This window comes from Curtobacterium sp. 1544 (genome assembly GCF_040544915.1).
Lineage (GTDB): Bacteria > Actinomycetota > Actinomycetes > Actinomycetales > Microbacteriaceae > Curtobacterium > Curtobacterium pusillum_C.
In genome coordinates this window covers 112,906-168,914 of the sequence record NZ_JBEPKX010000004.1, presented here as the reverse complement: position 1 = coordinate 168,914, position 56,009 = coordinate 112,906, and the positions used below count along the sequence as shown (strand labels likewise).

Below are 56,009 nucleotides of genomic sequence, written 5' to 3'. Positions count from 1 at the left end.
GGGGATCCGACGGGCTCGCTGGTGAGGCGGGCCCGGAGTCACGTGTGCGCGTCGTGCTCCGCGCGGGCGCGGCTATCCGGGGTGATCACCTCCGGTGCGACAGAGAACGGTCCGGGCCGCGACGGACGGGCGCATCGATCGTGCGCGCATCGTTCGTCCTCGTGCCATGTCCTGATCCCCTCGGGTGGGCTCGGCGTCGTCACCGAACTGAGGATGGGCGGTTGGTGAGACCGCGTTCCTGTGCAATCTACAAGGGGCACGCCCCACCCTGGCGATACCCCCGTTCGGGGTGCGGGGCCCGGGAGTACGACCAATCAGTTCGATCGTTGACAGTTAGAACTCGAACGGTTAGTGTTCTGATCATGACGCAGCAGGCACCCCGGTTCGACTCGCCCCTCCAGCAGATGCGCTGGATCGGGTGGGCACAGCGCAAGGCGGCCGAGGAGTGGGTCCGCGAACGCGACCTCACCCAGGAGCAGTCCTTCGTGCTGGGGTACCTGCAGCACACGCCCGGGGCGATCCAGCGGGACATCGCCGACATCACCCGGACCAGTGCGGCCAGCGTCTCGAGCCTCCTGCAGGGACTCGAGCGTCGCGGGCTGATCGAACGACGCGCGGACGCCGAGAACGCCCGGACGAAGCGCGTGCACGCCACCGACGAGGGGATCGCCCTCATCGCCGGGTTCGAGGACGCGATGGTCGCCCTCGACGACGTCCTGCTCGCGCCCCTCGACGCGGACGAGCGGGCCACCCTGCAGGCACTCCTGCAGAAGGTGACCGCCGAGCTGCCCGAACCCACCCGGTAGCGCCACCCCACCAACCCACGCGACGGCACCCGCCGCTCGCGCGCCCCGTCATGCCCTGACCCACCGCCGGGGCAGCGGAGCCCTGCCCAGAAGGAGGCAGTCATGAGCACCACAGCCACCACCACGACCCCCGAGAACACCGCCGCGGGGAAGAACCGCTGGTACCTGTCCGCCGCCCCGATCACCCGCGCGCTCGTGCACCTCTGCGTGCCGATGGCCGCCGCGATGGTCGTCAGCGCCGTCTACAACGTCATCAACGCCGGGTTCATCGGCTCGCAGCACGACACCTCGCTGCTCGCCGCGATCACCTTCGGCACCCCGCTCCTCGGCATCATCATGGCCGTCGGCGGCGTGTTCGGCGTCGGCGGCAGCGCGCTCATGTCGCGCATGCTCGGCGCCTCGGAGCACGATCCGGCCAAGGCGAAGGACATCAAGCGCGTCGCCTCGTTCGCGCTGTGGGGCGCCGTCGTCACCGGTGCGGTCCTCGCCGTCGTCGGCCTGGTCTTCCTGCAGCCGCTCGTCGCCGTGCTCGGTGCCGACGCCGCCGCGGTGCCCGCCACGAGCGCGTACGTGTCCGTCATGCTCGCGTTCGTGCCGGTGCTCGCCGCGTCGTTCGCCCTCGAGCAGATCGTCCGGTCCGAGGGAGCCGCACGGCAGGCGATGATCGGCCTCGTCCTGTCGACCGTCGGCAACCTCGTGTTCGACGTGCTCTTCATCCTCGTGCTGCACTGGGGCGTCGCCGGCGCCGCGCTCGCCATCGGCCTGGGCAACGTCGTCGCGATCGGCTACTGGGTCGTCTGGCTCCAGCGGAACAGCGAGAACGTCAGCTTCGCGCCGAAGTGGTTCACGCTCCGTCCGGACATCCTCAAGGGCGTGTTCGGCATCGGCTCGAGCGAACTGCTGCAGGCCTCGTTCCTCATCGTCACGACCCTCGTGCTCAACAACCTCGCCGCCGCCTACGGTGACGACCCGCTCGCCGCGATGGGTGTCGCCGTGCGCATCGCCCAGGTCCCGGAGTTCCTCGTCATGGGCGTGACCATCGGCGTGCTGCCGCTGCTCGCCTACGCCTTCGGCAAGGGGGACGCGGTCCGGCTCCGTGCCGCACTCCGCGGTGCCGCGTTCACCGTCGGGACGATCGTCCTGGTGTTCTCCGGCACGGTGTTCGTCCTCCGCGAGCAGGTCTTCACGATCTTCTCCGGGGACCACTCGGTGCTGGCGATCGGCCTGACCATCCTGACGGCGCAGCTCGTCGCGACGATCGTGAACGGGTTCACCGGACTGCTCACCTCGCTGTTCCAGGCGACCGGGATGGTGCTGCCCGCGATGGTGCTCTCGATGGCACAGGGCGTGCTGTTCATCCCGATCGTCATCGTCGGGAACCTGTGGTTCGGGCTCGCCGGGATCATCTGGGCGCTGACGGTCACCGAGGTGCTCGTGTTCGTCGCCGCCCTGGTGCTCTGGGCAGCGTCCCGCGGGCGCATCGCCCGCGGCCTCGCGGAGGGTTCGCCGGAGCGCGCGGACGCAACGCTGGAGGAAGCGGCCGTCTGACGCTCTGGACGCGCGCCACGACGGACTGGAGGCGCGGTGTCAGCTGGCACCGTCCCTCCAGTCTCGGCCGTCGTCCCGTCAGCCAGGTACCCCGATCAGCGCTGCGCGCCGAGGAAGTCCGCGTACGTCGGTTCGCGGAGCAGCGAGCCGCCGAAGGCGGCCGTGCCGTCCGGCCCACCGAGCCGCGAGGCGACGAGCCACGCGATGTCCTCGGGCGAGCGGAGTCCGTGTCGGTGCCAGTCCTCCTGGCGGCGGGGCGTCACGCGAGCACCAGCTCGACGACGGAGGCGAACCACGGGCCGAGCGGCGTGCGCGGTGATCCGGCGAAGAGTTCGACAGGGTGCGGGAACGTGTGGACAGTGGCGGTCACGTCGACCAGCCCTTCGTCGGAGTGATGCGCACTCCGGATCCGACCGGGCCGTCCCGCTGCGCCAGACCCCGCGACCGCGAGGAGCATCAAGACCACGGAACCCTGAGTCGGCCCGGTCTGCTCAGCGTACTGTCGTCCGTCGCTCCGCACGAGGACCGTCCGGTACCCGCACTCGCCCGCCCCGGTACGGTGGGCGGGCACACCCGTACCCCGAGGAGCCCCATGCCCCTGTTCGGCAGTCCAGCCAACCCCACGACCACCACCGCGGCGCCGTCCGACGTGACGAAGAAGTGGTCCGACTCGTTCGGCGGCCTCGCGACCCGGTGCCTCCAGCTCATCGTCGTGCTCGTCGTCGTGATCGGCATCGTGTACGCCGCGGCCACGCTCAGCGTCGTCACGATCCCGGTGCTGCTCGCGCTCATCATCGCGTCGGCCATGCACCCCGTCGTCTCGTGGCTCCGCCGACACAAGGTCCCGTCGATACTCGCGACCCTCGCTGTCCTGATCGGCGTGCTCGTCGTGCTCGGGCTCGTGGGCTGGCTCATCGTCGTCGCCGTGATCTCGCAGTGGCCGGACCTGCAGAAGTCCGCGTTGCGCGGCTTCGACCAGCTGCAGGACTTCGCGTCGACGCTGCCGATCTCGATCGACCAGTCGCAGATCGACGAGGCGGTCAAGGGCATCCAGGACTTCGTCACCAGCTCGCAGTTCGGCTCCGGAGCCCTCGCCGGCGCCTCGGCCACCGCGAACTTCCTCACCGGCCTCGTGCTGATGATCGTCGTGCTGTTCTTCTTCCTCAAGGACGGCCCCCGCATCTGGGAGTTCCTGCTCCGCCCCTTCACCGGCGCTCGGTACGACCGCGCCCGTCGCGTGGGCGACCGGGTCGTCCAGACGCTCGGCGGCTACGTCCGCGGCACGGCGACGGTCGCCGCGGTGGACGCCGTCGGCATCGGTGTCGGCATCGCGATCGTCGGGGTGCCCCTCGCACTCCCCCTGGCCGTCGTCGTGTTCATCACCGCGTTCATCCCGATCGTCGGTGCGACCGCGGCCGGCATCCTCGCGGCACTGGTCGCCCTCGTCGCGCTCGGTCCCGTCCAGGCGCTGATCGTGGTCGGCATCGTCGTGCTCGTCAACCAGCTCGAGGGCAACCTGCTCCAGCCGGTCCTGATGGGCAAGACGCTCAAGCTGCACGGTCTGGTCATCCTCATCGGCCTGACCGCCGGCACGGTGCTCGCGGGCATCACCGGGGCGATCATCTCGGTGCCGCTGCTGGCCGCCGCCTGGGGAGCGATCCAGGTGTGGGACGGGCCGGACCAGCCGGCGCGGCCGTGGCGGCAGAAGCGCGTGGAGACCGCCGAGGCGCGCTGAGGCTCTCGACGCCACCACGAACGGACGGGAGGCGGGGGGGGCCCGGGGCCCCCCCCCCCCCCCCCGGGGGGGGGGGGGGGGGGCCCCCGCCCCCCCCCCCCCCTCCCGTCCGTCTGTGGGTACGTTCCTTGCCGCTGAAGCGACAGATCCTGCCGCGACCTGCCGTCCGAACCGCGAAAGCGACAGTTCTCCGCGGATGTTCCGCGGAGAACTGTCGCTTTCGCGAGTCTGGGCGCCCTCGAGGTCAGTCGGTGCCGGAGTCGAACGCGGCACCCTCGGACGCGGCGTCCGTCGCACGGCCGAGTGCGTCGTCGGCGTCCGAGGTGACGACGGCGCCACCGAGGATCTCCTCGGCCTCGCCCGACTCGAGCCGGCCGACGAGGTCACCCGTCGCCCCACCGATGAGACCGGCGGCGGCGTACTGCTCGAGGCGCGACCGCGAGTCCGCGATGTCGAGGTTCCGCATGGTGAGCTGACCGATGCGGTCGTCCGGGCCGAACGCCGAGTCGCCGACGCGCTCCATCGAGAGCTTGTCCGGGTGGTACGACAGCGCCGGACCCGTCGTGTCGAGGATCGTGTAGTCGTCACCGCGACGCAGCCGCAGCGTGACCTCGCCCGTGACGGCCGAGGCGACCCAACGCTGCAGCGACTCGCGGAGCATGAGCGACTGCGGGTCGAGCCAACGGCCCTCGTACATGAGGCGACCGAGGCGGCGACCCTCGTTGTGGTACGACGCGACAGTGTCCTCGTTGTGGATCGCGTTGAGCAGTCGCTCGTAGGCGATGTGCAGCAGCGCCATGCCCGGCGCCTCGTAGATGCCGCGGCTCTTCGCCTCGATGATGCGGTTCTCGATCTGGTCGGACGCGCCGAGGCCGTGGCGTCCGCCGATGGCGTTCGCCTCGTAGACGAGGGCGACCGCGTCGGCGTACTCGACGCCGTTGATCGCGACCGGGCGGCCGGCCTCGAAGCGGACGCTGACGACCTCGGTCGCGACCTCGACGTCGTCACGCCAGGCGGCGACACCCATGATCGGCTCGACGATGTCAAGGCCGCTCGAGAGCTCCTCGAGGCTCTTCGCCTCGTGCGTGGCACCCCAGATGTTCGCGTCGGTCGAGTACGCCTTCTCGGTGGAGTCGCGGTACGGGAAGCCACGGGCGACGAGCCACTCGCTCATCTCCTTGCGGCCGCCGAGCTCCTCGACGAACTCGGAGTCGAGCCACGGCTTGTAGACGCGCAGACGCGGGTTCGCCATCAGGCCGTAGCGGTAGAACCGCTCGATGTCGTTGCCCTTGTAGGTGGACCCGTCGCCCCAGATGTCGACGCCGTCCTCCTTCATCGCGCGGACGAGCATCGTGCCCGTCACCGCACGGCCGAGGGGCGTCGTGTTGAAGTACGTCTTCCCGCCGGAGCGGATGTGGAAGGCGCCGGTCTGCAGGGCGACGAGGCCCTCTTCGACGAGGGCGCTCTTCGCGTCGACGAGTCGGGCGATCTCCGCGCCGTACTCGTGGGCGCGGCTCGGGACGGCGTCGATGTCCGGCTCGTCGTACTGGCCGATGTCGGCCGTGTACGTGCAGGGCACCGCTCCCTTCTCGCGCATCCAGGCAACGGCGCAGGAGGTGTCGAGACCTCCGGAGAACGCGATGCCGACTCGTTCGCCGACGGGGAGACTGCTCAGGACCTTGGACACGGCCTCAATCGTACGGGGAGTCCGGCCGGTACATCGACCTGCGGTGTGCCCCTGGAGGGACTCGAACCCCCAACCGTTTCCTTAGGACGGAACTGCTCTTCCATTGAGCTACAGAGGCTGGCCCTCCCACTCTAGCGGCGGAACGGCTCCAGGAAGGCCCGGAGCTCCCCGACGAACAGGTCCGGCTGCTCGAACGGCGCGAAGTGCCCACCGCGGTCGAGTTCGTGGTGGTACACGAGGTTCGTGGTCCGCTCGAGCCACTCCCGCGGCGCCCGCACGAGGTCGCCCGGGAAGATCGAGAAGCCGGACGGCACCTCGACCCGTCGGGCCATCTGCTCCGCCGGGACCGCCGCGTTCGCGTGGTACATCCGCATCGCCGAGCCGATCGTCGCCGTCGCCCAGTACTCGGTGAGGAGCGCCAGCACCTCGCCCCGCGTGTACACCGACCAGAGGTCCCCGTCGCAGTCGCTCCACGACCGCAGCTTCTCGACGATCCACGCCGCGAGGCCCGCCGGAGAGTCGTTCAGTCCGACCGCGGCGGTCTGCGGCTTGGTCCGGTGCATCATCGCGTAGGCGCCCTCGGCGGTGCGCCACTGTTCGGTCTCGGCGACGAACGCACGCTCGGCGTCCGACAGCGTCGACGGGTCGAGCCCGGGCCAGGCGAGTCCGCCGTCGATCCGGTGCACGGCGACGACCCGGTCGGGGTGGTCGAGCGCGAGGTACCGGGCGACGTGGGTGCCGATGTCCCCGCCGGACACCGCGAACCGCTCGTACCCGAGGTCGGTCATCAACGTCGCCCACATCCCGGCGACCGCGCGGGCATCGATCGGCTGCGGCGGCGCGTCCGAGAATCCGTAGCCGGGCATGTCCGGCACGACGACGTCGAACCCGGCGGCGACGAGCATCGGCAGCACCTTGCGGTACCGCCACCCGGAGTCCGGCCAGCCGTGCGCCAGGAGGACCGGCAGCGCGTCTGCCGTGCCGGCACGGGCGTGCAGCACGTGTATCCCGATGCCGTCCACCACGAGCCGACGTGACGGCAGTGCGGCGAGCGCCGCCCGGTGCGCGTCGAAGTCGAATCCGTCGGCCCAGTACTCGACGAGGGGTCGGAGCTCGTCGACGTCGACCCCGAGTGACCAGCCCGTGCCGGCCGGGGCGTCCGGCCACCGTGTGGCACGCAGCCGGGCGCGCAGGTCCGCGATGGTCGCGTCGTCGATCTCCGGGGTCTGGGCCATGGCCGCACGCTACGCGCACCGACCGACAGGCCGACCGCGGGGACACCGGAACCCCTATGGTTTCCTCATGTCAGGGAACGCATCGGGGAGCGCGTCAGGGAACCGCGGGAACCGCACGGGGTGGGCCGGTTTCTGGGACCGGGGTGGGTGGTGGAAGGCGATCGCGTTCGCGGTCGTGTACCTCGCGATCTACCTCGGCGTCGGCTGGGTCATCGACAAGGCAGCCGGCGACGCCATCGACTTCGACGACGTCTTCGGGGACCCGCTGAGCGTGTTCCTCGCGGTCGCGCTGCCGCTGGTCATCGGCTCGATCGTCCTGTTCGCCTTCGCGGCGTCCGTCCGCTGGCTCCCCCGTCCGCTGTTCGGACGCCAGCCGGTCACGGGCCGGTGGTGGATGTGGATCGCACCCGTGCTCGTGGTGATCACGTTCGTCCTCCGCCTGTTCGGCATCGACTGGGCCTCGTACACCGGAGGGGTCATCGCGACGACGTTCCTCGCAGGCCTCTTCGTCGGCATCGCGGAGGAGGTCCTCACCCGCGGGATCGTCGTCACCCTGCTCCGCCGGCACGGTTACCGCGAGTGGGCCGTCGCCGTGCTGTCCTCGCTCGTCTTCGCCCTGCTGCACACCACGAACCTGCTCTCGGGCCAGCCGTTCCTCACCGTCATGGCCACCGTCGGGTTCGCCTTCGGGTTCGGGATGATGATGTACCTGACGCTGCGCGTGACCGGGAACCTCGTCTGGCCGATCATCCTGCACGCCCTGACCGATCCCTCGACCATCCTCGCCACGGGCGGGATCGACGTCGCCGGGAGCAACCAGAGTCCACTGCTGGCCTTCGCGGGACTGTCCACGTTCGTGTTCCTGATCTTCGCGCTCATCGCGATGATCGTCATCCGCGGGAACGCGAACGGCCGCGCAGCGGCCGGCGAACCCGAGCTGCACACAACGCTCCCCACCGCCTGACGCGCGCGGCGCTCGACACGCGACCAGGAGACGGACTGGAGGCACGGTGCCAGCTGGCACCGTGCCTCCAGTCCGATGCGGCGACAGCCGCGCACCCGGTGCGCGAACGCACACAGGCCGCTACGCGGCCACGAGGTACTCGTCCCACTCGGACTGCGGACGCTCGATGCCCCGCACCACCCACGACGCACCGTGCGGCGCCTTCGGGCGGAACCGGAGCCGCCAGCCCATCTCCTGCGGGGTGCGGTCACCCTTGGTGTTGTTGCACGCCAGGCAGCAGGCGACGAGGTTCTCCCACGAGTCCTCGCCCCCGCGCGAACGCGGCTGCACGTGGTCGATGGTCGTCGCGTGCCGGTCGCAGTAGGCGCACCGACTGGCGTCCCGGCGGAGCACACCGCGACGGGAGACCGGCACGAGCCGCGAGTGCGGGATGCGGACGTACCGGGTGAGGATGATGACGGACGGACGGTCGTAGGTGGACGTCGAGCCCGTGACCGGGTGCTCGAGGTCTGCGGCGACGATGGCGGCCTTCTGGTTCATGACGAGCACGAGGGCCCGTCGGAACGAGATCACCGCGAGGGGCTCGTAACCGGCGTTGAGGACGAGAGTGCGCATGGTTTCCCTTCCGACGTGCCTGGACGGCTTCCAGGCGCTGCGGGTGCATCGGACCGGGACTCCGCGCAGGTGACCGTCGCTCGCGCACACGTCCCCTGAACCACGAAGAGCACCACCCGGCTGGGCAGTGCTCTCGTCATGCAGGGGCGTGCTCGTGCACGCAGGCGGTGGTCGACCGTATGTCGACGTGCGCGCGCCGACCCATGGTGCGGGTCGTGCGGAACGCTGACATGGGGTCTCCCTGCTCGGGGCCGTTCGGACCGGTGCAGCGTCAGGGTACGTCAGAAACCGGCCCGGCACGAGGGTGCGCGGGCCGGTTCCGGCGATGTTCACGGGATCGACGTCCCGTGGTCGGATCAGATGCCGAAGCGGACGATGTGGTAGTCGCTGGTCCAGATCGGGCGGATCGAGACGGAGCCACCGGGCTTCGGGGCGTCCATGATCATGCCGTTGCCCATGTAGAAGCCGTCGTGCGCCTCGTTGTTGAAGATGACGACGTCACCGGGCTGCGCCTCGGACTCGGGGATCGTGGTGCCGGCCTGGTCCTGCAGCGGCACCGAGTGCGCGAGGTTGATGCCGTACTGGGCGTACACGAACATGACGTAGCCCGAGCAGTCGAAGCCGGACGGGTCGGCGCCTCCGAAGACGTACGGGGTGCCGATGTACTGCTTGGCGGTGGCGACCACGGCGGGCAGCGAGAACGGGGTGTTCGCGGCGGAGGCGGTCGCGACGTAGTCCGACGCGCTCGGGCCCGTGTACGAGGCGTACTGCGAGGCGGTCTGCGCGCGGGCGGCCTGCGTGGCGGCGGCCTGCTTGGCGGCTGCGGCAGCGGCCTTCTGCGCGGCCTCGGCGTCGAGCGTGGACTGCGCGGTGGCGCCGTAGCCGTCGCGGCTCGTGCCGGCGAGGGCGACCGCGTCGGACACGGAGAAGTTCTGGGCCTCGGTCGTGCGGATCTGGCGCTGCGCGGCGGCGGCGTCCGAGCCGGTGGACTGCTGCGTCGCGGCGAACGCCGGGGCGACGGCCACGGTGCCGAACATGCCCGCGGCGACGGTCAGCACGACCGGCGCGAGGAAACGGCGCTTGCGGGCGGAGGAGCTCGCCTTCGCCGTGGCGGCGGTGCGGGCGGCCTGCGCTGCGCGGCGACCGCCGGGGAGCGGGGCGTCGCGGACCGGGGTCACGCGGCGGGTGGGTTCCGCGGTGCGAGCGGCCCGGCGGGAGAGCGGGGCGTCGGTGGCGTTCACGGTGTTCGTCGGGTTCGCGGGCGTCTGGTCGTCCGCGGCGGAACCGGTCTGCGTCAAGGGATGTCTCCGGCGTCTCGTCATCACTGCCAGCGGGGGTGATCGCCGGCCGTGCAACCCCATCCGTTCGTCATCGTTTCCGATCGAGACAGGAGACGGGTTCGAGACGTCCTGTCACGGGTCCTGGGCCTCGTGGGTGGCCTGCGGACTCGACGAGTGTACGTGGACGCCGTTACCTTGTCGAGATGAAAACGCCGGTTTGTAACAGAACGGTTAAGAATCCCTGATCAGAGGGCAGAAAACCACTCCGCCCCAGTTTCGGGGACAGCGCGTCAGGCTCGCTCGATGTAGACGTGCTGCGCGACCTCGCTGGGCAGCTCGATCCCAGCGTCCTCGCCGTCGACGCGGACGGCGACGTAGGCCCCTGCGCGCTGCACGCTCGCCAGCCGTCCGGGCATCACACCCGCCGACCGCAGCTGGTGGAGGAGCTCCGGTTCGAACTGCACGGGTTCACCGAGGCGGCGGATCACACCGGTCGCGACGGCGTCGGTGCCCTCGGTCGCGGCGACGATGTTCTGCACGCCGTCGAGGAACCCGGGTGCCGCGGGGCCACCGATCTCGGCGAGGCCGGGGATCGGGTTGCCGTACGGCGACTCGGTCGGGTTGCCGAGCATCTCGAGCAGACGGACCTCCACCTGCTCGCTCATGACGTGCTCCCAGCGGCACGCCTCGTCGTGGACGAACGCCCAGTCGAGCCCGATCACGTCGGACAGCAGGCGCTCCGCGAGGCGGTGCTTGCGCATGACGTGGGTGGCACGGGAGCGCCCCTCGTCGGTGAGTTCGAGGTGCCGGTCGCCGGAGACGACGACGAGTCCGTCGCGCTCCATGCGGGCGATGGTCTGCGAGACCGTCGGGCCCGAGTGGCCGAGACGCTCCGAGATGCGGGCGCGCAGCGGCACGATCGCCTCTTCCTCCAAGTCGAGGATGGTGCGAAGGTACATCTCCGTGGTGTCGACGAGATCGGTCACGGTCCGCCTCTCATGTCTGGGCCCAGCGCGCCCCACCCTACTTGTTCGAGGCGACATGCAATGACCAACACTTGCAAGGTGCAAGAAAGTCCGTGGCGGACACGGCCTGGAGGCACGGTGCAGGTCCACCCCGTCCGGCCGGTACACGGTCACGAGCGTTGGGATACCGCTCGTTAGGATCGGTGCATGGCAGACATCGTCATCCCCGCCGAACTCCTCCCGACCGACGGCCGCTTCGGCTGCGGCCCGTCCAAGATCCGTGGCGCGCAGCTCGAGTCCCTCGTGACCCGCGGGGCGACGATCCTCGGCACCTCCCACCGTCAGAAGCCCGTGAAGGACCTGGTCGGCAGCGTCCGTCAGGGCATCGCGGACCTGTTCGACGTCCCCGAGGGCTACGAGGTCGTCCTCGGCAACGGTGGCTCGACCGCCTTCTGGGACGCCGCCGCGTTCGGCCTGATCGAGCGCCGGGCCGAGAACCTGTCCTTCGGCGAGTTCGGGTCCAAGTTCGCCAAGGCCGCCGGTGCGCCGTGGCTCGAGTCGCCGCACGTCGTCGAGGCCCCCGGTGGATCGCTCGCCGCGCTCGAGGCCGTCGAGGGCGTGGACGTCTACGCCTACCCCCACAACGAGACCTCGACGGGCGTCATGGCGCCGGTCGTCCGCGCCGCGGGTGACCCCGGCGCCCTCACCGTCGTCGACGCCACGAGCGCCGCCGGTGGTGCCGCGTTCGACGTCAGCGCCACCGACGTCTACTACTTCGCGCCGCAGAAGAACTTCGCGTCGGACGGCGGACTCTGGCTCGCACTGTTCTCCCCCGCCGCGATCGAGCGCGTCGAGCGGATCGCCGCGAGCGGCCGGTACATCCCGGAGTTCCTGTCGCTCAAGAACGCCGTCGACAACTCGCGCCTGAACCAGACGCTGAACACCCCGGCGCTCGCGACCCTGATCCTGCTCGAGGACCAGGTCCGCTGGATCAACGAGTCCGGCGGGATCGGGTGGGCGGACACCCGCACGAAGACCTCGTCGTCGACCCTGTACGACTGGGCCGAGTCGGTCGACTACGCGACGCCGTTCGTGACCGATCCCGCTGCCCGCTCGCAGGTCGTCGCGACGATCGACCTCGACGACTCCATCGACGCGAAGGCCGTCGCCGCCACCCTCCGCCAGAACGGCATCGTCGACACCGAGCCGTACCGGAAGCTCGGGCGCAACCAGCTGCGCATCGCGACGTTCACGGCGATCGACCCGGACGACGTCGCGAAGCTCGTGCAGGCGATCGACTTCACGGTGGACGCCCTGCGCTGACCGAGCAGCCACCACGCCGAACGGCCGCAGCCCCACGGGATCCGTGGGGCTGCGGCCGTTCTCGTCGGTGCGGTTCGGGTCAGACGCCGTGGCGTTCCGGGTCGACCTCGCCGGCGTCGAGCCGGTCCGTCTCGAGGTCGTCGTCAGGGTCGATCGGGCGGACCCGGCTCGACCGGCGACGGGCACCACGGGACGGCGGCGGGGTCACGACGGCCTCGTCATCGTCGTCGTCCGACTCGTCCTCGTCCTCGTCCGCCTCGTCGAGCTCGTCGACGTCCACGCCCTCGATGTCGTCGTCGTCCGACTCGTCCAGGTCGTCCTCGTCGGTGTCGAAGTCGTCCTCGTCGTCGGACTCGTCGTCATCGGACTCGTCGTCGTCCGCGTCGTCGTAGTCCGCGTCCTCGGCGTCCTCGTCGTCGTCCTCGTCCGCCTCGTCCTCGTGCTGCCCCGCGCGGTACTCGGCGAGCCGCTCGGACCACGGCACCCAGTCCGGCGCGACGAGCGAACCGTCGCCCGGCATGAGCTCGACCTCGAGCACGGTGGGCTCGTCACCCTCGACCTGCGCGATGGAGACGGTCCACCGCCACCCGGGGTACCCGGGCATGCGGTTCGCGAAGAGGACCGACACGACGCCGTCCCCCTCGTCGACGGTGCCCGCTGGTCCGCCGACGGTGGATTCGGGCGTCACCTCGAGCAGGGCCTTCCGCGCGAGGGCGGTGAGGTCCTCGGAAGGGGCCGGGGCTGTAGGGGAGGTCTCGGTCATCACGCGTCCAACTGGTCAGCGACGTGCCGCAGGATCGCGGCGATACGGGTGCCGTTCTTCGGGTACCGGCCGTGCCGGAAGTCCCCGCTGATCCGGTCGAGCTCCTTCACGAGGTCCTCGACGATCACGGCCATGTCGTCCGCCGATCGCCGTGACATCTTCGCCAGGGACGGCTGCGGGTCGAGGAACCGCACGGACAACGCCTGCGACCCCTTCTTCCCCTGGACGACGCCGTACTCGAGCCGCGATCCGGCCTTCACCGACGTGACGCCGTCGGGCAGCGAGGACGCGTGCAGGAAGACGGGTTCGCCGTCGTCGCCGGTGATGAACCCGAACCCCTTCTGGTCGTCGTAGAACTTGACCTTGCCGGTGGGCATTGGTGGGACTCCTCGAGGTCGTGGAACGGCCGTGGTGCGTCGGATATCCTGGGTCGATGGCCAACCCGACCCGGTCCACCGGGAACACGCAGGACTCCGCGGAACCCCCGGTGACGTTCAATCGTACCGAACGCGCCCTCGCGTTCATGGTCGGTGGGATCTTCATCGCGGCGTTCCTCTGCATGGCGGCGATGATCGTCATGTGGCTGACCGCCCCGAGCGCGCAGGGATCGATGCCGTGGCCCGTGATCATGGCGATCCCGCTCATCGGGTTCCCGATCGGCATGGTGCTGGTCTTCACGCTCCTCGCCATCACCTGGACGCGCAGGGCGCGAGCGAACCGGACGGCGCGCTGAGGCCCGCGCGGGACGATCGCGGCGGACGATGACGACCACCGCAGACCTCGCCGCCCGGCTCCGGGCGATGCCAGACGACGCCCTCGAACGACTCGTCGTGGCCCGGCGGCTCCCCGCGGCGGTGCTCGCCGAGGCCGGTCCGCTGCGCATCTCGGACTTCTTCGACCTCGCCGAGGCACTCCGCACCGACGACGCGGTCGACGCCGCCATCGAGCACCTGCCCCGTGCGACGCTCCTCGCGCTCCGTGACCGAACCGGGTCGGCTGACGACCTCGCCCCGGCGGTGACGCTCGGCCTCGCCGACGAGGAGGGCGGCGTCGACGACGCGGTCGCGGCCCGTCTGGCCGCGCACCCGGACATCGCCGGACTGACCGGAGGCACGGATCACCTCGACCACGCCGGTCCGCCACCCGAGACCCTCGACGAGGCACGCGCCCGCACGACCGGCGCGGAGCACGCCTTCGCGACGATGACCGTGCTCGCCGAGCTCCTGCGCGCCGTGTCCGATGGAGCCGTCCGCGAACTCGTGAAGGGCGGCATCGGGACCCCGCTCGCGAAGACGCTCGGCGAGCGCGCCGGCGCCGACGCCCAGGTCGTGCCGGACCGCCTGGCGCTGCTCGAACGGACCGGCTTCGCCGACCCGAGCGACGGCACGTGGACGACGACCGACGCCGGCGAGACCTGGCTCGTGGCGAGCTGGCCGGACCGCTGGTCGACGCTCGTGTCCGCGTGGCGGGACGCCCTCGACCCCGCACTCCACGACGTCCTCGACACCGCTGGGGACGACCTCCGCGACCTCGTCTCCGTCGGGCGCTGGGCGTACCCGGCGGGTGCCCGGTGGCTCGACGCCGTGCTGCTCGAGGTCGCCGGCACGGCGAACGCCCTCGGCCTCACCGTGGACGGCCTCGTCACGAGCACCGGCCGAGCGCTCCTCGACGGCGACGCGGCTCCGGCAGCCGAGGACCTCCCGCGCACGGTCGACGGCGTGTACCTCCAGCACGACCTCACCGTGATCGCGCCGGGCCCGCTCGCCCCCGTCGACGACGCCGCGCTCCGGAGCGTCGCCGTGCTCGAGGCCCCGGGACTCGCGGCGCGGTACCGGATCTCCGAGGACTCGCTCCGCCGGGCGTTCCGGGCCGGGCTCACCCGCGACGAGGTCGTGGCGCTCCTCGAGCGACTGTCCTCGACCGGCCTCCCGCAGCCGCTCGCGTACCTGGTCGACCAGGTGGCCTCCCGCGACGGCAGCATCGTCGTCGACCTCGGCGCGGACGGCGTCGGGACCCGCGTGCACGGCACCGCCGACCAGCTCGACCTCATCGGGGTCGACGCCGAGCTGCGCCAGCTGGCGTGGGAGCGCGACGACCTCACGACCCTGCTGACCCGCTACCCGCCGCACGTCGTCCACACGGCGCTGGAGGACCAGCGCTACCCGGCCGTCCTGACGGCCGCAGCCCGCCCCGCGACGGGATCCGTGCCTCCAGGCCGACGACGCGGTGGCGGACGCAACCCGGAGCAGGCGGCGCACGCACTCGTGGAACGGCTCCGCGTCACCACCGAACGGGGTGACGCCGAACCGGAGCAGGAGTGGCTCGGGCGGCAGATCGACCTCGCGGTCCGCGGACGCACCCCGATCCGGCTGACGGTGCGGATGCCGGACGGCACGGAGCGCCCGTTCTCGATCATCCCCACCTCGGTGGCCGCCGGACGCGTCCGGGGGCGTGACACCGCCGTCGACGTCGAACGCACCCTGCCGCTCTCCCTCGTGGTGGCTGTGGAGAGCGACGCGTGATCCACAGGTGAGCCGGACCGCGCCGGTTCGCAGGCAAGCGGCCTAGGCTGATCCGTCATGAACGGACCGCTGATCGTGCAGAGCGACCGCACCGTGCTCCTCGAGGTCGCACACCCCGACGCCGAGGACGCACGCCACGACCTCGCGGTCTTCGCCGAGCTCGAACGCGCCCCCGAGCACGTGCACACCTACCGCATCACGCGGCTCGGGCTGTGGAACGCCCGGGCAGCCGGGCACGACGCCGATTCGATGATCGGGACGCTCGAGCGTTTCGCCAAGTTCGCCGTGCCGCAGAGCGTGACCGTCGACATCCGGGACACCGTGGCACGGTACGGCCGGCTCGTCATCCGGCGTGAAGAGCGCCCGGACGCCCCGGTGATCGCGAACTCCCCGGCCGAGGAACTCGAGCTCCAACCGGTCCTGCTCCTCACCGCGACGGAGCCGTCGGTGCTGGCCGAGGTCATCCGGTCGAAGCGCATCAAACCGCTGCTGGGCAACATGCGTTCCCCGGAAGAGGTCGAGCTGCTCCCGTGGGCCCGCGGACAGATCAAGCAGGAGCTCGTGAAGCTCGGCTGGCCGGCCGAGGACCTCGCCGGTTACACCCCTGGACAGCCCCACCCGATCGACCTCGACACGTCAGAGTGGAGTCTCCGCCCGTACCAGGAACAGGCCGTCGACACCTTCTTCGCGCAGGGATCGGGCGTCGTCGTGCTGCCGTGTGGTGCGGGCAAGACGCTCGTCGGCGCCGGCGCGATGGCGACCGTGAAGGCGACGACACTCATCCTCGTCACGAACACCGTCTCCGCCCGGCAGTGGCGGTCCGAGCTGCTGCGCCGGACCACCCTGACCGAGGACGAGATCGGCGAGTACTCCGGCAGCGTCAAGGAGATCCGACCGGTCACGATCGCGACGTACCAGATCCTCACCGCCCGTCGGAAGGGCGAGTACACGCACCTGTCGCTGCTCGACGCCCTCGACTGGGGCCTCATCGTGTACGACGAGGTGCACCTCCTGCCCGCGCCGGTGTTCAAGCTGACCGCTGACCTGCAGGCCCGCCGTCGACTCGGTCTCACCGCGACCCTCGTGCGCGAGGACGGGCGCGAGGGCGACGTGTTCTCCCTCATCGGTCCGAAGCGCTACGACGCCCCGTGGAAGGAGATCGAGGCGCAGGGGTACATCTCGCCCGCCGAGTGCTTCGAGGTCCGCATCGACCTCCCGCACCAGGACCGCCTCGAGTACGCGGCGTCGAGCGACGACGAACGGTACCGGCTTGCGGCGACCTCACCCGCGAAGACCCCGGTGGTCCGGGAGCTCATCGAGAAGCACCGCGGGGAGCAGATCCTCGTGATCGGGCAGTACATCGACCAGCTCGACTCGCTCGCCGAGTCCCTGGACGCGGCGGAGATCACCGGCTCGACACCCGTCGACGAGCGGGAGCGGCTGTACCAGGCGTTCCGCGACGGCACCATCGACGTCCTCGTCGTCTCGAAGGTCGCGAACTTCTCCGTCGACCTGCCGGACGCGACCGTGGCGATCCAGGTCTCCGGGTCGTTCGGCTCACGGCAAGAAGAGGCCCAGCGACTCGGCCGACTCCTGCGCCCGAACAAGGACGGACTGCCCGCGTCGTTCTACACGCTCGTGACCCGCGACACCGTCGACCAGGACTTCGCGCAGAACCGTCAGCGCTTCCTGGCCGAGCAGGGGTACTCGTACACGATCCTCGACGCCGACCAGGTCCAGGCGCCCGTGGGCTGACGCACGCACCGCTCCCAGGAAACCATTAGGGAACGGTCAGAAGATAGGACCATGAGCGATGGCCCCAAGATCCTGATCGTCGACGACGAGCCGAACATCCGCGACCTCCTGACGACCTCGCTGCGCTTCGCCGGCTTCGCCGTGCGCGCAGTGGGCAACGGCGCTCAGGCGATCTCCGCCGTGCTGGAAGAAGAGCCGGACCTGATCATCCTCGACGTGATGCTCCCCGACATGAACGGGTTCGGCGTCACGAAGCGCCTCCGCTCGTCGGGCTACACCTCGCCGATCCTCTTCCTCACCGCGAAGGACGACACCGAGGACAAGATCACCGGCCTCACCGTCGGTGGTGACGACTACGTCACCAAGCCGTTCTCCCTCGACGAGATCGTCGCCCGCATCAAGGCCATCCTCCGTCGCACCATGAACGACGAAGAGGACGCGATCATCCGCGCCGGTGAGCTCACGATGGACCAGGACACGCACGAGGTCACCATCGGCGACGCGCAGATCGAGCTCTCCCCCACCGAGTTCAAGCTGCTCCGCTACCTCATGCTCAACCCGAACCGCGTGCTGTCCAAGGCGCAGATCCTCGACCACGTGTGGGAGTACGACTTCAACGGCGACGCCGGCATCGTCGAGTCGTACATCTCGTACCTGCGTCGGAAGCTCGACCAGTACTCGGCCGAGCCGATCATCCAGACGAAGCGCGGCTTCGGCTACATGCTCAAGGCGTCGAAGGCCTCGTAGGCCTCTCGGACTTCTGGGTCCGTCTTCACGGCGGCCGTCGGGTTTCGACCCGCGGCCGCCGTCTATCGTTGGGGAAGCATGCACACGCGAATGAGCCGCTGGTGGGACGGGATCTCCCTGCGCACCAAGATCACCGGGATCACGGTCCTGTTGGTGGCGCTCGGGCTGCTCGTCGCCGGTCTCGGCACCATGACCGTGCTCTCGACCTACCTCATGTCACAGCTCGACACCAGCGTGAAGAACACGACCGAGCAGCTCGAGGGTCAGAACATCAGCGACGGTGAGCAGTACTGCAAGCTGTCCGTCGTCCTGTCGCAGAGCGCCTACGTCGCCGCGTACAACTCGGACAGCGACCGGATCTGCCAGACGAAGGCGTCCAGCCGCCCCGACATCCGGCAGCTCGACTTCGCTGCCGCCGCCCAGAGCGGCGTCCGCTTCTCGCTCTACGACAGCCAGCACAACCACGAGTGGCGCGCCCAGGTCATCCCGGCCTCGTTGCAGGACCAGTCGAACGGCGCCACCGAGACGGGCTACGTGCTCGTCGCGGTCTCGAGCGCCGACACCGACCAGACGATCGCCCGCTTCACCGTGATCTTCCTCGGGTTCGGCATCTCGGTCATCCTGCTCGGTGCGATGCTCACCAGACTCCTCGTGACCGCGACCTTCGACCCGTTGCGCGACGTCGAGGACACCGCTGCGCGCTTCGCCGCCGGTGACTTCAACCAGCGACTCGAGTCCGACACCCCGAACACCGAGGTCGGACGCCTGAACCGCTCCCTGAACTCGATGCTCGAGCGGATCGACACCGCGTTCGAGGACCGCCAGCGCACCATCGACCAGATGCGCCGCTTCGTCGGGGATGCCTCCCACGAGCTCCGCACACCCCTCGTGTCCCTGCGGGGCTACGCCGAGTTGTACCGGATGGGTGCCCTCCGCAAGGAAGAGGACGTCGCGCAGGCGATGGAGCGCATCGAGAAGGAAGCGAAGCGAATGGGGCTCCTGGTGCAGGACCTCCTGCAGCTCGCCCGGATCGACGAGTCGAAGCCGCTCGAGCTCGGGCCGGTCGACCTCGTCGCCATCGCCCGCGACTCCGCGCTCGACACGATGGCGTCGAACCCCGACCGCGAGATCCAGGTGCTCGTCGAGGACTCGGTGACGGGCGAGAGCGTCCCGCACGCCGTCCGGCCGGCGTCGGCACCCGGCTCCGACTCGAGCGACTCCCCGCCGGTTTCGCCCACGTCGGCGAACACCACCGGGCCGATCGCGTTCTCGCGCCAGACGATCGCGCGCCTGCGTGCCCGCCGCACCCGCGCGATGGGCGTCGACGGCGAACTCGCCCCGAGCGACGAGACGACCCCGCTGCCCACGGTCGTACTGCCCAAGCGCCCGCCGATCGTCCTGGCGGAGGAGAACAAGATCCGCCAGATCGTGACGAACCTCATGGGCAACGCCATGCGGTTCACGGAGCACGACGACCCGATCGAGATCGGCATCGGCGTGGACGACGAGCGCGGCATGGCGCACATCGACGTGATCGACCACGGTGAGGGCATCCCGCCGCAGCTCCGCGACAAGATCTTCCAGCGCTTCTGGCGTGCCGACACCTCGCGCGCACGGGACACCGGCGGCTCGGGCCTCGGGCTCGCCATCGTCTCGGGCATCGTCGCGGCGCACCACGGGTCGGTCGAGGTCTTCGACACCGAGGGCGGCGGCGCCACCTTCCGCGTCTGGCTCCCCCTGCTCCCCCGCGACTACGCCGCCCCGGCCCCCGCCGCCCCCGCCGGCGCCTGACGCCGCTGGCTCCGGCCGAGCGGGAGCTATTCGTCACGCTCACCGCCCCGAACCGGGCGAATCCGCCCGCTCGGTGCCTATCACGCGGCGCGTTCTACCCGATCGTGCGGCGAAGGCCTGGCGGAGCCGCTCGAACAAGACAGCCGGACGCCCTGCGTCCGCAGCCGTCGCGTGGATGACGAGCCACCCGCCCGCAGTGAAGCCGTTGCCCCGACGTTGATCGCGACGGTACTGCTCGCGATCGCGGTGGTGGTCCCCGTCGTACTCGAGCGCGATCTTCTGGTCGGGCCAGGCAAAGTCCACCCGGCCGAGGAAGATCCCCTGCTCGTCGTGGACATCGAGGTTGAGCTCCGGTTCCGGGAACCCAGCGTCGACGACGGCGAGGCGGACGTACGTCTCCATCGCCGACTCCGCGCCGACTCGGATCCGCTCGAGCGCTGCCCGCGCACGACGTGCACCGCGCATACCCGAGTGCACTTCGGCAGCGAGGTCGTCGATGGTCGCCAGCCCGGATCTGCCGACGAAGTAGTCCCCGAGGGCGATGAGCTCCAGCTCGCCGAGCATCGCGGCGCACTCGAACCACGTCCGAGCTGGTGCGCTCACCCTGCCGATGGTGTGCTCATGGACAGCAGGTCGAACGCATCGGTGGCCGACGACGTGCGCGCGACGCATACTCCGGTCGGCCGCAGTCGAGACGTGCACGACGTCCTCCGGCAGGCTCCGCGGCAACGGGCCGCCCCAGATCCGTGCCGCAGTGGTGTGACTGAACCACTGGTCATGTTGGAGCAACACGGCGACCGCTTCCACCAGTGTCGGCTGGAGTGACGACGGCGTCCGGACACCGTGGATCGGGGTCGACAGATCGCTCCGCCGCAACCGGTGTCGCGGCACGCCTTGGCTGACCGCCTCTCGAACGCGGAATGGACCGGGGCCGAGCGGTGGAGTAGATCGCGTCATGACCGAGATCGTGCTGTGCAGCGAAGTGGACGCGACCATCTCTGACACCTTCTGTGGAGAGCGAGATGCCGCGCGCCTCCTGTGCAGAGGTACTGGAGCCACCGATCGGGCAGAACCCGCCATGCGATAGACCGCGAGCGGTCATGACACGCCGTCCGAGGCGCGCGAGCGTGACGTATTTTGCCCACTCGGCGGCCCGCCCCACCCCACGCACGCGGAAGGGCCCCGCACGCGCAGCGTGCGGGGCCCTTCCGTCAGGACTGCTTAGAAGTCCATGCCACCCGTCGGGTCGCCGGCCGGAGCAGCAGGGGTGCGCTCCGGCTTGTCGGCGACGACGGCCTCGGTCGTGAGGAACAGACCGGCGATCGACGCAGCGTTCTGCAGCGCCGAGCGCGTGACCTTGGCCGGGTCGATGATGCCCGCGGCGACCAGGTCGACGTACTCACCGGTCGCGGCGTTGAGGCCGTGACCCGACTCGAGCTCGCGGACCTTGGCGGCGACGACGCCCGGCTCGAGACCGGCGTTCAGCGCGATCTGCTTGAGCGGCGCGTCGATCGCGACGCGGACGATGTTCGCACCGGTCGCCTCGTCGCCCTCGAGCTCGAGGGAGTCGAGCACGATGGACGCCTGGATGAGCGCGACGCCACCACCGGCGACGATGCCCTCTTCGACAGCAGCCTTCGCGTTGCGGACGGCGTCCTCGATGCGGTGCTTGCGCTCCTTGAGCTCGACCTCGGTCGCGGCACCGGCCTTGATGACGGCCACGCCACCGGCGAGCTTCGCGAGGCGCTCCTGGAGCTTCTCGCGGTCGTAGTCGGAGTCGGTCGCCTCGATCTCGGAGCGGATCTGACGGACGCGGCCCGCGATCTGCTCCTCGTCGCCAGCACCCTCGACGATGGTCGTCTCGTCCTTGGTGATGATGACCTTGCGTGCCTTGCCGAGCAGGTCGAGCGTGGCGTTCTCGAGCTTGAGGCCGACCTCTTCCGAGATGACCTGGCCGCCGGTGAGGATCGCGATGTCCTGCAGCATGGCCTTGCGACGGTCGCCGAAGCCCGGGGCCTTGACGGCGACGGACTTGAAGATGCCGCGGATCTTGTTCACGACGAGCGTGGCCAGGGCCTCGCCGTCGACGTCCTCGGCGATGATCAGGAGCTGCTTGCCCGCCTGGATCACCTTGTCGACGACCGGCAGGAGGTCCTTGATGTTCGAGATCTTCGAGTTGACGATCAGGATGTAGGCGTCCTCGAAGACGGCTTCCTGACGCTCGGGGTCGGTGACGAAGTACTGCGACAGGTAGCCCTTGTCGAAGCGCATGCCCTCGGTGAGCTCGAGCTCGGTGCCGAAGGTGTTCGACTCCTCGACGGTGACGACGCCTTCCTTGCCGACCTTGTCGATGGCCTCGGCGATGAGCGCGCCGATCGTCGGGTCCGCGGCGGAGATCGACGCGGTGGCGGCGATCTGGTCCTTGGTCTCGATGTCCTTGGCGTTGACGAGGAGCTGGTCGGAGACGGCGGCGACGGCCTTCTCGATGCCGCGCTTGAGCGACACGGGGTCGGCACCGGCGGCGACGTTGCGGAGACCCTCGCGGACGAGTGCCTGGGCGAGGACGGTCGCGGTGGTCGTACCGTCACCGGCGACGTCGTCGGTCTTCTTGGCGACCTCCTTGACGAGCTCCGCACCGATCTTCTCGTACGGGTCGTCGAGCTCGATCTCCTTGGCGATGGAGACACCGTCGTTCGTGATCGTGGGGGCGCCCCACTTCTTCTCGAGGACGACGTTGCGGCCGCGCGGGCCGAGCGTCACCTTCACGGCGTCGGCCAGGATGTTGAGGCCGCGCTCGAGGCCGCGACGGGCCTCTTCGTCGAAAGCAATGATCTTTGCCATGTGAGTTTCTCGTCCCTCCCGGACGTCGTCATGGGGGTCGTGCTGGCACTCAGCGTGAGCGAGTGCCAACGCCGATTCTGGCACTCGCAGGGGTCGAGTGCAACACCGACGGGAGGCAAGGGTCGACTTCCCAGGACACGCACCGGGACCGCCGTGCCGACACGGACGAACGCGCCGCCCCGGAAGGGACGGCGCGTTCGCGAGGTGGTTGCCGGGTCAGGCGGGACGGACCGATTCGGCCTGCGGCCCCTTCGACCCGGTGCCGACGTCGAACGTCACTGCCTGGCCCTCCTCGAGGACCTTGTAGCCCGACATGTCGATTGCCGAGTAGTGCACGAACACGTCCTGGCCCCCTCCATCGACGGTGATGAAGCCGAAGCCCTTCTCGGCGTTGAACCACTTCACGGTTCCGTTGGCCATGATCTCTTGCTCCCTGCGGTGGTGCTGTTCCGGACGGCGCAGTCGCCGTCTTGGCACGACTCTTACCGAACAATGCCGACAGGGCAAGGGGTGTGACGTTCTTTCACGATGATTCCGACAAGAATCAACGTGCCCGAAACACGCTCGTCACAAATGCATCAACCGGCGTAGTCGGCGCCGAGCACGACAGAGATGTCGGCATTCGGGAACGCCGCCGACTGCTGCACCGCGGTGACGCCGAGGGACTTCGCGATCCCCTGCGCGACCGAGGCCTGCGCCGTCTGCTGGTAGTACACGATCGTCGCGGTCGTGCCCGTGGTGCCGGCGTCCCCGGTCGACGTGACCTTCCACCCGGCCGAGGTCAGCGTGGCGCTGGCCTTCGCCGCGAGCCCGGTCGTCGTGGTGCCGTTCAGGACGACGACGCTGGTCGTGCCCTGGTCGGCGGGAGTCCCGGCCGCGGGGGCCTCCGGTGCGGACGAGGTCGGCGACGACGAGGGCTCCGACGTGGCGGACGCCGACGACGACGCCGACGGTGAGGTCGAGCCGGTGAAGGAGTAACTGCCGTTCAGCAGCGCGAGCCCCAGGACGCTGATCCCGACGATGACACCCGTGGCGAGTGCCGCCCAGGCGAACGCGATCCAGCCGCGGCCCCGGCGCTGTGCACCCCGGTGCGCTCCGACCCGCGGGCCGTCGGCGACGTCGTCGAACCGGTCTCGGGGGTATCTCGTCGTCATCGTTCCTCTTCACGTCCTTCGGGGGCTGCGCCGAGGGCGACGAAGCTGCGCGCCGCCCGGGCACTGGTGCGCGCGTGCCGGAGCCGCTGCAGCCGGGAGACCAGCTGCGGGTCGTACGCGAGCGCCGCGGGCGAGTCGATCACACGGTTCAGCACCTGGTAGTACCGCGCCGGCGACATGTCGAACTCGACCCGGATCTCCGCTTCCTTCGTGCGGTCGTGCCGTGCCCGGTCGTGCTCGAAGGCGAGCACGTGCTTGGCGAGCTCGTCGAGCTCGACAGGGGTGGCGGTCACTGCGGTTCCGATCACGGTGAGGTAACGGGTCTCGCACATCGTAGGGGTGGAGATCATCCGGACCCTGGCACGCCGCTGGACTGTCGCGAAGACCGGTCACAGGTTCGGATCGCGGAGCCACCGCACCCGGACGCCGAACGGGTCGGAGACGGCCATCGCCGTCCCGTCGAGCGAGGCGGTCGCGAACGCATCCGGATCAGCGGGGTCGACGTCGTCCGGCAGGGTCGCCGCGACGCCGCTGAGGATGCCCGTCCGCTCGAGCGCGATCCAGTGCACACCGCGGTCGCGCACCCGGTCGACGAACCGCTGGCGGTCCGCCCCGGGCACGTAGACGAGCGTGCCGGTCGTCAGGACGACCGGGACGGCGTCGTCCGGCAGGGCCTCCAGTGCGCGGTCGAGGTCGCCGGGCAGCGTGCCCCGGAGACGGACTGGAGGCGCGGCGAGCGTCGCGCGCGCCGCCTCGCGCATCAGGGCGGTGCGGTCCGTCGCCTCGGGCGGGACGGCCTCGACCAGCCGGTCGAACGCGTGCGGCTCGGTGAGGTCGATCGGGTTCGGGTCGAGGGCGATCCGCGCCGCGATGTCGATCGGCGTGGTCGTCGGCGGGACCGTGACGCCCGAGACGTCCGCGGTGAGGTGCACCGACGGCCCGCTCGGCGCCGTACGGATCCGGACGACGTCGTCCCCGCTCCGGTGGTCGAGCGTCACCCGGTCCGGGATCGAGCAGAGCCCCGCAGCAGCACCCGCGTCGACCAGGCCGAGCGGCCGACCCACCCGCTCGGCGAGCGCCGCGAACAACGGGACGACCGGGGCGAGCCGCCGCGGGTCGTTGGCCTGGACCGTGGCGGAGGCGAGGGCCGTGACCAGGGCGAGTCGTGCCTCCAGGCCGAGCGCGCGCAGCGCACCGGGGTCCGACGGATCCGCACCCAGCCGCCGCGCGACCGCGAAGACCAACTCGGGCTGCCGCTTCGACTCCGGGACCTCGTCCAGGAGCGCCACCAGGGCGTCGTCGAGCGAGCCGGCCCACGCCGCGTAGGACGGCGAGGCGTCCGCGATGCGCTCCGCGTACGCGGCGTACCGGACTCGCGTGTCCATCAGCGACCGGGACGGTACATGCCGACGTGGCGGATGCCGGCCTCGTCGTACGGGGTCCCGAACCGTGTGAAGCCGTGCCGCTCGTAGAGGCCCGCGACGTACTCCTGGGCGTGCAGCACGAACGCCTCGTGCCCGTGCGTCTCGAGCACCGCGGCGACCAGCCGACCCGCGATCCCCTCACCCCGGTGCCGCGGATCGGTGGCGACCCGACCGATCACCCACGCGGGCGGCTCCGCACCCTCGGGGTGGACCTCGTCGGGAGCCGGGCGGATCAGCCGGAGGTACCCAACCGCATCGGCGTCCGTGCCGAACCACCAGTGCTCGGTGTCCGGTTCACGGTCACGGCCGTCGAAGTCCTCGGCGGTGACGCGTTGTTCGAGCGCGAACACGCGGTTCCGCAGCACCACGATGCCGTACAGTTCGTCCGTCGTCAGACGGTCCCAACGGGCGTGGTGCACGGAATGTTCGGACATCGTGGCGAGTTTACCGAAGTGGTCGGGAACACCCCGGAAGAGCCCGGCCGGAAGCAGGAGGAAACAATGACGTACAACGTCGACAAGTCCGACGCCCAGTGGCGCGAGGAACTCTCCCCGGACCAGTACGCCGTCCTCCGTCAGGCCGGTACCGAACGCCCCTGGACCGGTGAGCTCCTCGACGAGGAGCGCGCCGGCGTCTACACGTGTGCGGCCTGCGGCGCGGAACTGTTCAAGAGCGGCACGAAGTTCGACTCCGGCTGCGGCTGGCCGTCGTTCTACGAGTCGGTGAACCCGGACGCCGTGCAGCTGATCGAGGACAACTCCCTCGGCATGGCACGCACCGAGGTCCGCTGCGCGAACTGTGGCTCGCACCTCGGTCACGTGTTCCCGGACGGCTTCGGGACTCCCACGGGTGACCGCTACTGCATGAACTCGATCTCGCTGAACTTCTCCGAGAAGCCCGCGGGCGAGTGAACCCCCGGCGCGCCCGCCGCTAGGATGGGGCGCGTCAGCCGGCATGGCGCAATTGGTAGCGCACCGTACTTGTAATACGGGGGTTGCGGGTTCAAGTCCCGCTGCCGGCCCTGCGCGGTGCGGGAGCACTGCATGCGAAGGCCCCGGGTGGGAACACCCGGGGCCTTCGGCGCGTGGAACACGGATCAGGGGGCGTTCCGGGCGCTCGACGCGGTAACCAGCCGGCCGTGCAGTGATGGTGACACCGCACTGAACGCGGTGTCCACACCGGGGTCGAAGCTCGCGGAAAGCCGCAGAACCCGGACAGCCGACGCTCAGCGGCCGCCGGTGATCTTCCGCTCGCGCTGCGCGACGCCCGCCGTGCCGTACGGGTAGTCGTCGATCCGCGGCGCACTCACCTCGGTGAGGGTGTCGAGCTCGGCCTGGTCGAGCACGAGGTCCGCGGCGCCGAGGTTGTCCTCGAGCTGCGACACCGTGCGCGCGCCGAGGATGACGCTCGTCACCGCGGGCCGGGCGAGCAGCCACGCGAGGGCGACCTGCGACCGCGAGGCCCCGTGCGCGTCGGCGATCGCGGACACCGCGTCGAGGACGGCCCAGGTGCGCTCGTCGCCGTTGCGGGCCTCCCACGCCTCCATGCCTCGCTGCGGGTTCTCGCCGAGGCGGGTGTTCCCGGTCGGGGCCTCGTCGCGCTGGTACTTGCCGGAGAGCCAGCCGCCGGCCAGGGGCGACCAGGGCAGCAGGCCGATCCCGGCGTCGAGGCTCGCGGGGACGATCTCGTGCTCGATGTCGCGGACGAGCAGGTTGTACTGCGGCTGCAGGGTGACCGGCGGTGCCCAACCGTGCGCCTTGGCCTCGTAGACCGCCTTGGTGATCTGGTGGCCGAGGTAGTTCGAGAACCCGTACGAGCCGATCTTCCCGGCGGACACGGCGTCGTCGAGGAAGCGCAGGGTCTCCTCGATGGGCGTCAGGGCGTCCCACGCGTGCATCTGGTACAGGTCGATGTGCTCGACGCCGAGACGCTCGAGGGACGCGTCCAGTGCCACGCGGAGGTGCCGACGGGACAGCCCCACGTCGTTCGGGCCGTCGCCCTGGGGGAAGCGCCCCTTCGTCGCGAGGACGACCTGCTGCGCCTCGGTCGGGTGCGCGGCGAGCCAGCGGCCGATGATCCGCTCCGACTCGTTGCCGGAGTACACGTCGGCCGTGTCGATCAGCGTGCCACCGGCGGCGACGAACGTGTCGATGATGGTGTGGGAGGTGGGTTCGTCGGCTTCGCTGCCGAACGTCATGGTGCCGAGGGTCAGCGTCGACACCGATGTCCCGCTGTTGCCGAGGAGTCTGTAGTCCATGGCCGGGACGGTACGCGCGGGACGGTCCCGCCGAGGGGACCCACGAGTACCCCTCAGCGCTGGTCGGATACGTCAGCGCTGGTCGGACATCAGCCCTGCAGGAACGCGATCGCTGCCTCGCGGAACGCCCGCGACGTCGGCGCGTTGAAGTGGTTCCGCCCCGGGATCTCGAAGAACGAGGCGTCCGGCGCCGCCGCCGCGAGCCGCACGGCGCTGTCCTTGATGCCGTCCTCGCTGCCCGCGGCCATCAGCACGGGCTGCGCGGGCGCGTTCGACGGCGTCGGCTCGATGCTGTCCCGCATGCCCTCGACCATCGCGACCAGGGCAGCGAGGTCGTTCCCCTCGACGTTCCCGGCCATCGTCAGGTAGCCGTTCGTCACGCGGTCCTCGATCGGTGTGCCGTCGGCGAGGAACGCCTTCGCCTGGTCCACCCGCACGCGGCGCATCGGGTCGGCGTCCGGGATGCCGCCGAACACCGCCCGGGTGATCCGGTCCGGGATCCGCTCTGCGGCGTGCCACCCGACGCGGGCGCCGAGCGAGTACCCGAGGTAGGCGACGTCGTCGAGCAGGTAGGTGTCGATGACGGCGGTGACGTCGGCGACCAGCAGGTCCATCGAGTAGGCGCCGGGGTCGCGCGGCTTCGAGCTGGCGCCGTGCCCCCGCTGGTCGAGGGCGACGACCCGGTAGCCGGCGCGGACGAGGTCACGGGTCCAGCCCGAGGCATGCCAGTTCAGGAGCGCACCGGAGGCGAACCCGTGCACGGCGACGACGGCCGGGGCCTCCGGGTCGCCGAAGTCGTAGGTGGCGATCTTCAGGCCGTCCGGGGACATCACGGAACGGGGACGGGGCGCTTCGGGGACGAGTGACATGTCCCCTCCAGGCTACCGGGGCACTGTGGTCCCATGGACGGCTACGGCGGCGATCAGATCCGGGCGGCGGAACGGCCGCACCTCGACGCGGGCGAGCCCCTCATGCAGCGCGCGGCCGACGGACTGGCGCGGATCGTCGGCGACCTGCTCGACGACCCGGCCGTGCGGCCGGGTGACGGACCGGGGTCGGTCCTCCTGCTGGTGGGCAGCGGCGACAACGGCGGGGACGCCCTGTTCGCGGGTGCTCGCCTCGCATCGGCCGGGAGGCACGTGGCGGTCCTGCGGGTCGGCTCACGCATCCACGAGGCGGGCCTGGCAGCGGCGCTGGACGCCGGGGCGCGCCTCCTGGACGACCCCACCGGCCCTGCCGGGCCGGCGGCCGTCACGACCGCCGCCGCGCTCGAGGCGGACCTCGTCCTCGACGGGATCCTCGGGATCGGTGTGCACGGCCCCGCGGCCCTCCGCTCCCCCGCACGCGAGGTCGTCGACGCGATCCGCGAACTCGCTCGTGACCAGCGCGCGCCGTTCGTCGTCGCGGTGGACGTCCCGAGCGGCATCGACGTGGACACCGGCGGCATCGCCGACGACCACGTCCTGCATGCCGACGTCACGGTCACCTTCGGCGGGGCGAAGGCCGGCCTCCTGATGGGGCCGGCCGCCACCCTCGCCGGACGGATCGAGCTGGTGGACGTCGGGATCGGCGAGGACCTGGCGCGGGCGGAGCCGCTCGTCCGCACCTGACCCCGATCCGATCAGTGGTGCTGGTAGAGCACCGGCTCGGGCAGACCGTGCTCGGCGCGGATGCTCCGGGAGATGCCCTCGATCGCGACGAGCGCGTCCACGACGAGCTCCGGCGTGACCGGGAAGGGCATGTTGTGGATGGTCTCGCCCTCGACGGTCGCGGCCTCGGCCACGGCGCGCAGTTCCTTCGTGTCATCGACGGTCAGGCCGATCTCGGTCAGGGTGTTCGGCAGGCCGACCTTGGTGGTGAAGACGACGAAGTCCTCGATCTCCTCCGCCGGGGCACCCTCGAGCACGAGCTGCGCGATCGTCCCGACGTTGACCTTCTGCCCGTGGGCGAGGCCGTGCGCCTGCGGTGCCGCGGTCAGCCCGTTGTGGATGGCGTGCGCGGCGGCGAGACCACCCGACTCGAACCCGAGGCCGGAGAGCAGCGTGTTCGCCTCGACGACCTTCTCGAGCGCGGGGGTGACGACCTTCGCCTTGACCGCCTCGATGGCCTGCAGGGCGTTCTCGTGCAGCAGCTTCCAGGACAGCTCGGCGAGCGCGACACCGGTCTCGGTCTGCAGTCCGCCGGCCATGGTGTCCGCGTGCGCGCGCTTGGCGGCACGAGCCTCGACCCAGGTGGCGAGCGCGTCGCCGATCCCCGCGACGAGGAACTGCACGGGGGCGTTCGCGACGAGCTTCGTGTCGATGAGCACGAGGTCCGGGTTGTGCGGGAAGAAGCGGTACTCGATGAACTCGCCCTCCTCGGAGTAGACGACCGCGAGCGCCGAGGTCGGGGCGTCGGTGCTCGCCGCCGTCGGGACGCTCGCCCACCGGATACCGGCCAGGTGGCCCGAGGCCTTCGCCGCGTCGATGGCCGAACCACCGCCGAGGCCGACGATCACGTCCGCCTCGGTCTCGCCGATCTTCGTCACGAGGTCGTCGATGGCCTGCGGCGTCGCGAACCGTCCGAACCCGACCCGCTCGACCGGCAGCCCGGCCGCGTCGAAGCTCGTCCGGACGGCCGACTCGACGATCCCCCAGACGACGTCGTCGGCGACGATGAGCGGGCGCTTCCCGATCGGTGCGACGAACTCGCCGACGCGGGTGATCGCGTCCTTGCCCTGGACGTAACGGGCGGGGCTCATCACGGTGCTGATGGGGGTGGCCATGGTGTGGTTCCTTCCGGGTTGTACGACAGGTGTCGGGATCACCGACGTTCCCGACGGTACGCGGGACCCCTCCGAGCCGTACATTCGGGGCATGACGTTCAACGAGGACTCGCAGCTCAAGGGCGGGAAGGTCAAGCGACGCGGTCGCACCGCCGCGGTCGCGGGCGGCGGTGTCGTCGGTGTCGGCGCGATCGTCGTACTGCTCCTCAACGTCTTCACGGGCGGCGACCTCGATCTCGGCGCCCTCCTCGGCGACGGTGGCGGAACGACGCAGATCCAGCAGCAGGGCGAGACCGTCGACGCGGCGAGCGAGTGCCGGACCGGCCGGGACGCCAACCTCAAGGTGGAGTGCCGGATGGAGGGCGCCGCCGAGTCGCTCGACGGGTACTGGACGTCCGAGGCCGGCAAGCTCGGGATCTCCTACACCTCGCCCGGGTTCGTGCTCTTCAGCGGGTCGACCGACACCGGGTGCGGTCAGGCCTCGGCGGCGACGGGTCCGTTCTACTGCCCGCCGGACCGCGCGATCTACCTCGACACCGCGTTCTACGACGACCTGCAGTCGAAGTACGGGTCCTCCGGCGGTCCGCTCGCCCAGATGTACGTCGTGGCGCACGAGTGGGGCCACCACGTCCAGCAGCTGCAGGGTGCCTTCGCCAGCACGGACCGCTCGGGCACCGGCGCATCGTCCGGCAGCGTCCGCGTGGAGCTGCAGGCGGACTGCTACGCCGGCGCGTGGGTCGGCGACGCCGCGAACACGAAGGACGCGAACGGGGAGACGTTCTTCGAGCCGATCACCCGCTCGGAGATCAACGACGCACTGTCCGCCGCGAGTGCGGTCGGCGACGACAGCATCCAGCAGAAGTCGAGCGGCCGGGTCGACCCGGACTCGTTCACGCACGGGTCGAGCGAGCAGCGGCAGAACTGGTTCATGCGCGGCTACCAGCGGGGTGCGACCTCGTGCGACACGTTCAGCGTCCCGGGGTCGTCCCTCTAGCCACCCCGATCAGCTGGAGGGCGTCGCGCTCGGGGTCGGGGTCCCGGTCGGCGTGGCGCTCGGGGTCGGCGTCGGGGTGGACTCGGTCGCCCCCGCCGCCGTCACCACGAAGGTGCGGAAGTCGTCGTTCGTGATCGGTGACGTGAGCTCGTAGCGCTGCCCGTTCACGAGCACGAGCGGCACACCCGGGAACTCCCCCGACGACGAACCCGGCACGTCGCCACCCACGACCGAAGTCGTGCGCTCGTCGACCCACTTGCTGAACGTCTGGTCCTCGATGCACTTCGTGATCGCGGAACGCTGCTGCAGGCCGTCGACACCGGTGACGACACGGGTGAGCTGGGCATCGGTCAGCCCCGCCGTGCCCTGCTCGGGCTGCTTCGCGAACAGGGCGGCGTTCACCGCGAAGAACTGGTTCGGCGAGTGGTCGGCGACGCAGGCGGCGGCGTTCGCCGCCCGGAGCGAGTACTTCGTGCCCTGCGATCGGTTCGACAGCGTCGCGACGGGGTGGATGTCCACCGTGGCCGCACCGGAGTCGACGAGGCTCTCGATGTAGTCGCCGTTGGCCTTCTCGAACTGGCCGCACGTCGGGCAGAGGTAGTCGATGTACATGGTGATGCGGACCGCACCCGAGCCGTCGGTGGCGGTCGGTGCCGGCGACTCGGACGACGCGGTGACGGCCTTGAGGTCCTGCCCGATCGTGATCCCGCCCTGGGACATGTTCGACGGGCCCGGTCCGGCGGGCTTCACGGAGTCGACGAGGACGAGCGTCACGATCGTCGCGGCGGCCAGCAGCACGACGCCGAGGCCGATCTGCAGGCCGAGCCGGAAGCCACGCTGGCGTCGCTTCTGCTGGGTGCGGGCTCGCTGGGCACGCTGCCGCGCTGCTTCGCGTCGTTCGTTCCGCTCGGCGCGGGAGTCACCCTCGGGGCGGTTGGTCATGCGTCCTGGTCCTCACTTGGTCGTCGTCCGCACGGCCTTCCCCGCTCGGCGGACGGACCCGCCGATCGTAGCGGGGCCCGATGGGAACCACCCAACCAGGTGGGAACACTGGCGCACCCGGCGGAGATCGTGTTGTATGAACCTCGATGGTCGACGGCGACCATCCGGGGCCCGCACGGGCAACCGCTTCACTCGGATCGTCCGGCACGTACCTGCCGGTGAAGGAAGGACCGAACGCTCATGGCGTCCGTCACCTATGACAAGGCAACCCGTCTCTACCCCGGAGGCAACCGTCCCGCGGTCGACTCCCTCGACCTGGACGTCGCCGACGGCGAGTTCCTCGTCCTCGTCGGCCCGTCGGGCTGCGGGAAGTCCACCTCGCTGCGCATGCTGGCCGGCCTCGAAGAGGTCAACTCCGGCGCCATCCGCATCGGCGACCGCGACGTCACCGACGTCCCGCCGAAGGACCGCGACATCGCGATGGTGTTCCAGAACTACGCGCTGTACCCGCACATGACCGTCGCCGAGAACATGGGCTTCGCGCTCAAGATCGCCGGCGTCGGCAAGGAAGAGCGCGCCACCCGCGTGCAGGAGGCAGCGAAGCTCCTCGACCTCGAGCAGTACCTCGGCCGCAAGCCGAAGGCCCTCTCGGGTGGTCAGCGTCAGCGCGTCGCGATGGGCCGTGCGATCGTCCGTCAGCCACAGGTGTTCCTCATGGACGAGCCGCTGTCGAACCTCGACGCCAAGCTCCGCGTCCAGACCCGTACCCAGATCGCATCGCTGCAGCGTCGTCTCGGCGTCACCACGGTCTACGTCACGCACGACCAGACCGAGGCGCTGACCATGGGTGACCGCATCGCGGTGCTCAAGGACGGCATCCTGCAGCAGGTCGGCTCGCCGCGTGACCTGTACGAGAAGCCGAACAACGTCTTCGTCGCGGGCTTCATCGGCTCGCCGGCGATGAACCTGCTCCCGGCCGACGTGGTCGAGGGCGGCATCAAGTTCGGTTCGCTGAACCACCCGATCGACCGCGACACGCTCTCCAACGCGCGCTCCGGGAACATCACGGTCGGCATCCGCCCCGAGGACGTCGTCGTGGCGCAGTCTGGCGAGGGCCTGCCGGTCACGGTCGACGTGGTCGAGGAACTCGGCGCCGACGGCTACCTCTACGGTCACGCCGACGTCAAGGGCTCGCGCGTCGACATCGTCGCCCGCGTCGACGGTCGCTCGCACCCCTCGATCGGCGACACCATCGTGGTGACGCCGAAGCAGGGTCACGTGCACGCCTTCGACACCGAGTCGGGCGAACGCCTCGACGACAAGGCCGTGGTCAGCGCGTAACGCTGGAAGACCACCAACAGGAGGCGGGGGGGGGGGGGCCCCCCCCCCCCCCCCCCCCCCCCCCCGGGGGGGGGGGGGCCCGGCGCCCCCCGCGCCTCCCGTCCGTCCCACCGTTCGCACGCACCCAGAGGAACCCATCGTGACCGACTCGATGTCCATCACCGCAGCCTCGGTCGATCCCGGCCTCCTCGACCTCCCGTGGGACCTGCCGCTCGCCGACTGGCCGGACGACACGATCGTCGCGCTGCCGAAGGGCATCTCGCGGCACCTCGTCCGGTTCGTGCACCTCAGCGGCTACGTCGCCGCCGTGAAGGAGACCGGCGAGGAGATCGCGCGGTCCGAGTACGAGATGCTCCGCACGCTGCAGCGCATGGACGTCCCGTGCGTCGACCCCGTCGCCGTCATCACCGGCCGGGTCAGTGCGGACGGCGAGCCGCTGCACCCCGTCCTCGTCACGCGGCACCTGCGGTTCTCGCTGCCGTACCGCGCGCTGTACTCGCAGACGCTCCGTCCGGAGACCGCGACGCGCCTCGTCGACGCCCTCGCACTGCTGCTGGTCCGTCTGCACGTGATCGGCTTCTACTGGGGTGACGTCTCGCTGTCGAACACCCTGTTCCGGCGCGACGCGGGCTCGTTCGCGGCGTACCTCGTCGACGCGGAGACCGGCAAGCTCTACCCGGGCGGTCTCTCGAACGGGCAGCGGGAGAACGACCTCGAGGTCGCCCGCGTGAACATCGCCGGGGAGCTCCTCGACCTCGAGGCCGGTGGGCGACTCGACGAGAACGCCGACGCCGTGGACGTCTCGAACCGGATCGTCGCGCAGTACCGGACGCTCTGGAAGGAACTGACGGGCACCGAGCAGTTCGACATCAAGGAGCGCTGGCGGATCAACGACCGCGTCGAACGACTCAACGCGCTCGGCTTCGACATCGAGGAGCTCTCGATCCACACGACCGAGGGTGGCTCGCAGGTGCGGATCCAGCCGAAGGTCGTCGACGCGGGCCACCACCAGCGCCGTCTGCTGCGGCTGACCGGCCTCGACGCCGGCGAGAACCAGGCGCGGCGACTGCTCAACGACCTCGACTCGTACCGAGCGCGCAACGGCCGCGACCAGCTCGACGAGGAGATGGTGGCGCACGAGTGGGTCTCACGCGTGTTCGAACCGGTCATCCGGTCGATCCCGCGGGACCTCCGGGGCCGGCTCGAACCCGCAGAGGTCTTCCACGAGCTGCTCGAGCACCGCTGGTTCATGTCCCAGGAGGAAGAGCGCTCGGTGTCGCTCCCCGAGGCCACGACGGCGTACATCAACGACGTGCTGCGACACCGTCGCGACGAGCGGCTGCTGATCAACCCGCCGACGTCGTCGATGACGCTGCCGATCCCCGTCGTCGACGACGCTGCGCCGGCGTCACCCGACGACGTCGAGGACTGGCGCGCCACCGTCTGAGGCGCGCGGCTCTCGATCGCGTCCGTTCCTTCCCAGAACGACCGCGATGGAACGTGGAAACGGGCGTACCTGGTCGGGACGAACGACCAGGTACGCCCGATTCGACCAGGCGGAGTGTGCGGGCTACTCGGCGCGACGGCGCCGGGCGACCTCCCAGAGGGTGACGCTCGCGGCGATGCCCGCGTTGAGGGACTCCGTCGCGCTCGAGATCGGGATCGACACGATGGCGTCGCAGGTCTCGGTGACGAGGCGCGACAGGCCCTTGCCCTCCGAACCGACGACGATCACGATCGGACGGTCGGCGAGCTCGAGGCCGTCGAGCTCCACGTCGCCGTCGCCGTCGAGGCCGAGCACGAAGAGCCCCATCGACTTGAGGGACTTCAGGGTCTGGGTCAGGTTCGGGGCCATCGCGACCGGGGTGCGGGCAGCGGCGCCGGCACTGGTCTTCCACGCGGACGCCGTCACGCCGACGGAACGACGCTGCGGCACGATGACACCGTGCCCGCCGAAGGCCGCCGTGGAGCGGATGATCGCACCGAGGTTGCGCGGGTCGGTGATCCCGTCGAGGGCGACGACCAGCGGCACCTCGTCCTTCGCGAAGGCACGCTCGACGAGGTCCTCGGCCACGGCGTACTCGTACGCCGGCACCTTGAGCGCGACACCCTGGTGCACGCTGTCGTGCCCCGTGATGCGGTCGAGCTCCGGACGCATGATCTCCATGATCGGCACGCCGCGGTGGTTGGCGAGCGCCAGGATCTCCTTGACGCGGTCGTCGACCTCGATGCGGGCGGCGACGTACAGCGTCGTGGAGGGGGTCTTCGTGCGCAGGGCCTCGAGCACCGAGTTGCGGCCGGTGACCAGCTCGGAGTCGTCCGTCTTCCGCTGCGGCGGACGGCCGGTGCGCTGCTGCGGCGAGCTCGACGCACCGTGACGGCCACGAGCGTTCTCGTAGCGCTCCTTGGCGGCCTTGCGCTTGCCGGCCGGGTGGTACGGGCGGTCCTCGGCCTTCGGGGTCGGCTTGCGACCCTCGAGCGCCTGGGCGCCCTGACCGCCGGAGCCGACCTGCTTGTTGCCCTTGCGGCCGGAGCGGACGGCGCCGGGCCGGCCCTTCTTGCTCCCCGAGACGTTCTTCATTGCTCTCTCCTGTCCGGCACTGCCGTTGTCAGGCGATGCTCCAGCGTGTACCAGCTGCGGTGTCTTCGATGGTGATGCCCGCGGATGCGAGATCGTCGCGCACACGGTCGGCCGTGGCGAAGTCGCGTGCCGCCCTGGCGTCGGAACGCTCCTGCACGAGGCGTTCGACGAGGGCTGCGAGTGGTGCGGCCGATGCGTCGTGGCCACCGCCGGACCAGTGGTCGGCCCGCGGGTCGATGCCGAGCACCTCGACCATCGCGGCCACCTGATGGTACGCGGTTCCGACCGCTTCCGCATCGTCGGTGTCCAGGGCGGCGTTCCCCGCGCGGACGGTCTCGTGCAGCACGGCGAGCGCCTGGGGCACCGAGAGGTCGTCGTCCATGGCCGCCGCGAACGCGTCGGGCACCCCCGGGGCGTCGGTCAGCGAGACCCCTTCGAGCCGGGTCTGGGCACGTGCGAGGAAGCCGGCGATCCGGTCGAGCGCCGCCTCGGCCTCGGCGAGGGAGCCGTCGTGGTGGTCGATCGTGGAGCGGTAGTGGGCGGCGCCGAGCGCGTACCGGACGACGATCGGGCGGGCGGAGCCGAGCATGTCCGCGGCGAAGACCGAGTTGCCGAGCGACTTCGACATCTTCTGCCCGTCGACCGAGACCAGGCCGTTGTGCAGCCAGTACGAGGCGAACGGGTCCCCGGCGGCGGTCGACTGCGCGAGCTCGTTCTCGTGGTGCGGGAAGCGGAGGTCGAGTCCGCCGCCGTGGATGTCGAACGCCGGGCCGAGGTAGCGCCGGGACATCGCCGAGCACTCGATGTGCCAGCCCGGACGGCCGGGGCCCCAGGGCGAGTCCCAGTTCGCGGTCGACGGCTCACCGGGCTTGGCGCCCTTCCAGAGCGCGAAGTCGCGGGGGTCGCGCTTGCCGCGGGGGTCGGCGTCGGCAGCCTCGACCATGTCCTCACGCCGCTGGTGGGTCAACGCGCCGTACGAGTCCCAGCTGCCGGTGTCGAAGTAGACGTCGCCGGAGCCGTCGGCCGCAGCGTAGGCGTGGCCCCGCTCGATGAGCCGCTCGATGATGTCGTGCATCTGCGGCACGCTGGCGGTCGCACGCGGCTCGTAGGTCGGGGGCAGGATGCCGAGCGCGGTGTACGCCGCGGTGAACTCGAGCTCGACGCGGTACGCGCGCGCGAACCACTCCTCGTCGGTGCCGGCGGCCAGGTCGAGCACCTTGTCGTCGATGTCGGTGACGTTCCGCACGAGCGTGACCCGGTACCCGCGGTGGCTCAGCCAGCGGCGCCAGACGTCGTAGACGAGCGCGGAGCGGAGGTGACCGATGTGCGGCGACGACTGCACCGTCGGCCCGCAGACGTACATGCTCACGTGTCCGTCGACCAGCGGGACGAGGTCGACGACGGCTGCGGCGCGGGAGTCGTAGAGGCGAACGGTCACGCCCCCAAGCCTAGGACGTCAGGACGCCCGGACGACGGCTGTTGCGATCGCGGCGAGCCCTTCACCGCGGCCGGTGAAGCCGAGGCCGTCGGTCGTCGTGCCGGAGACGGCGACGGGAGCACCCACGACGGCCGCGAGGGCGTCCTGCATCTCGGTCCGGCGGGCACCGATCCGCGGGCGGTTGCCGATCACCTGCACGGTGACGGACACCGGGACCATGCCCGCTTCAGCGAGGAGACCGACCGCGCCCCGGACGAAGACATCGCCAGCCGCACCGGCGTACGCGGGGTCCGACGTACCGAACGTCCCGCCGATGTCGCCGAGGCCACCCGCCGAGAGCAGGGCGTCGCACACCGCGTGCGCGACGGCGTCCCCGTCGCTGTGGCCGGAGAGACCGGCCTCGCCCGGGAAGTCGAGCAGCCCGACCCGGCACGGAGCGGCCTCGTCGAAGGCGTGCACGTCGACGCCGAGGCCGACCCGCGTGTCCGGCGGAGCGGAGGAACCGGACCGCGCGCGGACGATCGACTCCGCCCGTCCCAGGTCCCACGGGGTGGTGATCTTGAAGGCGTCGGCGTCGCCCGGGACGGAGTGCACCGTGCCGCCCGCCGCCTGGAACACCCCCGCGTCGTCGGTCTCGGACTGCGACGACACCGCGTACGCCTGCCGGAGCGCGGCGAGCGGGAACCCCTGGGGCGTCTGCACCCCGACGAGTGCCGCACGGTCGACGGTCTCGACGACGACGTCCCCGTCGACGCGCTTGACCGTGTCCGTGACGGGCAACGCCGGGACGAACCCAGCAGGCGACCCGTCGGCGAGCGACGCGGCGACCGCATCGAAGACCCGGTCGAACTGCACCGTCGGCGTCAGGCACCGAGCGGCGTCGTGCACCAGGACCGAGGTGACGGAGTCCGGCAGGGCTGCCAGGCCGGCCTCGACCGAGCCGTGGCGATCCGTGCCTCCCGGCACCACCGCCGTGTACGCGACCGCAGCCCCGGCGACCGAGGCGACCACCTGTCGACAGTCGTCGAGCAACGCAGCGGGCGCGACCACGACGACGAGCGTCGGCGACGCCAGGGCGAACAGCGGCTCGAGCGCCCGCGCGAGCATGAGCGTGCCGGCCACGGGGACGAACGCCTTCGCCGTGCCGATGCCCAGTCGCGTGCCGGACCCGGCCGCAACGACGACGACCGCCCTGTCCACCCCTTCGGGGAACAGAACGGTCGAGGTCGTGTTCAGTGGTTCGGTGCGCTCAGGAGGCGAGGACCTCGTCGAGGACGGTCGATGCCTTGTCCTCGTCGGTCTTCTCAGCCAGCGCCAGCTCGGAGATGAGGATCTGCCGCGCCTTGGCGAGCATCCGCTTCTCCCCCGCGGAGAGCCCGCGGTCCTGGTCGCGACGCCAGAGGTCGCGGACGACCTCGGACACCTTGATGACGTCACCCGACGCGAGCTTCTCGAGGTTCGCCTTGTACCGGCGGGACCAGTTCGTGGGCTCCTCGGTGAACGGAGCACGCAGGACCTCGAACACCTTGTCGAGTCCCTCCTTGCCGATCACGTCGCGGACACCGACCAGGTCGACGTTGTCCGCCGGCACCTCGATCGTCAGGTCACCCTGGGTGACCCGCAGCTTCAGGTAGACCTTTTCCTCGCCCTTGATGACGCGCGTCTTCACTTCAGAGATGGTTGCCGCCCCGTGATGGGGGTAGACCACGGTCTCGCCGACCTCGAATTGCATGTATCAGGCTCCGTTCCGAGACACCCAGTTTACCACAAGCAGTTTTCGGGTAAGGGGCACCTAACACCTGGCACGCCCGCCGATCGGTAGGATGGTCGTCGGACCGTCCGGTCCACATCGTGATCTTCCGGAGGAATCTCTTGCGAGCTCGGGTACTCGTGTCCGTCGCCGTTGCGGCAACCATCGCGCTCGGCGCCACCGGCTGCGAGTTCATGTCGCCCGCACAGACCACGGAGATCAAGCAGATCACCGACGGTGTGAACGTGTCGACGGGCAAGATCGACGTCCGCAACGCGCTGCTCATCTCCGACGACGGCGAGGGCGCCCGCTTCATCGGCACGCTCGTGAACAACGACGAGTCGGACGACATCACCGTGTCCGTCGAGATCGGCGGCGACACCGAGACCGTCGAGGTCCCGGCCAGCGGCCACGTCGACCTCGCCAACGACGCGAAGCACGACACGCTCGACTTCGACGGTGCGGACGCCAAGCCCGGCGCGCTCGTCAAGGTCTACTTCTCGTACTCGGGCGCCGAGGGCGTCTCCGCCAGCGTGCCGGTGCTCACCAGCTCGCAGGAGGAGTACGCGACGCTCGCGCCCACCGCGACGCCGACGTCGGAGGTCACCCTCCCGGCCGAGTCGCCGACGGACGTCCCGATCAACCCGTAGGTACCAGCCGCTTCCGACTGGAGGCCCGGTGCGAGTCCCATGGACTCGCACCGGGCCTCCAGTCGGTTGCGCTGCGCGCGGGGCGCGACGCGTGTGCACGGCGCGACCCGCAGGCCGCGGCCCGGCGCGTCAGCCCTCGATGCGGTAGCCGAGCCCCCGGACGGTCACGAGGATCTCCGGAGCGCTCGGGACGCGCTCGATCTTCGACCGGATGCGCTTGATGTGCACGTCGAGCGTCTTCGTGTCACCGAAGTAGTCCGACCCCCAGACCCGGTCGATGAGCTGCCCGCGGGTGAGCACGCGCCCGGCGTTCCGGAGGAGCAGCTCGAGGAGCTCGAACTCCTTGAGCGGCATCGGCGTCTCGGAGCCGTCCACCTGCACGGTGTGCCGCTCGACGTCCATCCGGATGCCTCCGACCTGCAGGATCCCGCTGTCCGCCGGGTCGTCCTCGGTGCGACGCCGGAGCACGGCACGGATGCGCGCCAGGAGCTCGCGGGTCGAGTACGGCTTCGTCACGTAGTCGTCGGCGCCGAGCTCCAGCCCGACGACGATGTCCACCTCGGAGTCCTTCGCCGTCAGCATGATGATCGGGATGTTCGAGCGGGTCCGGATCTGCCGGCAGACCTCTGTGCCGGACAGCCCCGGCAGCATCAGGTCGAGCAGCACCAGGTCGGGGTTCTCCGCGTCGAACTTCGACAGCGCGGTCACGCCGTCCGCAGCGACGGAGGTGTCGTACCCCTCGCGCTGCAGCAGGAACTCCAGGGGCTCACTCAGGGCCGGCTCGTCGTCGACGATGAGGATCTTGGTCACGATTGCTGCTCTTCCAGTTGCTCTTCGAGTGCTGTGGTCAGTTCGGTGTCCGCCTCGGGGAGACGGATGGTGAAGGTCGAGCCCTTGCCGGGTTGCGACCACACGCGGACGTCGCCGCCGTGGTTGCCCACCACGTGCTTGACGATCGCGAGGCCCAGCCCGGTGCCGCCGGTGGCACGGGAGCGGGCGGGGTCGACGCGGTAGAAGCGTTCGAACACCCGGTCGAGGTCGGCCTCGGGGATGCCGACGCCCTGGTCGGTGACGGCGATCTCGACGAAGCCCTTGGCGGACCGGACGCCCACGCCGACGCGGGTGCCGTCCGGGGAGTACTTCACCGCGTTCGCGATGAGGTTCGACACCGCGATCTGCAGCAGCCCGGGGTCACCCATCACGCGGAGCTTCGACTTCTTCGCCCGCACCAGCTCGATGTCCCGTGCCCGGGCGACGATCTCGTTCGCGTCGACCGCGGCCTGCACGATGCGGTCGATCGACGTCTCCTCGCTGTTCTCGAGCGCGTCGACGGACTGCAGGCGGGAGAGCTCGATGATGTCCTTCGTCAGCGCCGCCAGCCGCTCGGACTCGGTGACGAGCTGCGCCGCGAACTTCCGCACGTGCTGGGGTTCGTCCGCCGCGGCGACGAGGGTCTCGGACAACAGGCCGATGGCGCCGATCGGGGTCTTCAGCTCGTGCGAGATGTTCGCGACGAAGTCCCGTCGGACCTCGTCGATGCGCTTGCTCTCGGTGAGGTCGTCCGCGGTGACGAGGACGTACCGGTTGCCGAGCTGCGCGGCCCGGAAGCTCAGGTAGCCGATCTGGTCACTACCCCGACCGCGGGGCAGCTCGAGGTCCTCCGCCCCCATCTCACCGCTCTTGCGCACCCGGTCGACGAGGTCGGCGAGCTCCCGGTGCACGAGCTTCCGCCGCACCACGAGCCCCACCGTCAGTGCCTGCGGGGACGCGGCCACGACGGTGTTCGACGGGTCGACCACCACGGCCGGGTTGTGCATCGTGGCGATGACCGCGGCGACGCCGTCCGGCAGGGTGCGCTCGGCGACGTCTGCTGCACGAGCCGTGCGCTCGGCGGTGATGATCAGCACCACGACGCCCGCGCCGAAGACCCCGCCGAGGAGCATCGACAGTGGCACGAGCCACGCGTTGTCCATGCCGTCAGTGTAGGGATGGTCACGCGGGGTTCGGACCCCGTTCACCCCCGTCCGGGGCGATCCCGCCGGAGGATCGCGAAGCGTTCAACCGCACGTCACCGTTCGTTCACCTGACCTGACGACACTCGACCGGTACGCAGAGAGAGGTACTCCCCCATGCGCGAAGTCTTCCAGCAGGAACTCCAGGACGTCCAGGAGCGACTGACCGAGATCGCCGGGCTCGTCGAGTCCGCCATCACCCGGGCCACGCAGGCCTTCAGCGACTCCGACGTCGCCCTCGCCGAGGAGGTGATCGCCGACGACGCCAAGATCGACGAGGCGGCGAACAGCCTCGACGAGATCGCCATCGACATCCTGGCCCGCCAGGCGCCGGTTGCCCGCGACCTCCGCGTCGTCGTCACCGCACTCCGTGTCAGCTCCTCGCTCGAGCGCATGGGCGACATGGCCGAGCACATCGCGCAGCTCGCCCGCCAGCGCTTCCCCGAGAAGGTCGTGCCGAAGGGCCTGCGCGGCACCTTCAAGAAGATGGGTGCGCACGACGTCGCGATGGCGCAGAAGCTCACCCGCCTGCTCGCCACCGAGGACATCACGCTCTCGGCCGAGATCCGCGACGAGGACGACGCCGTCGACGAGCTGCACGCCAGCGTCTTCGACTTCGTGCTCGGCGAGACGTGGAAGGGCAACCCGATCGACACCGTCGACGCGACCCTGGCCTCCCGGTACCACGAGCGCTTCGCGGACCACGCGGTGTCGATCGCCAAGAAGGTCGAGTACCTGGCGACGGGCGACTGGACGGGCGCGTCCACCACGACCGCGGCGGTCTGACCCGGCTCGAGCCGCTCGGTCGGTTCCCGTCTGGGAGGATCGTGGCATGGCCCAGGTCGCGATCATCGTCAACGGCATGCCCGGTTCCGGCAAGAGCACGATCGGTGCGGCCCTCGCCGAGGTGCTCGGCTGCCCGTTCCTGTCGAAGGACCGGATCAAGGAGCCCCTCGCCGACATCGTCGGACCGATGATCGCCTCGCGTCCGCTCGGCGGCATCGCGATGGAGACGATGTGGTCGATGGCGCGGGCCGTGGAGAACGGGGTCGTCCTCGACGCCGTCTGGCTGCCGTCGCGCGACCGTGACCTCCTGGAGGCAGGGCTCGCCTCCGCAGGGTCGCCGCGCGTCGTCGAGGTGTGGTGCCACGTCGACCGGGCCACCGCCGAGGAGCGGCTGCGCGATCGGTACGAGCCGGGCACGCTGCCGGTGCGGCACGAGGTGCACGGGGACCTCGCCGACATCCTGTCGTTCTGGGACGAGCACGGGGCGACCGCGGAACCGATCGGCCTGCCCGGGACCGCAGTCGTGCGGGTGGACACCACGAAGCCGTACGACGTCGGCGCCCTGGTGCAGGAGATCGCTTCGCACTTCGTGTGACGCACCGCGGCTCGAGAAGCCGACCACCGCGCCGAAGCGACACTTCGTCGATGCGGTGATCCGTTCCTCCCGGCAGAGCGACAGGAGTCGACGGAACGCTCGCGGCAGACTGTCGCCCTCGCGAACCCCGGCCCGACGCACGAACGCCCCGCCTGGTGACCAGGCGGGGCGTTCGTCGGTTCGGGCCTACTTCTTGGCGCCCTGCGCGGCCACGGCGGCGGCACCGGCAGCGGCAGCTTCGGGGTCGAGGTAGTACGAGGGCTTCGTCGGGCGGAACTCGTCGTCGAGCTCGTACACCAGCGGGATGCCCGTCGGGATGTTCAGGCCGGCGATGTCGTCGTCGGAGATCCCGTCGAGGTGCTTCACGAGCGCCCGCAGCGAGTTGCCGTGCGCCGTGACGAGGACGGTCTTGCCCGCGCCGAGGTCCTTCGTGATGTCCGACTCCCAGTACGGCAGCAGACGGTCGATCACGAGCTTGAGCGACTCCGTGCGGGGCAGCTGGTCGCCGAGGTCTGCGTAGCGGCGGTCCCCGAACTGCGACCACTCGGCGTCGTCGGCGATGGGGGGCGGCGGCACGTCGAACGAACGACGCCACTCCATGAACTGCTGCTCGCCGTACTGCTCGAGCGTCTGGGCCTTGTCCTTGCCCTGCAGGTCGCCGTAGTGGCGCTCGTTGAGACGCCAGTCGCGCTTCACCGGCAGCCAGGCGAGGTCCGCCTCGAGCAGGGCGATGTCGGCCGTCTGGATCGCGCGGGTGAGCAGCGACGTGTACAGGACGTCCGGGACGATGCCCGACTCGCTGATGAGCTCGCCGGCGCGCTTCGCCTCCTTCTCGCCCAGCTCGCTGAGTCGGACGTCGACCCAACCGGTGAACAGGTTCTTCTGGTTCCAGTCACTGTTGCCGTGACGGAGCAGGACGAGCGTGGAGGTCATGCCCCGAGTCTACCGAGCGTGCTCCACGCCGTAGCCTGGTCTGCATGCCCATCGGGAACGTCACGCGCGGGACCACCGGGTACAACCGGCTCCGCCGTGTCGACCGGTGGATCGCCACGCTCCCGGTGCTCCGCCGGACCGAGGACCCGCTCGTGGCCGACGTCGGCTACGGGGCCTCACCGACGACGACACTCGAGCTCCGGGACCGGCTGGCTCGGGTGCGGGCGGACGTCGAGGTCACCGGGATCGAGATCGAACCGGCCCGGGTGGCGCTCGCGAACGCCGGCACCCGCGACGGGGTGACGTTCCGGCTCGGCGGCTTCGAGACCCCGACGCCCGGGAACCGCCGGCCGGTCGTCATCCGGGCGTTCAACGTGCTGCGGCAGTACGACGAGTCCGAGGTCGAGGGCGCCTGGCGGATCATGCAGGACCGACTGCAGCCCGGCGGTGCGCTCGTCGAGGGGACCTGCAACGAGGTCGGGCGGGTGGCGTCCTGGATCACGCTCGACGACCGGGCGCCGCAGATCTTCACGGTGTCGCTGCGGCTCGCCGGGCTCGACCTGCCGTCGATCGTCGCGGAACGACTGCCCAAGGCCCTCATCCACCGGAACGTCCCCGGCGAGCGGGTGCACGCGTTCCTGCGCGACCTCGACCTGGCGTGGGCGGTCGCGGCGCCGCTCGGCACGTACGGACCGCGGCAGCGGTGGATCGCGGCGGTCCGGGGCATGCGCGACCGGGGCTGGCCGGTGCTGCACGGGGTGACACGGTGGCGCCTCGGCGAGCTCAGCGTCCCGTGGGCCGCGGTCGCCCCGGCCTGACCGGCGGCCGCCTCACGGCTCACGAGCACGCGGGGCCCGTTGAGCCGGGCCGGCGCATGACGCATCGCGCCCTCTGACGGACATTGCGCCCCGTTGCAACGGGGCGCAATGTCCGTTGCGGGGCGCGATCGACCGGCGGGTCGGCCGCGCCCGGCTCAGCTGCGCTACGAGCGGCGGACGGCCCCGAGCCGTGGCAGGCGCGGCACGTTCGCGGTCGCCCCGGCGCCGGGCGGCACGATGACCTCCTGCGTCGCGGCCACGACCACGTCGTCGGCGGTCAGGGTCAGCGTGGCCGTCGGGTCGAGGGAGCGCTTCACGACCGCGAGGCCGATCGGCCCGAGCTCGTGGTGCAGCCCCGACGCCGAGAGCCGTCCCACTTCCTTGTCGTCGAGCACGACGGGCGTCCCCGGTGCCGGGAGCACACCGTCCGACCCGTCCAGGTGCAGCAGCACGACGCGGCGCGGCGGGTGCCCGAGGTTGTGGACCTTGGCGACGGTCTCCTGCCCCCGGTAGCAGCCCTTCGTCAGGTGCACGGCGGAGCGGAGCCAGTCGAGTTCGTGCGGGATCGTGCGCTCGTCGACGTCGGAGAGCGACGGACGCCAGGCGGCGATCCGGAGTGCCTCGTAGGCGAGGAGTCCCGCGGCGGGCACGTCCGACGCGGCGATCGCTGCCGCGGTGCCGGGGGTGACCACGGCGATGCGGAGGGTCCAGTCGGAGCCGGGGTGGGCCTCCAGGTCGGCGTAGCCCCATCCGCCGGGCGTGACGGACGCCCACGGGTCGACCCACTCGACGACCGTGTCGTCGGCGAGTACCGCCGAGCCGAAGCGACCGATCGTCGCGAAGTCCGCCGACCGGTCGGCGACCTCGACCCGCAGCATGAAGCGCATCGAGTCGAGCCAGGCCGCGAGCGGTGCCGCGTCAGCGGGCTCGGTCAGGAGCCACGCGACCGAACCGTCGTCGACGACGCGGGCGGCGTGCTCGACGCGACCCGACTGGTCGAGCACGAGCGTCTCGGTGCTCACACCCGTGCCGAGGCCGAGCAGCAGCTGCGACGTGATCGAGTTCAGCCACGACAGGCGGTCCGGCCCCGACACCGTGACGACGCCCAGGCCGAGCTCGACGACGGCGCGGCCGCGTGCGAGCAGGCGCTGTTCGCCGAGCGGGTTCCCGAAGTGGGCGGCGGGACCGGCATCGGTCCCGACGAAGCCGTCACGGCCGGCGAACGCCGACATCAGTCGACCTTCGCGAGCTGCCCCGAGGCGTGCGAGGTGAGCTCCTTGCCGAGCGCTGCGATGTCCCACGCCCAGAAGAGCTTGCCCTCGACCAAGCCGTACAGCCGGGTCGCCGCGGAGTAGTCCTTCGCGTTCGGCGAGCGCATCACGGCGTCCGTCGCGAGGTCGATCCGGCCCTTGCGGACCCGACCCACGTAGAGCTCGTTGACGCCCGTCGGGTGGATGATCGCCGCTTCGACGTCGAAGCCGTCCGTGGTGTTGCGCAGTGCCTCGACGCTCTCGACCGTGCTGAACGGTGTCGGCCCCTCGCCGAGGAGCATCGCCGGACCGCGGTCACCGGGCTCGGACGGACGATCGATCCGCCAGTACCCCATCTCGGCCGCGAGCGGGGTGTGCTCGTCGTCGAGCAGCCACGTCGTGGACGAGTAGTTCAGGTAGGGCAGGCCGTCGTGGCTGAAGCTCACGCGCTGGCCGAACTCGTAGTTCCGGGGTTCCTCTTCGTCGCCCACGGGGTACTCGACCACGCCGGTGCCCTCCCAGACGCCGACGAGCCAGGACAGGGGGACGAGTTCGGGGGCGAGGCCCTCGGGCAGTTCGATCAACGCTGACCCTTGAACAGCTTCACGACGACGGTCACCGAGACGAACGCGATCGCGAGCGACGCCAGGCCGAGGAGGCCGACGTAGAAGAGCTCGAGCGCAAGCAGCGAATCCATGGTGCGAGTCTACGCGGCACGCCTGACGGCGCCAGGCGAGTGGCGGCGCGTCACCGCACCAGGCGAGTGGCGGCGCGTCACCGCGCCAGGCGAGTGGCGGCGCGTCACCGCGCCAGGCGAGTGGCGGCGCGTCACCGCGCCAGGAGCACCACCGCGGTGACGAGCACGACGACGAACGCCCCGGACGACGCGATGCTGATCCGCTCGACGAGTCCGTCCTTCGTCGCCGTGATGAGCTGCAGCACGAAGCTGACGAGCACGCAGAGCACGAAGACGAGCAGGAGCCAGGCGTACGAGTCCTTCTCCGTCAGGGTGAGGACGAGCACGGCACCGACGATCGCGAGCAGCCACACCGGCAGCACGGACGTCAGTCGGAGGCGACGTTGATCGGTGGGCGGCACGGGCTCGGTCACGCGCCCCATCATGACAGAGGGGCCCGGTGCGGGCGTGGCCCCGACCGTCCGGTCGGGAGGGACACTTCCCGAGCATCACTAGGATGTGTGCACGACTCCCCCACCACTGGAGGTCCTGTGGCCCAGCTCCTGGTACTCACCTCAGCCGCGCCCGGCGACGTCCTGCCGAGCCTCGGACTGCTGAGCCACCGGATCCGCCACGTGCCCGCCGAGGCAGCGCAGCTGGTCAACGCACCGCAGAGCGACCTGATGTTCGTGGACGCCCGTACGGACCTGGCGAGCGCCAAGGCCCTCTGCAAGATCCTCGCGACGAGCGGGTCGACGACGCCGATCATCCTGGTCGTCACCGAGGGTGGCCTCACCGCGGTGAACAGCGAGTGGAACGTCGAGGACGTCGTGCTCGAGACCGCCGGCCCCGCCGAGGTCGACGCCCGCATCCGCCTGACCGCCGGACGCGCGGTGAAGAACCAGACCGGGTCGAAGATCCAGGCGTCCGGTGTGGTCATCGACGAGGCGAGCTACTCGGCGAAGGTCCGCGGCCGGCCGCTCGACCTCACCTTCAAGGAGTTCGAGCTCCTCCGCTTCTTCGCCACGCACCCGTCGCGGGTCTTCACCCGCGAGCAGCTCCTCAGCGAGGTCTGGGGCTACGACTACTTCGGCGGCACCCGCACGGTCGACGTGCACGTGCGACGCCTGCGCGCCAAGCTCGGCGACCTCGAGTCCCTCATCGGCACCGTCCGCAACGTCGGGTACCGCTTCAACGTCTACGACGACGAGGCCGACCGGCTCTCGGCGCAGTAGTGGCCGTCGACCTGTCGCGCTTCGCCGTCCCCGGCGAGGCGCCGCCGTTCTCGGACCAGACGCTGATCGACGTGCGCGCTGGGCGCGCCACCGTCGTCGGGGACGAGCGCGGGGTCGCCGTGGTGCGCGACGGTGAGGTCGAACTCGCGGTCGGCCTGGAGGAACGGGGCCGCGGCCTCGGCACGACCCTCGCCACGCAGGTGCTCGGCACGGGCGGCGGGGCCGCCCCCGTGGTCGGCGCGGCTCCTCGACTCGCGTGGGCGCACGGGGACCACCCCGCTGCGCGGGCGCTCGCGGCACGGTTCGGCTGGACGGCCGTCCGCACGCTCCTGCAGCTCCGCGCACCGATCGCCGCTGCCGCCCCGGACCCGGCGGTGCCGGACGAGTACTCCCTGTCGGCGTTCCGCTCCGGCGACGAGCGCGACGAGGCCGACTGGCTCGCCCTCAACGCGGCGGCGTTCGCGCACCACCCGGAGCAGGGCCGGATGACCCTCGAGGACCTCCGCGCCCGCGAGGCCGACGACTGGTTCTCCGGCGACGACCTGCTCCTGTTGCGCGACCCCGACGGACAGCTCGCGGGGTCGTGCTGGCTCAAGGTCGAGGACGGGATCGGCGAGTTCTACGCCGTGGCCGTGCGCCCGGACCTGCAGGGGCAACGGCTCGGCGGCGTGCTCATGCGTGCGGGGACCGCACGGCTGACCGGCCGTGGACTCACCGCCGCGGCACTGTACGTCGAGGGCGACAACGAGCCCGCGCTCGCGCTGTACCGGCGGTCCGGGTTCGAGCAGTACGCGATCGACGTGCAGTACGCCGCGCCCTGATCCGGGTCGACGGCGCTTCCTCCACAGCAGGTCGTTCACCGCGCGTTTCCACAGCGTCCACGTGGGGCCCTCCGGGCGCAGGGACCGGGTGGCAGGATGTGGGCATGGACACCGAACCGCAGCTCGACGGCGAATCCGTCGCACCGGACCTGGACGACTTCGACGAGGTCGTCGAGATCGAGCACGAGTCGCTGCCCACCGACCGCTACTTCGACCGTGAGCTCAGCTGGCTCCGGTTCAACCAGCGCGTCCTCGAACTCGGTGAGGACCGCACGCAGCCCCTGCTCGAGCGTGCGAACTTCCTGGCGATCTTCGCTTCCAACCTCGACGAGTTCTTCATGGTCCGGGTCGCCGGGCTGAAGCGTCGCATCGACACCGGGATCGCCGTTCCCACGAACGTCGGCCGCGCGCCGCTCGACGTCCTGCGGGACATCGCGAAGAAGGCGCACGAGCTGCAGGACCGCCACGCGCAGGCCTTCATCGAGTCGCTGAAGCCGGACCTCGACGCCGCCGGCATCCACGTCGAGCACTGGTCCGACCTGGACGAGGCCGACCGGCTCCGGATGCGTGAGTACTTCAACGAGCAGATCTTCCCGGTGCTCATGCCGCTCGCGGTGGACCCGGCGCACCCGTTCCCGTACATCTCCGGGCTGTCGCTCAACCTCGCGGTGCGTGTCCGGAACCCGAAGTCGCAGCGGCAGGAGTTCGCACGCCTCAAGGTGCCGCAGAACTTCTCGCGGTTCATCAAGCTGCCGGACGACAACTCCGGGCGCCTGCGGTTCATCCCGCTCGAAGACCTCATCGCGAACCACCTCGACGACCTGTTCCCGGGGATGGAGGTCCTCGAGCACCACGTGTTCCGGGTCACCCGCAACGAGGACGTCGAGATCGAGGAGGACGAGGCCGAGAACCTCATCCAGGCCCTCGAGCGCGAGCTGCTCCGTCGTCGGTTCGGTCCGCCGATCCGCCTCGAGATCACCGAGGACATGGACCCGGTGACGCTCGACCTGCTCGTGCGCGAGCTCGACATCACCGAGCAGGAGGTCTTCCGGCTGCCGTCGCCGCTCGACCTCGGCGGCCTGTTCGAGATCGCGAAGATCAACCGCCCCGACCTGCACTACCCGAAGCACGTCCCGACGACCCCCGTGCAGTTCCAGCCGGGCGAGCCGAACACCAAGCCCGACCTCTTCCGCGCGATCGCGTCGAAGGACGTCCTCGTGCACCACCCGTACGAGTCCTTCGCGACGAGCGTCCAGGCGTTCCTCGAGCAGGCCGCGGCCGACCCGAACGTCCTCGCGATCAAGCAGACCCTGTACCGCACCTCCGGTGACAGCCCCATCGTCGAGGCCCTGATCGACGCCGCGGCCGCCGGCAAGCAGGTCCTGGCGCTCGTGGAGATCAAGGCGCGCTTCGACGAGCAGAACAACATCACGTGGGCCCGCAAGCTCGAGAAGGCCGGCGTGCACGTGGTCTACGGCCTGGTGGGCCTGAAGACGCACTCGAAGCTGGTGCTCGTGATCCGGCAGGAGGGCGGCACGCTCAAGCACTACAGCCACATCGGCACGGGCAACTACAACCCGAAGACCTCGCGCATCTACGAGGACATGGGCCTGTTCACGTCGGACGACACCGTGGGCAAGGACCTCACGCGTCTGTTCAACGAGCTGTCCGGGTACGCGATCGAGAAGAAGTTCAAGCGACTGCTCGTGGCGCCGCTGCACCTGCGGAAGGGCCTGCTCAAGCGGATCCAGACCGAGGCGGACAACGCCCGCGCCGGCAAGCCCTCGGGCATCCGCATCAAGGTCAACTCGATGGTGGACGAGCAGATCATCGACGCGCTCTACCTGGCGAGTCAGGCCGGCGTGCCGGTGGACGTCTGGGTGCGCGGCATCTGCTCCCTCAAGCCCGGCATGGAGGGCGTCAGCGACACCATCCGCGTGCGCAGCGTCGTCGGCCGGTACCTCGAGCACTCGCGTGCGTTCGCGTTCCACAACGACGGCGACCCGGCCGTGTTCATCGGCTCGGCGGACATGATGCACCGCAACCTCGACCGCCGCGTCGAGGCGCTCGTGCGGCTGTCCGACCCGGCCCACGTGAACGAGGTCCAGGACATGTTCGACCTCGCGATGGCCGACACGACGAGCTCGTGGCACCTCGAGTCGGACGGCGAGTGGACGCGTCGTTCGACCGATGACGACGGACGACCCCTCGACGACGTGCAGAATGTCCTCATGCGGAAGATCTCGGCTCGGAAGCGCTCCACTCGGTGAGCGGCGGCTCCTCAGGACCCGTCGTCGCAGCAGGTGCCGTCGTCTGGCGTGAACGGGACGGCGTGCCGCTCGTGCTGCTGATCCACCGCGACCACCACAAGGACGTCTCGTTCCCGAAGGGCAAGGTCGACCCGGGCGAGGGCGTCCCGACGGCGGCCGTGCGCGAGATCGACGAGGAGACCGGCTACCGCGTGCACCTCGGCGCTCCGCTCGGCACCGCGGAGTACGTCCTGCCGAGCGGCCGCGACAAGGTGGTGCACTACTGGTCCGCCCGGGTGCCCTCGAAGGAGTACGAGCGCGCGGGCAAGTTCCGCCCGAACGACGAGGTCGCCTCGGTCGAGTGGGTCACCCTCGACGACGCCCGACACCGGCTGACGTACGACCGCGACGTCGCGATCCTCGACCGGTTCGCCGAACGCGTCGCCGCCGGGGAGCACCGCACGTTCGCCCTCATCGCGCTCCGGCACGCCAAGACGGTGCCCGGTTCGGACTGGAACGGCCCGGACGCCACCCGTCCGCTCCTGCCGGTCGGCCGCACGCAGGCCAAGGCCGTCGCGTCGCCCGTCGCCGCCTTCGGCCCGAAGAAGATCGTCAGCAGCACGGCGGCTCGGTGCCTCGCGACCGTCGAGCCGCTGTCCGACCGCACGCACCTCGGGGTCTCCAGCACCCCGGACATCAGCCAGGACGCCCACGACCGCGGTGCCGCCAACGTCAAGGGCGTCGTGCAGAAGCGCCTCGAGAAGGCGAAGTCGACCGTCCTGTGCTCGCACGGCCCCGTGCTGCCGGACATCATCGCCCGGATCGCCACCGCGACGGCCGACGACCGCGGGCGGTTCGACCTCCGCCGTGCCGCGATGCTCTCGGTCGGGGACTTCGCCGTGATGCACATCGCCGACGGTCGACTCGTCGCCGTGGAGACGCACCGCAACACCGTCTCGGCGTAGGCCGACCGCCGGGGGCGAGCCGCGCCTCCAGGCCGGGTGAACGCATGCGCATGCATGCGTCTGCGCAGCGCACGACGTTCCCGATCCTGCTCCCGTCCGCGCGCCCGCGCACGGCGCCCCGTCGGACACAACCCCTCGTTCACCTCCCGTTCACCGATGAGCGTGATCCCCGTCACTTCGCGTCCCTACAGTCGCTCCCGGGTCGGCACCGACCCACGGGACCAGCAGCGGTCCCACCTGCACTGACATTCCCGAAGGGACCCCTGTGAACATCAAGCGAATCGGCACGGTCGCGGCAATCGCGATCGCCGGCGCAGTCGTGCTCTCCTCGTGCGCGGCGAACGAGGACGCGGGCAGCACCGCGACCTCCTCCTCCAGCTCGGGCACCGACTACTCGAAGCTCTCCGGCACGCTCACCGGTTCGGGTTCGTCCGCCCAGCAGACCGCCGAGGCCACCTGGGCCGCCGGCTTCCAGAACGTCGCCTCCGGCGTGACGGTCAACTACTCGCCCGACGGTTCGGGCGCCGGCCGCAAGAACTTCATCTCGGGTGCCGCGGACTTCGCCGGCTCCGACGCAGCGCTGTCGGACGAGGAGCTCTCGGGCACCTTCGGCCTGTGCGCCGCGGACTCGAAGGCCATCGACATCCCGGTCTACATCTCCCCGATCGCGATCGCCTACAAGGTCGACGGCGTCAAGGACCTCACGCTCGACGCGAAGACCATCGCGGGCATCTTCTCCGGCAAGATCACCAAGTGGAACGACTCGCAGATCGCCGACCTGAACAAGGACGCGACCCTGCCGGACTCGAACATCACGGTCGTGCACCGCTCGGACGACTCGGGCACCACGCAGAACTTCTCGGAGTACGTCTCGGCGAACGCCAAGGACGTCTGGACCGAGGCCCCCAGCCAGACCTTCCCGTACCAGGTCGGCGACAGCGCCAAGGGCACCTCGGGCGTGGCCTCGGCCATGGCCAGCGCCTCGAACGCGATCACCTACATCGACGACTCCGGCGCCGGTGACCTCGACAAGGCGAAGCTCATGGTCGGCGACAAGGCCACCGAGATCTCCGCCGAGGGTGCTGCCAAGGTCGTCGCGGACTCCGAGACGGTCTCCGGCCGTGAGGACAACGACCTCGCGATCGACATCAACCGCGAGGACACCGCCGACGGCGCATGGCCGCTCGTGCTCGTCTCCTACGCCATCGCGTGCCAGGAGTACAAGGACGCCGACAAGGGTGAGCTCGTGAAGGGCTACCTCGACTACGTCGTCTCGAAGGACGCGCAGGACGCCGCCGCGAAGGAGGCCAAGTCGGCCGCCCTCTCGACCGACCTCGCCGAGAAGGCCGCGAAGGCCGTCGCCTCCATCAAGTAAGGCACCCTGAGCGCCCGGACGCCGGTCCCACCCAATCGACCGGCGTCCGGGCCCTCGCCCGTCCCGGCGGCCGGGGCCGTACCAGCCGACCGGCCCGTCCTGCTCGCCTGCTGGAGCGGACGCAGCACCACCGGACACCCCCACCCGACGCCTCCCCCGGCGTTCCTCCGACAGGAGTCCCATGACGACCGCACCGGCCCAGCCAGTGGCCCCCGTCACCCCCAAGCCGAAGCCCGTCGTCCGGATCGGCGACCGGGTCTTCTCCGCCGCCTCCGTCATCGCCGGCGGGCTCATCCTCTTCGTGCTCGTGCTCGTCGCGGCCTTCCTGGTCTGGCAGAGCATCCCGGCGTTCAGCGCGAAGGTCGGTGACCTGCCGAACCAGGCCGCGAACTTCTGGGACTACGTCGGCCCCCTCGTCTTCGGCACCGTCTGGTCCGCGCTCATCGCGCTCGTGATCGCCGTGCCGCTGTCGCTCGGCATCGCGCTCTTCATCTCGCACTACGCGCCGCGGCGGATCGCCCCGCTCCTCGGCTACGTCATCGACCTGCTGGCAGCGGTGCCGTCGGTCGTCTACGGCCTCTGGGGCATCGTCGTGCTGGCGCCGTTCGTGAAGCCGTTCTACGTCTTCCTCAACACCTACCTCGGTTGGTTCCCGCTGTTCTCCGGACAGGTCTCCGGCACGGGCCGCACGATCCTGACCGCGTCGATCGTCCTCGCCGTGATGGCGATCCCGATCATGACCGCGGTCATGCGCGAGATCTTCCTGCAGGCGCCGCGCCTCAACGAGGAAGCCGCCCTGGCCCTCGGCGCGACCCGCTGGGAGATGATCCGGCTGTCGGTCCTGCCGTTCGCGAAGTCCGGCATCGTGTCGGCGATCATGCTCGGCCTCGGTCGCGCGCTCGGCGAGACGATGGCGATCGCGCTGGTGCTGTCGGTGTCGACGAACGTCACCTTCCAGATGCTCACCTCGCTGAACCCCTCGACGATCGCGGCGAACATCGCCCTGCAGTTCGCCGAGGCGTCCGGCACCGCCCTGAACGCGCTGATCGCGTCGGGTCTGATCCTCTTCGTCATCACCCTGGTCATCAACATGCTCGCGCGGTACATCGTCCGCAAGCGAGTGAGCTGAGAGGTACGACCCGATGTCCCTCGCCCTCCGTCAGTCCGGCGTCGCCGGCAACGTCTACGCCAACGGCAAGCTGCACAAGTCCGTGCCGTGGCTGCTCCTCGTCGGCTCCTGGGTCGCGCTGATCCTGGTCTTCGCCCTGCTCAACGCCGGCGGCGCGGTCAAGGACTTCAACGTCGTCGCCGCGCTCTTCCTCGGCACGGTCCTGTTCGACGTCCTCATCGTCGTGATCTCCCGCATCGTCGAGGGTGGCCGCAAGGCCGTCGACCGCCTCATCACCTCCCTGGTGATCACCGCGTTCGTCATCGCCGTCCTACCGCTCGTCTCGCTGCTGTACACGGTCCTCGCCGACGGCCTGGCCCGCTTCGACGCCGAGTTCTTCTCGTACTCGATGCGCGGGGTCATCTCCGAGGGCGGTGGCGCACTGCACGCCCTGATCGGCACGCTCGAGATCACGCTGTTCGCGGCGCTCATCTCGGTGCCGATCGGGCTGCTGACGTCCATCTACCTCGTCGAGTACGGCAAGGGCGCGCTCGCGAAGGGCATCACGTTCTTCGTGGACGTCATGACGGGCATCCCGTCGATCGTCGCCGGTCTCTTCGCCTACTCGCTGTTCGCGCTGTTCCTCGGCCCGGGTGCCCGCTTCGGTCTCGTCGGCTCGGTCGCGCTGAGCGTCCTGATGATCCCGATCGTCGTCCGCTCCACCGAGGAGGTCCTGAAGATCGTCCCGATGGAGCTCCGCGAGGCCTCGTACGCCCTCGGCGTGCCGAAGTACCTCACCATCCTCAAGGTCGTCCTGCCGACGAGCCTCGCCGGCATCACCACCGGCGTGATGCTCTCCATCGCCCGCGTCATCGGCGAGACCGCACCGCTGCTCGTCACGGCCGGGTTCACCGCGAGCATGAACTACGACCTGTTCAAGAACCCGATGATGACGCTGCCGGTGTTCGCGTACACGCAGTACTCGCAGCAGGGCGCCAACCCGGTGCCGTTCGTCGACCGGGCCTGGACCGCGGCACTGTTGCTCATCCTCATCGTGATGCTGCTCAACCTGCTCGCCCGGTTCATCACCCGCCTCTTCGCCCCCAAGCTCAGCCGCTAGCGCCGCCACCCGCGACCAGCGTCACCACCCACCCCGAAGGAACACAGTGTCCAAGCGCATCGAGGTCGACGGCCTCAACGTCTACTACTCGAAGTTCAAGGCGGTCGAGGGCGTCGACATGACGATCGAGCCCCGCACCGTCACCGCGTTCATCGGCCCGTCCGGCTGCGGCAAGTCGACCTTCCTCCGCACGC

At 70.3% G+C, this 56,009-nt stretch carries 56 protein-coding genes and 2 tRNA genes (1 of these 58 running past the window's edge); 28 read left to right on the top strand and 30 right to left on the bottom strand.

All coding sequences use genetic code 11. The features are described 5' to 3' along the window. Window positions 1-362 precede the first annotated feature (362 nt). Both ABIC61_RS04430 and ABIC61_RS04425 read left to right on the top strand, forming a co-directional pair. Entirely contained in the window at window positions 363-806 is a 444-nt protein-coding gene (locus ABIC61_RS04430) for a MarR family winged helix-turn-helix transcriptional regulator (RefSeq protein WP_222121968.1), read from the top strand. A 102-nt stretch (window positions 807-908) separates the two neighbouring features. Next, window positions 909-2,354 (top strand): MATE family efflux transporter, encoded by a 1,446-nt coding sequence (locus tag ABIC61_RS04425; protein WP_354028943.1) that lies wholly within the window; start codon window positions 909-911, stop codon window positions 2,352-2,354. A 95-nt stretch (window positions 2,355-2,449) separates the two neighbouring features. Here ABIC61_RS04425 and ABIC61_RS04420 read toward each other — a convergent pair whose 3' ends face one another. Continuing rightward, a complete protein-coding gene (locus tag ABIC61_RS04420) occupies window positions 2,450-2,617 on the bottom strand; it encodes a hypothetical protein (protein ID WP_186321972.1) in 168 nt (55 codons plus the stop codon). A 329-nt stretch (window positions 2,618-2,946) separates the two neighbouring features. On the opposite strand from ABIC61_RS04420, the gene ABIC61_RS04415 reads away from it, so the two are divergent. Next, window positions 2,947-4,089: an AI-2E family transporter gene (locus ABIC61_RS04415; RefSeq protein WP_354028942.1), complete on the top strand. Its 1,143-nt coding sequence runs from the start codon at window positions 2,947-2,949 to the stop codon at window positions 4,087-4,089. 244 nt (window positions 4,090-4,333) lie between these two features. On the opposite strand, the gene argG is transcribed toward ABIC61_RS04415, so the two are convergent. The 3 genes from argG to ABIC61_RS04400 form a co-directional block, all read right to left on the bottom strand. Then, entirely contained in the window at window positions 4,334-5,776 is a 1,443-nt protein-coding gene (gene argG / locus ABIC61_RS04410; RefSeq protein ID WP_144752885.1) for an argininosuccinate synthase, read from the bottom strand. A gap of 46 nt (window positions 5,777-5,822) precedes the next feature. Next, window positions 5,823-5,894: transfer RNA gene (locus ABIC61_RS04405), tRNA-Arg, on the bottom strand. Between the two features lie 13 nt (window positions 5,895-5,907). After that, window positions 5,908-7,011 carry an epoxide hydrolase family protein gene (locus ABIC61_RS04400; RefSeq protein ID WP_354028941.1) on the bottom strand — a complete coding sequence of 368 codons (1,104 nt, stop codon included), beginning with the start codon at window positions 7,009-7,011 and terminating at the stop codon, window positions 5,908-5,910. A 67-nt stretch (window positions 7,012-7,078) separates the two neighbouring features. Here ABIC61_RS04400 and ABIC61_RS04395 point away from each other — a divergent pair, with 67 nt between their 5' ends. Then, window positions 7,079-7,975: a CPBP family intramembrane glutamic endopeptidase gene (locus ABIC61_RS04395; RefSeq protein ID WP_354028940.1), complete on the top strand. Its 897-nt coding sequence runs from the start codon at window positions 7,079-7,081 to the stop codon at window positions 7,973-7,975. Between the two features lie 120 nt (window positions 7,976-8,095). On the opposite strand, the gene ABIC61_RS04390 is transcribed toward ABIC61_RS04395, so the two are convergent. From ABIC61_RS04390 to ABIC61_RS04380, 3 genes are all read right to left on the bottom strand, one after another. Beyond that, a complete protein-coding gene (locus ABIC61_RS04390; protein WP_144752906.1) occupies window positions 8,096-8,590 on the bottom strand; it encodes an HNH endonuclease in 495 nt (164 codons plus the stop codon). Between the two features lie 356 nt (window positions 8,591-8,946). Next, on the bottom strand, window positions 8,947-9,888 hold the full coding sequence (locus ABIC61_RS04385) for a C40 family peptidase (protein ID WP_354028939.1): 942 nt from the start codon (window positions 9,886-9,888) through the stop codon (window positions 8,947-8,949). A 272-nt stretch (window positions 9,889-10,160) separates the two neighbouring features. Further along, entirely contained in the window at window positions 10,161-10,856 is a 696-nt protein-coding gene (locus ABIC61_RS04380; RefSeq protein WP_144752912.1) for an iron-dependent transcriptional repressor DtxR, read from the bottom strand. 186 nt (window positions 10,857-11,042) lie between these two features. Here ABIC61_RS04380 and serC point away from each other — a divergent pair, with 186 nt between their 5' ends. Beyond that, window positions 11,043-12,158, top strand: a complete 1,116-nt coding sequence (serC, locus tag ABIC61_RS04375) for a phosphoserine transaminase (RefSeq protein ID WP_354028938.1) — start codon at window positions 11,043-11,045, stop codon at window positions 12,156-12,158. Window positions 12,159-12,237: 79 nt separating this feature from the next. Here the strand turns inward: serC and ABIC61_RS04370 are convergent, their stop codons facing one another. Next, a complete protein-coding gene (locus tag ABIC61_RS04370; protein WP_354028937.1) occupies window positions 12,238-12,921 on the bottom strand; it encodes a DUF3027 domain-containing protein in 684 nt (227 codons plus the stop codon). After that, window positions 12,921-13,298, bottom strand: a complete 378-nt coding sequence (locus tag ABIC61_RS04365) for a cold-shock protein (protein WP_079237226.1) — start codon at window positions 13,296-13,298, stop codon at window positions 12,921-12,923. The genes ABIC61_RS04370 and ABIC61_RS04365 overlap by 1 nt, the downstream gene beginning before the upstream one ends. Before the next feature lie 56 nt (window positions 13,299-13,354). Between ABIC61_RS04365 and ABIC61_RS04360 the strand changes: the two genes are divergently transcribed. The 5 genes from ABIC61_RS04360 to ABIC61_RS04340 all read left to right on the top strand — a co-directional run bounded on the left by ABIC61_RS04360 (window position 13,355) and on the right by ABIC61_RS04340 (window position 19,736). Further along, on the top strand, window positions 13,355-13,654 hold the full coding sequence (locus tag ABIC61_RS04360; protein ID WP_079237227.1) for a hypothetical protein: 300 nt from the start codon (window positions 13,355-13,357) through the stop codon (window positions 13,652-13,654). A 28-nt stretch (window positions 13,655-13,682) separates the two neighbouring features. After that, window positions 13,683-15,443: a helicase-associated domain-containing protein gene (locus ABIC61_RS04355; protein ID WP_354028936.1), complete on the top strand. Its 1,761-nt coding sequence runs from the start codon at window positions 13,683-13,685 to the stop codon at window positions 15,441-15,443. Window positions 15,444-15,500: 57 nt separating this feature from the next. Then, window positions 15,501-17,198, top strand: a complete 1,698-nt coding sequence (locus ABIC61_RS04350) for a DNA repair helicase XPB (RefSeq protein WP_354028935.1) — start codon at window positions 15,501-15,503, stop codon at window positions 17,196-17,198. Between the two features lie 51 nt (window positions 17,199-17,249). Further along, window positions 17,250-17,945, top strand: a complete 696-nt coding sequence (locus ABIC61_RS04345; protein WP_017888045.1) for a response regulator transcription factor — start codon at window positions 17,250-17,252, stop codon at window positions 17,943-17,945. A 78-nt stretch (window positions 17,946-18,023) separates the two neighbouring features. Further along, window positions 18,024-19,736, top strand: a complete 1,713-nt coding sequence (locus tag ABIC61_RS04340) for a sensor histidine kinase (RefSeq protein ID WP_354028934.1) — start codon at window positions 18,024-18,026, stop codon at window positions 19,734-19,736. Window positions 19,737-19,775: 39 nt separating this feature from the next. Here ABIC61_RS04340 and ABIC61_RS04335 read toward each other — a convergent pair whose 3' ends face one another. The 7 genes from ABIC61_RS04335 to ABIC61_RS04305 all read right to left on the bottom strand — a co-directional run bounded on the left by ABIC61_RS04335 (window position 19,776) and on the right by ABIC61_RS04305 (window position 25,589). Continuing rightward, complete coding sequence (locus ABIC61_RS04335) at window positions 19,776-20,339, bottom strand: endonuclease domain-containing protein (protein WP_354028933.1); 564 nt, start codon at window positions 20,337-20,339, stop codon at window positions 19,776-19,778. A 618-nt stretch (window positions 20,340-20,957) separates the two neighbouring features. After that, entirely contained in the window at window positions 20,958-22,577 is a 1,620-nt protein-coding gene (gene groL / locus ABIC61_RS04330; protein WP_144752932.1) for a chaperonin GroEL, read from the bottom strand. Window positions 22,578-22,793: 216 nt separating this feature from the next. Further along, window positions 22,794-22,997: a cold-shock protein gene (locus ABIC61_RS04325; protein ID WP_022903461.1), complete on the bottom strand. Its 204-nt coding sequence runs from the start codon at window positions 22,995-22,997 to the stop codon at window positions 22,794-22,796. Window positions 22,998-23,155: 158 nt separating this feature from the next. Next, window positions 23,156-23,731, bottom strand: coding sequence for a LytR C-terminal domain-containing protein (locus ABIC61_RS04320; RefSeq protein ID WP_144752935.1), 576 nt, complete (start codon window positions 23,729-23,731; stop codon window positions 23,156-23,158). Continuing rightward, window positions 23,728-24,024 (bottom strand): DUF3263 domain-containing protein, encoded by a 297-nt coding sequence (locus ABIC61_RS04315; protein ID WP_260852626.1) that lies wholly within the window; start codon window positions 24,022-24,024, stop codon window positions 23,728-23,730. The genes ABIC61_RS04320 and ABIC61_RS04315 overlap by 4 nt, the downstream gene beginning before the upstream one ends. A 96-nt stretch (window positions 24,025-24,120) precedes the next feature. Next, window positions 24,121-25,116 (bottom strand): DUF2332 family protein, encoded by a 996-nt coding sequence (locus ABIC61_RS04310; protein WP_354028932.1) that lies wholly within the window; start codon window positions 25,114-25,116, stop codon window positions 24,121-24,123. Next, window positions 25,116-25,589: a GNAT family N-acetyltransferase gene (locus ABIC61_RS04305; protein WP_354028931.1), complete on the bottom strand. Its 474-nt coding sequence runs from the start codon at window positions 25,587-25,589 to the stop codon at window positions 25,116-25,118. The genes ABIC61_RS04310 and ABIC61_RS04305 overlap by 1 nt, the downstream gene beginning before the upstream one ends. A 66-nt stretch (window positions 25,590-25,655) precedes the next feature. On the opposite strand from ABIC61_RS04305, the gene msrB reads away from it, so the two are divergent. Further along, window positions 25,656-26,066 (top strand): peptide-methionine (R)-S-oxide reductase MsrB, encoded by a 411-nt coding sequence (gene msrB, locus ABIC61_RS04300; protein ID WP_144752944.1) that lies wholly within the window; start codon window positions 25,656-25,658, stop codon window positions 26,064-26,066. Between the two features lie 37 nt (window positions 26,067-26,103). Beyond that, window positions 26,104-26,176: transfer RNA gene (locus tag ABIC61_RS04295), tRNA-Thr, on the top strand. Between the two features lie 204 nt (window positions 26,177-26,380). On the opposite strand, the gene ABIC61_RS04290 is transcribed toward ABIC61_RS04295, so the two are convergent. Then, window positions 26,381-27,412, bottom strand: coding sequence for an aldo/keto reductase (locus ABIC61_RS04290; RefSeq protein WP_144752947.1), 1,032 nt, complete (start codon window positions 27,410-27,412; stop codon window positions 26,381-26,383). 89 nt (window positions 27,413-27,501) lie between these two features. Continuing rightward, window positions 27,502-28,281, bottom strand: coding sequence for an alpha/beta fold hydrolase (locus tag ABIC61_RS04285; protein ID WP_354028930.1), 780 nt, complete (start codon window positions 28,279-28,281; stop codon window positions 27,502-27,504). 33 nt (window positions 28,282-28,314) lie between these two features. Here ABIC61_RS04285 and ABIC61_RS04280 point away from each other — a divergent pair, with 33 nt between their 5' ends. Then, a complete protein-coding gene (locus tag ABIC61_RS04280) occupies window positions 28,315-29,022 on the top strand; it encodes an NAD(P)H-hydrate epimerase (protein WP_354028929.1) in 708 nt (235 codons plus the stop codon). Between the two features lie 11 nt (window positions 29,023-29,033). Here the strand turns inward: ABIC61_RS04280 and ABIC61_RS04275 are convergent, their stop codons facing one another. Then, on the bottom strand, window positions 29,034-30,176 hold the full coding sequence (locus ABIC61_RS04275; RefSeq protein WP_144752957.1) for a glycerol dehydrogenase: 1,143 nt from the start codon (window positions 30,174-30,176) through the stop codon (window positions 29,034-29,036). A gap of 91 nt (window positions 30,177-30,267) precedes the next feature. Here ABIC61_RS04275 and ypfJ point away from each other — a divergent pair, with 91 nt between their 5' ends. Beyond that, window positions 30,268-31,170, top strand: coding sequence for a KPN_02809 family neutral zinc metallopeptidase (gene ypfJ / locus ABIC61_RS04270; protein WP_354028928.1), 903 nt, complete (start codon window positions 30,268-30,270; stop codon window positions 31,168-31,170). 9 nt (window positions 31,171-31,179) lie between these two features. Here ypfJ and ABIC61_RS04265 read toward each other — a convergent pair whose 3' ends face one another. After that, window positions 31,180-32,112 (bottom strand): DsbA family protein, encoded by a 933-nt coding sequence (locus tag ABIC61_RS04265; RefSeq protein ID WP_354028927.1) that lies wholly within the window; start codon window positions 32,110-32,112, stop codon window positions 31,180-31,182. A gap of 240 nt (window positions 32,113-32,352) precedes the next feature. On the opposite strand from ABIC61_RS04265, the gene ABIC61_RS04260 reads away from it, so the two are divergent. Further along, complete coding sequence (locus ABIC61_RS04260; RefSeq protein WP_097181149.1) at window positions 32,353-33,453, top strand: ABC transporter ATP-binding protein; 1,101 nt, start codon at window positions 32,353-32,355, stop codon at window positions 33,451-33,453. 139 nt (window positions 33,454-33,592) lie between these two features. After that, a complete protein-coding gene (locus tag ABIC61_RS04255; protein ID WP_144752966.1) occupies window positions 33,593-34,900 on the top strand; it encodes a DUF4032 domain-containing protein in 1,308 nt (435 codons plus the stop codon). 123 nt (window positions 34,901-35,023) lie between these two features. Here ABIC61_RS04255 and rlmB read toward each other — a convergent pair whose 3' ends face one another. The 4 genes from rlmB to ABIC61_RS04235 are packed head-to-tail and all read right to left on the bottom strand — an operon-like array spanning window position 35,024 to window position 39,204. Further along, the gene (rlmB, locus tag ABIC61_RS04250) at window positions 35,024-36,034 is read right to left on the bottom strand and encodes a 23S rRNA (guanosine(2251)-2'-O)-methyltransferase RlmB (RefSeq protein WP_144752969.1); all 1,011 of its coding nucleotides are present in this window, start codon (window positions 36,032-36,034) and stop codon (window positions 35,024-35,026) included. A gap of 28 nt (window positions 36,035-36,062) precedes the next feature. Further along, window positions 36,063-37,472 carry a cysteine--tRNA ligase gene (cysS, locus tag ABIC61_RS04245; RefSeq protein ID WP_354028926.1) on the bottom strand — a complete coding sequence of 470 codons (1,410 nt, stop codon included), beginning with the start codon at window positions 37,470-37,472 and terminating at the stop codon, window positions 36,063-36,065. 18 nt (window positions 37,473-37,490) lie between these two features. After that, window positions 37,491-38,672 carry a 2-C-methyl-D-erythritol 2,4-cyclodiphosphate synthase gene (ispF, locus tag ABIC61_RS04240; RefSeq protein WP_354028925.1) on the bottom strand — a complete coding sequence of 394 codons (1,182 nt, stop codon included), beginning with the start codon at window positions 38,670-38,672 and terminating at the stop codon, window positions 37,491-37,493. Between the two features lie 49 nt (window positions 38,673-38,721). Next, window positions 38,722-39,204 carry a CarD family transcriptional regulator gene (locus ABIC61_RS04235; protein WP_017888066.1) on the bottom strand — a complete coding sequence of 161 codons (483 nt, stop codon included), beginning with the start codon at window positions 39,202-39,204 and terminating at the stop codon, window positions 38,722-38,724. Between the two features lie 158 nt (window positions 39,205-39,362). Here ABIC61_RS04235 and ABIC61_RS04230 point away from each other — a divergent pair, with 158 nt between their 5' ends. Continuing rightward, a complete protein-coding gene (locus ABIC61_RS04230; protein WP_144752978.1) occupies window positions 39,363-39,872 on the top strand; it encodes a DNA modification methylase in 510 nt (169 codons plus the stop codon). A 129-nt stretch (window positions 39,873-40,001) separates the two neighbouring features. Here ABIC61_RS04230 and ABIC61_RS04225 read toward each other — a convergent pair whose 3' ends face one another. After that, the gene (locus tag ABIC61_RS04225; RefSeq protein WP_354028924.1) at window positions 40,002-40,682 is read right to left on the bottom strand and encodes a response regulator; all 681 of its coding nucleotides are present in this window, start codon (window positions 40,680-40,682) and stop codon (window positions 40,002-40,004) included. Next, window positions 40,679-41,845, bottom strand: coding sequence for a sensor histidine kinase (locus ABIC61_RS04220; protein ID WP_144752981.1), 1,167 nt, complete (start codon window positions 41,843-41,845; stop codon window positions 40,679-40,681). The genes ABIC61_RS04225 and ABIC61_RS04220 overlap by 4 nt, the downstream gene beginning before the upstream one ends. A gap of 156 nt (window positions 41,846-42,001) precedes the next feature. Here ABIC61_RS04220 and phoU point away from each other — a divergent pair, with 156 nt between their 5' ends. Then, the gene (gene phoU / locus ABIC61_RS04215; RefSeq protein ID WP_097181155.1) at window positions 42,002-42,670 is read left to right on the top strand and encodes a phosphate signaling complex protein PhoU; all 669 of its coding nucleotides are present in this window, start codon (window positions 42,002-42,004) and stop codon (window positions 42,668-42,670) included. Window positions 42,671-42,716: 46 nt separating this feature from the next. Then, window positions 42,717-43,265, top strand: a complete 549-nt coding sequence (locus tag ABIC61_RS04210; RefSeq protein ID WP_354028923.1) for a P-loop nucleotide/nucleoside kinase family protein — start codon at window positions 42,717-42,719, stop codon at window positions 43,263-43,265. Between the two features lie 186 nt (window positions 43,266-43,451). Here ABIC61_RS04210 and ABIC61_RS04205 read toward each other — a convergent pair whose 3' ends face one another. Then, a complete protein-coding gene (locus tag ABIC61_RS04205; RefSeq protein ID WP_079237255.1) occupies window positions 43,452-44,198 on the bottom strand; it encodes a phosphoglyceromutase in 747 nt (248 codons plus the stop codon). A gap of 44 nt (window positions 44,199-44,242) precedes the next feature. Here ABIC61_RS04205 and ABIC61_RS04200 point away from each other — a divergent pair, with 44 nt between their 5' ends. Continuing rightward, a complete protein-coding gene (locus ABIC61_RS04200; RefSeq protein ID WP_354028922.1) occupies window positions 44,243-45,016 on the top strand; it encodes a class I SAM-dependent methyltransferase in 774 nt (257 codons plus the stop codon). Between the two features lie 164 nt (window positions 45,017-45,180). On the opposite strand, the gene ygfZ is transcribed toward ABIC61_RS04200, so the two are convergent. From ygfZ to ABIC61_RS04185, 3 genes are all read right to left on the bottom strand, one after another. Next, complete coding sequence (ygfZ, locus tag ABIC61_RS04195; protein WP_354028921.1) at window positions 45,181-46,248, bottom strand: CAF17-like 4Fe-4S cluster assembly/insertion protein YgfZ; 1,068 nt, start codon at window positions 46,246-46,248, stop codon at window positions 45,181-45,183. Then, window positions 46,248-46,850 carry a heme-binding beta-barrel domain-containing protein gene (locus ABIC61_RS04190; protein ID WP_079237258.1) on the bottom strand — a complete coding sequence of 201 codons (603 nt, stop codon included), beginning with the start codon at window positions 46,848-46,850 and terminating at the stop codon, window positions 46,248-46,250. The genes ygfZ and ABIC61_RS04190 overlap by 1 nt, the downstream gene beginning before the upstream one ends. Before the next feature lie 244 nt (window positions 46,851-47,094). Next, complete coding sequence (locus tag ABIC61_RS04185; RefSeq protein ID WP_144752996.1) at window positions 47,095-47,376, bottom strand: hypothetical protein; 282 nt, start codon at window positions 47,374-47,376, stop codon at window positions 47,095-47,097. Between the two features lie 117 nt (window positions 47,377-47,493). Between ABIC61_RS04185 and ABIC61_RS04180 the strand changes: the two genes are divergently transcribed. From ABIC61_RS04180 to pstB, 8 genes are all read left to right on the top strand, one after another. Continuing rightward, a complete protein-coding gene (locus ABIC61_RS04180; RefSeq protein ID WP_079237260.1) occupies window positions 47,494-48,177 on the top strand; it encodes a response regulator transcription factor in 684 nt (227 codons plus the stop codon). Continuing rightward, complete coding sequence (mshD, locus tag ABIC61_RS04175; RefSeq protein WP_354028920.1) at window positions 48,177-48,998, top strand: mycothiol synthase; 822 nt, start codon at window positions 48,177-48,179, stop codon at window positions 48,996-48,998. The genes ABIC61_RS04180 and mshD overlap by 1 nt, the downstream gene beginning before the upstream one ends. 104 nt (window positions 48,999-49,102) lie before the next feature. Next, window positions 49,103-51,268 carry an RNA degradosome polyphosphate kinase gene (locus tag ABIC61_RS04170; protein ID WP_079237264.1) on the top strand — a complete coding sequence of 722 codons (2,166 nt, stop codon included), beginning with the start codon at window positions 49,103-49,105 and terminating at the stop codon, window positions 51,266-51,268. Continuing rightward, a complete protein-coding gene (locus tag ABIC61_RS04165) occupies window positions 51,265-52,212 on the top strand; it encodes an NUDIX hydrolase (protein ID WP_354028919.1) in 948 nt (315 codons plus the stop codon). The genes ABIC61_RS04170 and ABIC61_RS04165 overlap by 4 nt, the downstream gene beginning before the upstream one ends. A gap of 265 nt (window positions 52,213-52,477) precedes the next feature. Next, window positions 52,478-53,587, top strand: a complete 1,110-nt coding sequence (locus ABIC61_RS04160) for a phosphate ABC transporter substrate-binding protein PstS (protein ID WP_144753006.1) — start codon at window positions 52,478-52,480, stop codon at window positions 53,585-53,587. Between the two features lie 181 nt (window positions 53,588-53,768). After that, on the top strand, window positions 53,769-54,716 hold the full coding sequence (gene pstC / locus ABIC61_RS04155; protein ID WP_354028918.1) for a phosphate ABC transporter permease subunit PstC: 948 nt from the start codon (window positions 53,769-53,771) through the stop codon (window positions 54,714-54,716). A 13-nt stretch (window positions 54,717-54,729) separates the two neighbouring features. Next, the gene (gene pstA, locus ABIC61_RS04150; protein WP_144753009.1) at window positions 54,730-55,815 is read left to right on the top strand and encodes a phosphate ABC transporter permease PstA; all 1,086 of its coding nucleotides are present in this window, start codon (window positions 54,730-54,732) and stop codon (window positions 55,813-55,815) included. A gap of 46 nt (window positions 55,816-55,861) precedes the next feature. Further along, window positions 55,862-56,009 carry the beginning of a phosphate ABC transporter ATP-binding protein PstB gene (gene pstB, locus ABIC61_RS04145; protein ID WP_144753013.1) on the top strand. It continues 632 nt past the right edge of the window, so the window shows 148 of its 780 coding nt (coding positions 1-148); its start codon is at window positions 55,862-55,864; its stop codon lies beyond the right edge, outside the window.

Bases quoted from the DNA above. Each gene is read 5' to 3' on its own strand.
- ABIC61_RS04430 (WP_222121968.1), top strand. From the start codon at position 363: ATGACGCAGCAGGCACCCCGGTTCGACTCGCCCCTCCAGCAGATGCGC.
- ABIC61_RS04210 (WP_354028923.1), top strand. From the start codon at position 42,717: ATGGCCCAGGTCGCGATCATCGTCAACGGCATGCCCGGTTCCGGCAAG.
- ABIC61_RS04340 (WP_354028934.1), top strand. From the start codon at position 18,024: ATGCACACGCGAATGAGCCGCTGGTGGGACGGGATCTCCCTGCGCACC.
- ABIC61_RS04345 (WP_017888045.1), top strand. From the start codon at position 17,250: ATGAGCGATGGCCCCAAGATCCTGATCGTCGACGACGAGCCGAACATC.
- phoU (WP_097181155.1), top strand. From the start codon at position 42,002: ATGCGCGAAGTCTTCCAGCAGGAACTCCAGGACGTCCAGGAGCGACTG.
- ABIC61_RS04370 (WP_354028937.1), bottom strand. From the start codon at position 12,921: ATGACCGAGACCTCCCCTACAGCCCCGGCCCCTTCCGAGGACCTCACC.
- ABIC61_RS04425 (WP_354028943.1), top strand. From the start codon at position 909: ATGAGCACCACAGCCACCACCACGACCCCCGAGAACACCGCCGCGGGG.
- ygfZ (WP_354028921.1), bottom strand. From the start codon at position 46,248: ATGTCGGCGTTCGCCGGCCGTGACGGCTTCGTCGGGACCGATGCCGGT.
- ABIC61_RS04260 (WP_097181149.1), top strand. From the start codon at position 32,353: ATGGCGTCCGTCACCTATGACAAGGCAACCCGTCTCTACCCCGGAGGC.
- msrB (WP_144752944.1), top strand. From the start codon at position 25,656: ATGACGTACAACGTCGACAAGTCCGACGCCCAGTGGCGCGAGGAACTC.
- pstC (WP_354028918.1), top strand. From the start codon at position 53,769: ATGACGACCGCACCGGCCCAGCCAGTGGCCCCCGTCACCCCCAAGCCG.
- ABIC61_RS04400 (WP_354028941.1), bottom strand. From the start codon at position 7,011: ATGGCCCAGACCCCGGAGATCGACGACGCGACCATCGCGGACCTGCGC.
- ABIC61_RS04290 (WP_144752947.1), bottom strand. From the start codon at position 27,412: ATGGACTACAGACTCCTCGGCAACAGCGGGACATCGGTGTCGACGCTG.
- ABIC61_RS04325 (WP_022903461.1), bottom strand. From the start codon at position 22,997: ATGGCCAACGGAACCGTGAAGTGGTTCAACGCCGAGAAGGGCTTCGGC.
- ABIC61_RS04205 (WP_079237255.1), bottom strand. From the start codon at position 44,198: ATGACCTCCACGCTCGTCCTGCTCCGTCACGGCAACAGTGACTGGAAC.
- ABIC61_RS04320 (WP_144752935.1), bottom strand. From the start codon at position 23,731: ATGACGACGAGATACCCCCGAGACCGGTTCGACGACGTCGCCGACGGC.
- groL (WP_144752932.1), bottom strand. From the start codon at position 22,577: ATGGCAAAGATCATTGCTTTCGACGAAGAGGCCCGTCGCGGCCTCGAG.
- ABIC61_RS04235 (WP_017888066.1), bottom strand. From the start codon at position 39,204: ATGCAATTCGAGGTCGGCGAGACCGTGGTCTACCCCCATCACGGGGCG.
- ABIC61_RS04275 (WP_144752957.1), bottom strand. From the start codon at position 30,176: ATGGCCACCCCCATCAGCACCGTGATGAGCCCCGCCCGTTACGTCCAG.
- ABIC61_RS04200 (WP_354028922.1), top strand. From the start codon at position 44,243: ATGCCCATCGGGAACGTCACGCGCGGGACCACCGGGTACAACCGGCTC.
- ABIC61_RS04355 (WP_354028936.1), top strand. From the start codon at position 13,683: ATGACGACCACCGCAGACCTCGCCGCCCGGCTCCGGGCGATGCCAGAC.
- ABIC61_RS04360 (WP_079237227.1), top strand. From the start codon at position 13,355: ATGGCCAACCCGACCCGGTCCACCGGGAACACGCAGGACTCCGCGGAA.
- ABIC61_RS04390 (WP_144752906.1), bottom strand. From the start codon at position 8,590: ATGCGCACTCTCGTCCTCAACGCCGGTTACGAGCCCCTCGCGGTGATC.
- ABIC61_RS04265 (WP_354028927.1), bottom strand. From the start codon at position 32,112: ATGACCAACCGCCCCGAGGGTGACTCCCGCGCCGAGCGGAACGAACGA.
- ypfJ (WP_354028928.1), top strand. From the start codon at position 30,268: ATGACGTTCAACGAGGACTCGCAGCTCAAGGGCGGGAAGGTCAAGCGA.
- pstA (WP_144753009.1), top strand. From the start codon at position 54,730: ATGTCCCTCGCCCTCCGTCAGTCCGGCGTCGCCGGCAACGTCTACGCC.
- ABIC61_RS04305 (WP_354028931.1), bottom strand. From the start codon at position 25,589: ATGTCCGAACATTCCGTGCACCACGCCCGTTGGGACCGTCTGACGACG.
- ABIC61_RS04310 (WP_354028932.1), bottom strand. From the start codon at position 25,116: ATGGACACGCGAGTCCGGTACGCCGCGTACGCGGAGCGCATCGCGGAC.
- rlmB (WP_144752969.1), bottom strand. From the start codon at position 36,034: ATGAAGAACGTCTCGGGGAGCAAGAAGGGCCGGCCCGGCGCCGTCCGC.
- ABIC61_RS04350 (WP_354028935.1), top strand. From the start codon at position 15,501: ATGAACGGACCGCTGATCGTGCAGAGCGACCGCACCGTGCTCCTCGAG.
- ABIC61_RS04170 (WP_079237264.1), top strand. From the start codon at position 49,103: ATGGACACCGAACCGCAGCTCGACGGCGAATCCGTCGCACCGGACCTG.
- ABIC61_RS04415 (WP_354028942.1), top strand. From the start codon at position 2,947: ATGCCCCTGTTCGGCAGTCCAGCCAACCCCACGACCACCACCGCGGCG.
- ABIC61_RS04280 (WP_354028929.1), top strand. From the start codon at position 28,315: ATGGACGGCTACGGCGGCGATCAGATCCGGGCGGCGGAACGGCCGCAC.
- ABIC61_RS04395 (WP_354028940.1), top strand. From the start codon at position 7,079: ATGTCAGGGAACGCATCGGGGAGCGCGTCAGGGAACCGCGGGAACCGC.
- ABIC61_RS04365 (WP_079237226.1), bottom strand. From the start codon at position 13,298: ATGCCCACCGGCAAGGTCAAGTTCTACGACGACCAGAAGGGGTTCGGG.
- ABIC61_RS04285 (WP_354028930.1), bottom strand. From the start codon at position 28,281: ATGTCACTCGTCCCCGAAGCGCCCCGTCCCCGTTCCGTGATGTCCCCG.
- serC (WP_354028938.1), top strand. From the start codon at position 11,043: ATGGCAGACATCGTCATCCCCGCCGAACTCCTCCCGACCGACGGCCGC.
- ABIC61_RS04220 (WP_144752981.1), bottom strand. From the start codon at position 41,845: ATGGACAACGCGTGGCTCGTGCCACTGTCGATGCTCCTCGGCGGGGTC.